Annotated in this window: 39 protein-coding genes, 2 tRNA genes and 1 other annotated feature (2 of these 42 cut by a window edge); of the genes, 34 read left to right on the top strand and 7 right to left on the bottom strand. The window is 49.2% G+C overall.

The window, feature by feature from the left end; translation table 11 throughout:
* Positions 1–1485, bottom strand: partial view of a glycosyl hydrolase family 18 protein gene (locus ACFVU8_RS22110; RefSeq protein ID WP_387430233.1) — the 5' portion only. Its footprint begins 459 nt before the window's first position; the window shows 1485 of its 1944 coding nt (coding positions 1–1485); its start codon is at positions 1483–1485; its stop codon lies off the left edge, out of view.
* Positions 1486–2237: 752 nt separating this feature from the next.
* Between ACFVU8_RS22110 and ACFVU8_RS22105 the strand changes: the two genes are divergently transcribed.
* The 4 genes from ACFVU8_RS22105 (at position 2238) to ACFVU8_RS22090 (ending at position 5152) form a co-directional block, all read left to right on the top strand.
* Positions 2238–2657: an NfeD family protein gene (locus ACFVU8_RS22105; RefSeq protein WP_379469233.1), complete on the top strand. Its 420-nt coding sequence runs from the start codon at positions 2238–2240 to the stop codon at positions 2655–2657.
* 13 nt (positions 2658–2670) lie between these two features.
* Positions 2671–3606 (top strand): SPFH domain-containing protein, encoded by a 936-nt coding sequence (locus ACFVU8_RS22100; RefSeq protein ID WP_175370971.1) that lies wholly within the window; start codon positions 2671–2673, stop codon positions 3604–3606.
* A 98-nt stretch (positions 3607–3704) separates the two neighbouring features.
* Positions 3705–4160: a cupin domain-containing protein gene (locus ACFVU8_RS22095; protein WP_175370972.1), complete on the top strand. Its 456-nt coding sequence runs from the start codon at positions 3705–3707 to the stop codon at positions 4158–4160.
* A gap of 155 nt (positions 4161–4315) precedes the next feature.
* On the top strand, positions 4316–5152 hold the full coding sequence (locus ACFVU8_RS22090; protein ID WP_175370973.1) for an aldo/keto reductase: 837 nt from the start codon (positions 4316–4318) through the stop codon (positions 5150–5152).
* A 110-nt stretch (positions 5153–5262) separates the two neighbouring features.
* Here the strand turns inward: ACFVU8_RS22090 and asnB are convergent, their stop codons facing one another.
* Entirely contained in the window at positions 5263–7107 is a 1845-nt protein-coding gene (asnB, locus tag ACFVU8_RS22085; protein ID WP_379469229.1) for an asparagine synthase (glutamine-hydrolyzing), read from the bottom strand.
* A 144-nt stretch (positions 7108–7251) separates the two neighbouring features.
* On the opposite strand from asnB, the gene ACFVU8_RS22080 reads away from it, so the two are divergent.
* Entirely contained in the window at positions 7252–7608 is a 357-nt protein-coding gene (locus ACFVU8_RS22080; protein ID WP_387430231.1) for a hypothetical protein, read from the top strand.
* Between the two features lie 194 nt (positions 7609–7802).
* Positions 7803–7876 (top strand) — tRNA-Arg (locus ACFVU8_RS22075).
* A 162-nt stretch (positions 7877–8038) separates the two neighbouring features.
* Here the strand turns inward: ACFVU8_RS22075 and ACFVU8_RS22070 are convergent.
* Positions 8039–8947 (bottom strand): serine hydrolase domain-containing protein, encoded by a 909-nt coding sequence (locus ACFVU8_RS22070; RefSeq protein WP_387430229.1) that lies wholly within the window; start codon positions 8945–8947, stop codon positions 8039–8041.
* A 417-nt stretch (positions 8948–9364) separates the two neighbouring features.
* Here ACFVU8_RS22070 and ACFVU8_RS22065 point away from each other — a divergent pair, with 417 nt between their 5' ends.
* The 12 genes from ACFVU8_RS22065 (at position 9365) to ACFVU8_RS22010 (ending at position 28179) form a co-directional block, all read left to right on the top strand.
* Positions 9365–10375: a LacI family DNA-binding transcriptional regulator gene (locus ACFVU8_RS22065; protein WP_066376773.1), complete on the top strand. Its 1011-nt coding sequence runs from the start codon at positions 9365–9367 to the stop codon at positions 10373–10375.
* 34 nt (positions 10376–10409) lie between these two features.
* The gene (locus ACFVU8_RS22060) at positions 10410–11159 is read left to right on the top strand and encodes an alpha/beta hydrolase (protein ID WP_379469222.1); all 750 of its coding nucleotides are present in this window, start codon (positions 10410–10412) and stop codon (positions 11157–11159) included.
* Between the two features lie 29 nt (positions 11160–11188).
* Positions 11189–12145: an ABC transporter permease gene (locus tag ACFVU8_RS22055; RefSeq protein WP_066376776.1), complete on the top strand. Its 957-nt coding sequence runs from the start codon at positions 11189–11191 to the stop codon at positions 12143–12145.
* Positions 12146–12163: 18 nt separating this feature from the next.
* Entirely contained in the window at positions 12164–13060 is an 897-nt protein-coding gene (locus ACFVU8_RS22050; RefSeq protein WP_175370978.1) for a carbohydrate ABC transporter permease, read from the top strand.
* A 55-nt stretch (positions 13061–13115) separates the two neighbouring features.
* The gene (locus ACFVU8_RS22045) at positions 13116–14729 is read left to right on the top strand and encodes an extracellular solute-binding protein (protein ID WP_379469219.1); all 1614 of its coding nucleotides are present in this window, start codon (positions 13116–13118) and stop codon (positions 14727–14729) included.
* Between the two features lie 190 nt (positions 14730–14919).
* A complete protein-coding gene (bglX, locus tag ACFVU8_RS22040) occupies positions 14920–17118 on the top strand; it encodes a beta-glucosidase BglX (RefSeq protein WP_387430227.1) in 2199 nt (732 codons plus the stop codon).
* 19 nt (positions 17119–17137) lie between these two features.
* Positions 17138–20479 (top strand): GH36-type glycosyl hydrolase domain-containing protein, encoded by a 3342-nt coding sequence (locus tag ACFVU8_RS22035; RefSeq protein ID WP_387430225.1) that lies wholly within the window; start codon positions 17138–17140, stop codon positions 20477–20479.
* Positions 20480–21505: 1026 nt separating this feature from the next.
* Positions 21506–22870, top strand: coding sequence for a cytochrome ubiquinol oxidase subunit I (locus tag ACFVU8_RS22030; RefSeq protein ID WP_387430223.1), 1365 nt, complete (start codon positions 21506–21508; stop codon positions 22868–22870).
* Entirely contained in the window at positions 22870–23883 is a 1014-nt protein-coding gene (locus tag ACFVU8_RS22025) for a cytochrome d ubiquinol oxidase subunit II (RefSeq protein WP_379469210.1), read from the top strand. Before ACFVU8_RS22030 ends, ACFVU8_RS22025 begins: the two co-directional genes overlap by 1 nt.
* A 15-nt stretch (positions 23884–23898) precedes the next feature.
* The gene (cydD, locus tag ACFVU8_RS22020) at positions 23899–25674 is read left to right on the top strand and encodes a thiol reductant ABC exporter subunit CydD (RefSeq protein WP_387430221.1); all 1776 of its coding nucleotides are present in this window, start codon (positions 23899–23901) and stop codon (positions 25672–25674) included.
* Entirely contained in the window at positions 25671–27398 is a 1728-nt protein-coding gene (gene cydC / locus ACFVU8_RS22015) for a thiol reductant ABC exporter subunit CydC (RefSeq protein ID WP_387430219.1), read from the top strand. Before cydD ends, cydC begins: the two co-directional genes overlap by 4 nt.
* A gap of 31 nt (positions 27399–27429) precedes the next feature.
* Positions 27430–28179, top strand: coding sequence for a response regulator transcription factor (locus ACFVU8_RS22010; protein ID WP_379469203.1), 750 nt, complete (start codon positions 27430–27432; stop codon positions 28177–28179).
* A gap of 650 nt (positions 28180–28829) precedes the next feature.
* On the opposite strand, the gene ACFVU8_RS22005 is transcribed toward ACFVU8_RS22010, so the two are convergent.
* Positions 28830–30704 (bottom strand): arginine--tRNA ligase, encoded by a 1875-nt coding sequence (locus ACFVU8_RS22005; protein ID WP_387430217.1) that lies wholly within the window; start codon positions 30702–30704, stop codon positions 28830–28832.
* 45 nt (positions 30705–30749) lie between these two features.
* Positions 30750–30970 (bottom strand) — a binding site (T-box leader).
* Positions 30971–31200: 230 nt separating this feature from the next.
* Here ACFVU8_RS22005 and ACFVU8_RS22000 point away from each other — a divergent pair.
* Both ACFVU8_RS22000 and ACFVU8_RS21995 read left to right on the top strand, forming a co-directional pair.
* Positions 31201–35091 carry a hypothetical protein gene (locus ACFVU8_RS22000; protein WP_387430215.1) on the top strand — a complete coding sequence of 1297 codons (3891 nt, stop codon included), beginning with the start codon at positions 31201–31203 and terminating at the stop codon, positions 35089–35091.
* 99 nt (positions 35092–35190) lie between these two features.
* Complete coding sequence (locus tag ACFVU8_RS21995; protein WP_387430213.1) at positions 35191–36300, top strand: glycosyltransferase; 1110 nt, start codon at positions 35191–35193, stop codon at positions 36298–36300.
* Between the two features lie 92 nt (positions 36301–36392).
* Here the strand turns inward: ACFVU8_RS21995 and ACFVU8_RS21990 are convergent, their stop codons facing one another.
* Positions 36393–39761 carry a DEAD/DEAH box helicase gene (locus tag ACFVU8_RS21990; RefSeq protein ID WP_387430211.1) on the bottom strand — a complete coding sequence of 1123 codons (3369 nt, stop codon included), beginning with the start codon at positions 39759–39761 and terminating at the stop codon, positions 36393–36395.
* Positions 39762–39967: 206 nt separating this feature from the next.
* Here ACFVU8_RS21990 and ACFVU8_RS21985 point away from each other — a divergent pair, with 206 nt between their 5' ends.
* Positions 39968–40417, top strand: coding sequence for a putative iron-sulfur cluster-binding metallochaperone (locus ACFVU8_RS21985; RefSeq protein ID WP_387430209.1), 450 nt, complete (start codon positions 39968–39970; stop codon positions 40415–40417).
* A 102-nt stretch (positions 40418–40519) separates the two neighbouring features.
* Here the strand turns inward: ACFVU8_RS21985 and ACFVU8_RS21980 are convergent, their stop codons facing one another.
* Positions 40520–41596: a hypothetical protein gene (locus ACFVU8_RS21980; RefSeq protein ID WP_379470214.1), complete on the bottom strand. Its 1077-nt coding sequence runs from the start codon at positions 41594–41596 to the stop codon at positions 40520–40522.
* 450 nt (positions 41597–42046) lie between these two features.
* Between ACFVU8_RS21980 and ACFVU8_RS21975 the strand changes: the two genes are divergently transcribed.
* The 6 genes from ACFVU8_RS21975 (at position 42047) to ACFVU8_RS21950 (ending at position 49867) form a co-directional block, all read left to right on the top strand.
* Positions 42047–43483, top strand: a complete 1437-nt coding sequence (locus tag ACFVU8_RS21975) for a TolB family protein (protein ID WP_175370320.1) — start codon at positions 42047–42049, stop codon at positions 43481–43483.
* Between the two features lie 68 nt (positions 43484–43551).
* Positions 43552–44409: a phosphate ABC transporter substrate-binding protein gene (locus ACFVU8_RS21970; protein ID WP_175370319.1), complete on the top strand. Its 858-nt coding sequence runs from the start codon at positions 43552–43554 to the stop codon at positions 44407–44409.
* Between the two features lie 87 nt (positions 44410–44496).
* Entirely contained in the window at positions 44497–45444 is a 948-nt protein-coding gene (gene pstC / locus ACFVU8_RS21965) for a phosphate ABC transporter permease subunit PstC (RefSeq protein ID WP_175370318.1), read from the top strand.
* Positions 45441–46322, top strand: coding sequence for a phosphate ABC transporter permease PstA (gene pstA, locus ACFVU8_RS21960; protein ID WP_379470211.1), 882 nt, complete (start codon positions 45441–45443; stop codon positions 46320–46322). The genes pstC and pstA overlap by 4 nt, the downstream gene beginning before the upstream one ends.
* 270 nt (positions 46323–46592) lie before the next feature.
* Complete coding sequence (locus ACFVU8_RS21955) at positions 46593–47999, top strand: MATE family efflux transporter (protein ID WP_387430207.1); 1407 nt, start codon at positions 46593–46595, stop codon at positions 47997–47999.
* Between the two features lie 59 nt (positions 48000–48058).
* Positions 48059–49867, top strand: coding sequence for an LTA synthase family protein (locus tag ACFVU8_RS21950; RefSeq protein ID WP_387430205.1), 1809 nt, complete (start codon positions 48059–48061; stop codon positions 49865–49867).
* Between the two features lie 126 nt (positions 49868–49993).
* On the opposite strand, the gene ACFVU8_RS21945 is transcribed toward ACFVU8_RS21950, so the two are convergent.
* A tRNA-Arg gene (locus tag ACFVU8_RS21945) sits at positions 49994–50067 on the bottom strand.
* A gap of 171 nt (positions 50068–50238) precedes the next feature.
* On the opposite strand from ACFVU8_RS21945, the gene ACFVU8_RS21940 reads away from it, so the two are divergent.
* The 7 genes from ACFVU8_RS21940 to lonB form a co-directional block, all read left to right on the top strand.
* On the top strand, positions 50239–51132 hold the full coding sequence (locus tag ACFVU8_RS21940; protein WP_387430203.1) for a hypothetical protein: 894 nt from the start codon (positions 50239–50241) through the stop codon (positions 51130–51132).
* Positions 51133–51228: 96 nt separating this feature from the next.
* Positions 51229–52557, top strand: coding sequence for a trigger factor (gene tig / locus ACFVU8_RS21935; RefSeq protein ID WP_175370313.1), 1329 nt, complete (start codon positions 51229–51231; stop codon positions 52555–52557).
* A 317-nt stretch (positions 52558–52874) separates the two neighbouring features.
* Positions 52875–53465: an ATP-dependent Clp endopeptidase proteolytic subunit ClpP gene (gene clpP / locus ACFVU8_RS21930; RefSeq protein WP_066376827.1), complete on the top strand. Its 591-nt coding sequence runs from the start codon at positions 52875–52877 to the stop codon at positions 53463–53465.
* A 12-nt stretch (positions 53466–53477) separates the two neighbouring features.
* Positions 53478–54734, top strand: coding sequence for an ATP-dependent protease ATP-binding subunit ClpX (gene clpX, locus ACFVU8_RS21925; RefSeq protein ID WP_175370312.1), 1257 nt, complete (start codon positions 53478–53480; stop codon positions 54732–54734).
* Between the two features lie 104 nt (positions 54735–54838).
* Positions 54839–55963, top strand: a complete 1125-nt coding sequence (gene ispG, locus ACFVU8_RS21920) for a flavodoxin-dependent (E)-4-hydroxy-3-methylbut-2-enyl-diphosphate synthase (protein WP_379470202.1) — start codon at positions 54839–54841, stop codon at positions 55961–55963.
* Between the two features lie 606 nt (positions 55964–56569).
* The gene (locus ACFVU8_RS21915) at positions 56570–57241 is read left to right on the top strand and encodes a hypothetical protein (protein WP_387430201.1); all 672 of its coding nucleotides are present in this window, start codon (positions 56570–56572) and stop codon (positions 57239–57241) included.
* Between the two features lie 400 nt (positions 57242–57641).
* Positions 57642–57671, top strand: the start of a protein-coding gene (gene lonB / locus ACFVU8_RS21910) for an ATP-dependent protease LonB (protein WP_387430199.1). 1680 nt of this gene lie beyond the right edge of the window; 30 of the gene's 1710 nt are visible here — the first part of the coding sequence; the start codon lies at positions 57642–57644; its stop codon lies beyond the right edge, outside the window.

Below are 57671 nucleotides of genomic sequence, written 5' to 3'. Positions count from 1 at the left end.
CGTAGGTGTTACAGTTGGTGTAGCCGTAGGTGTTACCGTTGCTGTTGGTGTTGCGGTGGCAGTTGGTGTTGCTGTTGGGGAAGGGGTCGGTGTTGTGGACGGTGTCGCTGATGGCGAAGGGGTCGGCACGACGCCTCCGGCCAGATCCGCGATAAGTTTGTTCTGCAGTGTTTTGTTACGGTCGCCGCTGACCTCCCAGAACATGGCGCCGGCCAGACCCTTGGATTTCAGGTAACTGGTTTTGTAGCTGAAGGACTCCACATCGTCATAGGTGATGAAGATTCGGGTCGAAGGGTTATATAGATAAGGGACCTTGGCGGTATTATTCCAATATCGGGTGTAGCCGTTCTTGTTAATATAGTTAGCTTCAAGGTCATAGAAATCGTAGCTTCCATTCTCCCAAGTGCCTGTGCCGGAAATGCCGGCCGATACCTGATATTGTCCATTGCCTGCACTCGGTGCTCCGCCATAGCCACGACCATAGAAGGGCATACCCATTACGAGCTTGCCGGCGGGCACGCCACTTGCCAAATGAGATGTAATTGCCTTGTCGATATTGTAATTCTGCGGATCGGTAAGTCCGGACGCGCCCGCAGCCGGATCGTAGTACAGCGGAGCATTATGACCGGTGGTAGGATTCCAGCTGCCGTTAAAATCGTAGGTCATAATATTGATCCAGTCGACCACAGAGGCGATGCCAGCCATATCATTATTAGCTACATAAGACGGACCTGCGCCGGAGGCAATGGTCAGCAGATAGGTTTTGCCGTCTGCTTGCCCGGCAGCGTTCAGCTTCTCCCGTATTTTTTGCAGGAGCAGTACATAGTTCTCTCTGTCTGCAGGACGAACACTATTGCCAGACAGACCGCCGCTCACCGGGTATTCCCAGTCGAGATCGACGCCGTCCATCTTGTATTTGCGAATGAAATCAACAGCGGAGTTAGCAAATACCTCACGGGTTGCCGCCGATGCTGCTACGTCCGAGAATCGGTTCGACCAGGTCCAGCCGCCAACGGAAATGAGGGTTTTGAGGTTCGGATTGCGCTCTTTCAGCTTCCAGAGCTGCTTCAGGTTGCCCTTGATGGGATCATCCCATTTGTCATCCCCGAAGCTCTTTCCGGCATCAATCCAAGGATCGCCGAGAACAATCGTGCCGTTTGGAACATTTATAGTTTGAGCTTGCTCATTTTGACAGGTCCAGGTTACGGGATTCGGGCCGGTAGGGTCGGAATTGCCATGAATGCCATTCCAACAGATATCAGCGAACGCGTAGTTAATTACATTCATCTTGGTAGGGTCGATATCCGATACGTTATAATTGCGTGCATAGGCAGCCCACGAAGGATAATAACCAACTAGCTTGTAATCCTGTGCCGCATTGGCGGTTTTGATGTTTGCACCCAAAGCGGAGAAGAGGGTAACCAGAAGTGCTGCGACCATTCCGATGGCAAAGGTTTTGCGTGAGCTTTTTTTCTTGAATATCATTGACGAACTACCTCCCTGGTTCATGTTTGGATCGAAACCCGTACAGCAAGAAGTTCTGGCGCTCACCCCCATCGTTTTAAAAGATTCACCTTCACCCTGTTGATTTCTATCATTTAATAGGCTAATAAAATGTAGAAAGAGCCGCAAAATGATAGAGTAACCCAAATTCGCATTAATTGTAAGCGCTTCTTTTAATGCTGTGTACTTAATGTTAATTTTCCTAACTTCTGGAATGTGACGCGTCCTGTAGGGGTTGGGATAATGCTAAGAAAGACTGGAAGGGATAGGAAAAGTTGAATTAGAAGGATGATTTACATATGAAGCGGTGAAGGTAATTTCTATTTTCGGTTAAGTTTTGTTAATATGCTAGGGATAAAATTACATAATAGAGGGATAAAATTTTCAAATATATAGACTAATTCTCATAAAAACCCTTTTATTTTCTTTATGCAATAGTCATTTTTAGTAGTTCATGGTATGTTAGTTGCCCTTGTAGGTTAATTAGTGTGCATCGATGTATACCTATTCTCACTTCAAAAGGGGATTGAAGGAATCTATTAGTCTATTTGTTTTGGATTTGTTGGTTTTCGGGCCTAAACCATCTTTTTCAGATGAAAGTGCAGATCGACACATATCCCCCGAGACAAAGAAATATATATCATATGTATGCCTTAGCGACTTTTTTTTCAAAGGATGCAACGCGCTGCCAATTTTTTCGTTATAGTAGTATATAGGGAAGGTGGTGGTACCCCATGGTCATTTGGGCTATCTGGTTTATTGTGGCCGGTCTCCTGCTCGTTGTAGAAATGATGACGCTTACGTTTTATCTGCTTTGGCTATGCATTGGTGCTGTAGTCGCAGGTCTGGTCTCACTTATCGTGCCGGATGCTATTCTGCTTCAGGTTGTGCTTGGCTCGCTGGTTGCCATTGGTTTGACTGTGTTCTCCAAGCCGATTGTGGCTAGGTTTCGCAGTTCCAGAGGATTCAAGGATACAGGGACGGATATTGTCGGAAGACAGGGTATTGTTGTCGAGCCGATTGAACCGGGGCGTTATGGCCAGGTCAAGGTTGGCGGGGATACCTGGAGTGCATCCTCGTCACAGGTGCTGGATAAAGATGAAGTTGTCAGGATCATTGGAAGAAGCAGTACCATTATTGAAGTAGAACGATAGGGGGCATGTAAGGATGGAATGGGTCATTATTGGAGTTGTACTTTTTGTTGTGATTGTATTTGTAGCTTTGACGGTCAAAATTGTACCACAGCAGCGGGTGGGGGTTGTCGAGCGTCTCGGTAAATTTCACCGTCTGTTAAAACCGGGCCTGAACATCCTTATTCCAGTTATTGATCAGGTACGCACATATCATGATTTGCGGATTCAACAGGCCAATGTGCCGCCACAGACAGTGATTACGAAGGATAACGTGCAGGTGCAGATCGACACCATCATTTTCTATCAAGTTGTTGGACCAGAAGAAGCCACTTACGGCATTTCCGATTACGTCTATGGGGTGCGCAACATTTCCACGGCAACCATGCGGCAGATTATCGGTAAGCTGGAGCTGGATGAGACCTTGTCTGGCCGGGAAAAAATCTCTACCGAGATCCGGATTGCCCTTGATGAGGCGACGGAGAAATGGGGCGTGCGGATTGAGCGCGTCGAGGTTATTGACATTAAGCCACCGGTTGATATCCAGGAAGCCATGGATAAGCAAATGAAGGCGGAGCGCAGCAAGCGGGCGATCGTATTGGAAGCCGAAGCTGCCAAACAGGACATGATCCTGCGCGCGGAAGGCGACAAGCAGAGTAAGATCCTGAAGGCGGAAGGGGATAAAGAAGCTCGCATTCGCGAAGCGGAAGGTTTGCGTCAGGCGCAGGAATTGGAAGCACTCGGTGAAGCGAAGGCGATTCAAGCCGTAGCCGAAGCGGAAAAGGTTCGGATTGAGCTCCTCCGTACTGCCGGTCTGGATGAGAATGTATTGGCGTATCGCTCCTTCGAGGCTCTGACTGAAATCGCTAAGGGACCGGCGAACAAAGTGTTCCTGCCTTCTAGCACAGTAGAGACCCTGGGTAGTCTTGGGGCGATTGCTGAAGTATTCAAGGCCAGTAAGGACGGAAAGTAAGCAGATAATAGACAAAGGCTCCTTATTCCGTTAAAGTGGAAGCGAAACCGGGCAAAATAACCGGTTAAATTTCCCAAACGAGTAAGGAGAGAAGACAGTTGACACAAAGAGAAATTTCCCCGTTAGTGGAGGCGCTGGGCTTGCAGCCCCATGTCGAAGGCGGCTGGTACAAAAGGCTTTGGGTATCTTCTTTTGAAATTCCGCAGAACACGCTTGGTGAGGCTTATTCCGGTCCGCGAGGTTCGGCCTCTTCCATTTATTTTTTGCTCCATGGTGATGAAAGCTCAGATTGGCATACCGTGCTGTCTGATGAGGTTTGGCTTTGGCATTCCGGCAGTCCGATCGTCTTGAGTATTGGCGGAACCGGTGATAAGCCGGAAGACGTACAGGAAGTGATTTTGGGTACGGATATCGCAGCCGGCCAACAGCCGCAGGCGATTGTTCCGGCAGGGGCATGGCAAGCGGCCCGCACTCTTGGCGATGAGCCAGCGCTGGTGTCGTGCATTGTTTCACCAGAGTTCCATTTTGATGATTTCAAGCTGATTGAAGAGTAGGAGAGAGGCGCGGGCAGCGATTGCCCGCGTTTTTTTGTCTGTTTTTTTCATGGAGGACAATCTGCTATACTTATCTTTGGTTAGTACCAGATTCTGGAACCTGTTTTAAGGTTAAGTATGGTGAAACGAACAATACACGTTTGGAGGGTGAAGTAATGAGTACATTGAACGGACCGTTCACAGGTGGACCCACATTAAATGACGGAGCGACCATGCCGTGGCTCGGGATCGGTGTCTGGCAGACCAAGGATGGCGACGAGGTAGTTCATGCGGTGAAATCAGCACTAGAGGTAGGCTACCGTAGCATTGATACCGCGGCGGCGTACAAGAATGAAGAAGGTGTCGGACGAGGCATACGGGAAAGTGGAGTGTCGCGCGAAGAACTGTTCATCACCACCAAATTGTGGAACGGCCATCAAGGCTATGAGTCTGCGCTTCAGGCGTTCGAGGACAGCCGGCGCAAGCTGGGACTTGAGGTCATTGATCTGTATCTCATTCATTGGCCGGTTGCAGGGAAGTACCGCGAGTCATGGAAAGCGCTAATCCATCTGCAAAAAGAGGGCTTGGTCAAATCCATCGGCGTGAGTAATTTCCAAATTCATCACCTCAAGGACATTATAGAAGATACCGGGGTTGTGCCTGCCGTTAACCAGGTTGAATTCCACCCGCTGCTGACCCAGCGCGAATTGCTGAAGTATAGCCGCGAGCAGGGGATTCAACTGGAAGCCTGGAGTCCGCTGATGCAGGGGAACCTGGATCTTCCGCTGATTCAGGAACTGGCGGCGAAATACGGCAAAACGCCTGCACAGATTGTACTGCGTTGGGATATCCAACAGGGCGTAATCACTATTCCGAAATCCGTTCATGCCAACCGTATTCAGGAAAATGCAGGCATCTTTGACTTCACGCTCAGTGATGAGGATGTCAAGGCGCTGGAAGATCTGAATCAGGACAGCCGGTTTGGGCCGGACCCGGACAATTTTAATTTTTAAAATACCTTAGCTTAGCTTCGTAAAGGCATTCAATAGCTTGAATATCGTAAAATAGCAGGCTCCCAACTCGGGAACCTGCTATTTTTGCTAGGGATATCGACATGTAGCGATTAACGGATAGCTACGTTATATGTGCGGAGCCAGAGATCTACCTGTGACAGGTAGGCGAATAGCTGTGGACCGGACATCAATTGCCCGAACCAAGGCAGATTGGTAGAGGATTCTGGCGAAGCGGCAATCTCACGGATTTTAGCAGCATCAATCAAAGGAAGCAGCGGGGACGAGGCGTCATCGAGTATATTCAGCATCCGCTGGCGCACGGCATCGAGATAAGCCGGATTATGTGTTTTGGGATAGGGACTTTTCTTGCGGTAGAGCACATCATCCGGGAGGACGCCTTCCAGTGCTTTGCGCAGAATGCCTTTTTCCCGGTTGCCGACAGTTTTGATCTCCCAAGGAATATTCCAGACATACTGCACGAGCCGGTGGTCGCAATAAGGTACGCGAACCTCCAGACCCACGCCCATACTCATCCGGTCTTTGCGGTCGAGCAGGGTAGGCATGAAGCGGGTGATGTTCAGGTAAGACATAACCCGCATTTGCGCTTGCTTGCCGGTTTCCCCGGTTAAGACAGGGACTTCGGCGACCGCGTCGCTGTACCGGTCTCCCAGATATTCCAGTGGTCGAATCCATTCGCCGATTTCCGGAGACAATAATCCGGCCCGCATCTTCGGAGCTACGGACCAAGGGAAGGTGCCGGAAGAGAGCATCTCTTCCCGGTGAAACCAGGGATAGCCGCCGAAGATTTCGTCAGCCGCTTCACCCGAAATGGCCACGGTTGCCTGCTTCTTGATCTCACGGCAGAACAAATAGAGGGAAGAATCCACATCCGTCATTCCTGGCAGATCGCGAGAGTATAAGGAATTATCAAGCGCTTCGACCAGCTCGGGGGTATCAAAATTGATGTAGTGGTGGTTCGTGTTCAACTCTTCCGCCATCCGCTTGATCCAGGGACCGTCAGCACCGGGCTGGAAGGTATGGCTCTTGAAATGCTTGTCGTTGTCGACATAATCGACAGAGAAGGTGTTGATTTGCCCCTGACCGGTGCGGTTGTAGTAGTTGACGGCCAGCGCAGATAAGGCACTTGAATCCAGTCCTCCAGATAGGAGGGAGCAGACTGGTACGTCGGAAACGAGTTGGCGCTCTAGCGTATCCTGCAGCAGCTCGCGCACCTTGGCGGCAGTTTCGTTCTCATTATCTGTGTGTTCGAAGCTTTCCAGCTTCCAATAGGCATAATTGCGCAGTCCTTCCCGGCTGTAGATCATAGCGTGGCCAGGGCGAAGTTCGAACATATCCTTGTAGACCCCTTGCCCGGGAGTGCGGGCAGGGCCGATGATGAAGATTTCTGCCAGACCCTCAGGGCCCACGACGGGCTGCACTTTGGGATGCTGGAGCAGCGCTTTGGGCTCGGAGCCGAAGACAAAGACATCATCCACCTGACTGTAGAAAAGCGGCTTAACGCCAAGGCGATCACGTGCGAAGAACACCTGCTCCCGCCGGCCATCCCATATGGCAAAAGCGAAGATTCCGTTCAGCTTCTCTACAGAATCCGGTCCCCATTCAATATAGGAATGGAGGAGAACCTCGGTATCGCACTCCGTGCGGAATTGATGACCACGCACGAGCAGTTCTTTTTTCAGCTCGGGTGCATTATAGAGTTCTCCGTTATAAACAATTGCATATGGATGGTCCTCATGGCGGGTAATCATCGGCTGTGCGCCGTTCTCTGGATCAATTACGCTAAGTCTGCGATGTCCAAAAGCGACAGGTCCTGAAATCCAGGTGCCTGCTGCATCCGGCCCGCGGTTAGCTAATGTATCAGTCATTTTGACCAGTAGTCCCGAGTGCTGTGTAAGATCATCGCGCCACTGGATAAATCCGGTTATTCCGCACATGATGTTTCATCCTCTCTTTTGTGCGATTGTTGTCCTTTCTTTTTTGCCAAGTAATACAGATATATGCCGAAGCAAGGAATAAAATGTATGTCCTTATCCGAACACTAGAGAAGAGGGAAATTTGCCGGGAAGGATGGATGACAAGTGTATTATATTAAAGATGCCAAAATTCGCAGAATGACGGAATATGACGGTGCGCCATGCGCAGAGGTAGGGGTATTGCCAGGGGCTGCTGAGGATTCCGGGCTGCTTGTATATATCGTGGAGGACGAGCGCGAGGACGGGTACGAAATTGTGCGTATTGTGACGAATGATGCCAGCACTGCTACGGATTGGTTCGACAATAATCTGCACGATGCCTTTGTGGATGTGACTTCAAGTGCCTTTACCGGCAGCATTGTTATGAGCCCTGAGGAGGAACGATCCAAGTTCCAGCGAGAGCTGTTGATTTTTGGGGATTTGAAAAAGCAGCTGGAGGATCATTTTCGGGGACTCTCCTAAAAAAGAAAGCCCGGTTTCGCTTTGTCAAAGACCCGCTTAAGGCGGGTCTTTGTGCATGGTGATCTCGTGAGAGCGCCCGGAAGAAGGTGCTGATTAGATGAGAAAATGAAAAAAATATGCGTTTTCCATTGTTATGCCTTGAAAAAAAAGCTGAATAAGGTATAATAGATAACGTTGCGTTAATACATAGTCATGTCCCGGTAGCTCAGCTGGATAGAGCATGCGCCTTCTAAGCGCACGGTCGGGGGTTCGAATCCCTTCCGGGACGTCATGAAAAAGCCTTCCATATGGAAGGCTTTTTCTGTGTTATATTCCAATGTCCTATCGAGTGGAATTGATCTTTTCGGTGCATGACGTTGAAGTCATTTTCCGAATGGCGTTGTGTTTTATATAACCGTTACTTTTCTCGGGGAAGAGTACTGCCGTCAACTTACAGCTGTGGCCATATCTCTGACCATACGGCATTCAAGATTCCTTGCATATTCTCCTCTTGGCTGTTAATGGCGATGACAGCCTGCTTGTCCGGTAGGACAATACAGAACTGTCCGTAGGCTCCATCTGCCCGGTAGGCCTGATGCGTACACATCCAAAACTGGCAGCCGTAGCCTTGTCCCCAATCCGCCGGTCCATCGTTATCGATCCGCTTCCCGGTAGCATAGTCAATCCACTCGGCCGGGATCAATTGCTTACCTTCCCACTGTCCTCTTTGCAGCATAAGCTGTCCAAAACGACTCAATTCTTCTGTATTGATCACAAGCCCAGCGCAGCCGAGTGTTCTGCCAAGCGGGGTAGTCTCCCAGTAGACATCGTGGATGCCGAGCGGTGCGAACAGGCGCGGGACGAGATAGTCTTTCACAGTTTCACCTACGGCTTCTTGTATCATAGCCGAGATCATGATGGTGTCCCCACTGCTGTACATGAACTTTTCACCTGGTACACGGTCGAGCGGCAAGGATAGATAATGCTTTACCCAATCTTTCTCGGGCAAAGTGGCTCGTTCTTCCGCCCAGAATGGCGGGTTATCATGTCCTGAAGACATACGAAGTAAATCATAAAGTGTCAGCTCACCCGGCTGCATGGAGTCATCAGTGACACCGGGTAGAGGAGGATACTCGGGAAAAAGATCCTTGAGTTTGGTATCCAGTGAGAGCTTGCCTTCTTCAATGGCCAGTCCAACTGCCATAGCGGTAAAGGATTTGCTGATTGAATGCTGGATACGGCGGACATCTTCCGCGAAGGCTACTTTGCCCAGCAACTTTCCTTGTTGCAGGACACGGATGCCAAAAACATTCAGCCCGGATTCCCGGATCAGGGTTTCAAATGATGTCAAGTTGAGCATAGTTTCCCTTCTTTCTGCAAATGCTTCTATAAGTGTACAACTTGATGGAGAAACAATACAAGTGGAAACGTTTCCTGAAATAGTAAAGAAAAAAACGGAAATTAGGTTCTTCAAGCTCTTCACTAAGTTAATGGAATGAAATGATCCGAATATATAATTACATTTATTAGTTATTGACATAAATTATGATTTAAATTGAATAAAATTCTACTGAATAATTAAATCTCCACTTTTTTGATGTTAGATATTTTTGTTGACAATCCCAAAAATGATGTTCATAATGAACAAAGAAAGCGAATACAGCTAGTGAAGAGTTTCTTATTGTTATCATGGGAAACGTTTCCCATGGATTTTAGTTGTTTTCATAACCATGTTTTACGTTATGAGAATTTGATAACCGGAGTGGAGAGAAAGAACATGAATATTAAGGATATTGCCAAACTATCAGGTGTCGGCATAGCCACGGTCTCGCGGGTCATCAATAATACCGGCGTAGTCAGTGAGGCTACCAGGGCCAAGGTTATGGAAGTTGTTAAAGAGTACAACTACATTCCTAACGGAAATGCACGCAACCTGAAAAAGACACAATCCAATACGATTGCACTCATGGTTAAAGGGATTTCCAACCCGTTCTTCGCCAATATGATCAAGGAAGTTGAGCGCCAGGTCAACCTGCGCGGCTGTCCGCTCTTGATCCAGCATGTCGAAGACGGGGTGGACGAGATTAACACAGCCCTTCAACTGGTCAAGGAGAAGAATCTGTACGGAGTTATTTTCATGGGCGGTACTTATGACCACTCAGAAGAAAAGTTCAAGCAATTATCCATTCCATTCGTGCTTACGACCATCACAACGACGCAGGATGTTGATCCTTCGGTCTTTTCCAGTGTGGTCATTGACGATGTTCAGGAATCGTATAAGGCAACAAGCTATCTGATCTCGCTTGGTCATCGGAAAATTTGCTTCTTGGCCAGGTTCCCGTTGGTGCAGCATACGACTGGGAACAGACGCTTGCTGGGGTACATCAAGGCACTTGAGGAGCATGGTATTGAGTATGATCCCGCGCTGGTGGAGGATTGTGAATACAGTCCAAGTTCGGGGTTCACGGCAACCAAACGCCTGCTCAACAAGAAGAAGGAAATTACCGCTGTGTTCGCAGCATCGGATACGATTGCGATCGGGGCAGCCAAAGCGCTGCTGTCGCTCGGACTGTCCATCCCGAATGATGTGTCGATCATCGGCTTTGACGGCATTGAGATGGCCGAGTATTATCACCCATCCCTTGATACCATCAGCCAGCCTGGTGTGGACATGGCGAAAGCCAGCGTTGAAATTTTGTTTGATCTGATCTCGGGACAATCTGCGAACAAGCACACGGTATTCGAATCGGTGCTGGTTAAGCGCGGGTCTTGCAGAAAAATCAAATAAATCGGCGTCAGTATTGAATCAAAGGAGATAGCATATGGCACTTTTAACTGTTGAGACAGGTTCTCCTACCTTGAGAATGACGACCACAGTCAATATCATCTCACCCGTTGATGCCGGTACAGGATCAGGCGGAACGCTGTATCTGCTGCACGGCGCGGGTGACAATGCTAGCACATGGCACAGACTAACCACCGCAGAGCTGTATGCAAGCCAATATGGCTGCACGGTGATTATGCCTCAAGTGGGCAGAAGTTACTACACGGACATGGAGTACGGGCTAGATTACTTCCGCTATATTACACAGGAACTGCCCGAGTTCTGCGCGCGTCTGCTCAATCTTGAGACCGACCCGCAGAAGACGTTCATCGCTGGTTTGTCGATGGGCGGTTACGGTGCACTGAAATGTGCACTGACTTATCCGGAACGCTACAGCAAGGTCGTGTCCTTGTCTGGCGTCACTGATCTTCAGAAACGCTTGAATGATCCGCACATGGGCCCGGAGATGTCAAGGGAGATGATGGGGGTCTTTGGCAATGGGTTGCAGGTGAAGCCGGACCAAGATATCCGCGCGCTCGCGGACAAGCTGGTGAAGGATAACAGGGCGCTACCGGCCATTCTGACCTGCTGCGGCTCGGAGGATCCTTTTGCCGAGATGAACCGGGATTTCGCCTCATATATGGAGACGACACCTTATGATTTCAGATATGTTGAAACACCTGGAACGCATGAATGGCGATTCTGGGAGCAGCATCTGAAGACAACCTTTGATTTTCTGTATAACTAAAAGTCTCAAGTAGAGTGAGGAGATGCAATTTGAAACCCGCAGCCGCATTACCGGCAAGTAAGATGAATGACAGCAAGTTTCGGCTGTTGATGAGGGAAATATGGAAGAACAGAATGGTGTATACCCTGGTGCTTCCAGGTTTGGTCTGGTTAATTCTGTTCGCGTATCTTCCAATGGGCGGTTTGTCGTTGGCCTTCAAGGATTTTAAAGCTAATTTGGGAATATGGGGCAGTCCTTGGGTAGGATTTGAAAATTTCAAATATGTATTCCGGGACCCGGCGTTTGCTAATGCAGTCTGGCGCACACTCGCCATTAACATCGGCAAGCTGATCATTCAATTCCCGTTCCCGATTATTCTGGCACTTCTGATTAACGAACTGCGCATGACCCGTTATAAGAAAGCGCTACAGACTGTATTTACCTTCCCGAACTTCTTGTCCTGGATCGTTGTGTCCGGTGTGGTCATCAACGTTCTTTCTTATGATGGTCTGGTGAACAGCCTCATTAAATTACTCGGTGGAACAGGCATTAACTTCCTGGGTTCCGAGAAATTGTTCGTACCGATGTTGTATCTGGCAGATATTTGGAAATCAGCCGGATGGGGAGCGATTATCTTCCTGGCTGCGATTTCGGGGATTGATACGGATCAATATGAAGCCGCTCAGATTGATGGAGCTACACGTCTGCAACAAATTTTCAAAGTTACGATTCCGAACATTTTGCCGACCATTACCATTATGTTCATTCTATCTGTAGGTGGTCTGATGTCTTCCGGATTTGACCAAATCTTCAATATGGCAAATGCGGCGACTAAGAATGTCTCGGAAGTGCTGGATGTGTACATCTACCGGATTACGTTCCAGTCCGCTACGGACTTCTCGTTCTCCACCGCAGTCAGTCTGTTCCGTTCGATTGTCAACATGATATTACTGCTTCTGGCTGACAGAGCTGCCAAGCTTATGGGCGGCGACGGTTTATTCCGGTAAGAAAGGAGAGCTAAACAAATGAGCAAGAAATCCAAGGCCAAGGTAGGCAGTCAGAAGATGACGACAATGGATTATGTCATTTTCGCAATTCTGACTGTAGGTGCCTTAGCCATCCTGATTCCATTTTGGAATGTAATCATGATTTCCTTTTCCACGCAAAAGGAATATGCCGACAATCCATTGATGCTATTCCCGAAACACCCGACACTGGAGTCGTATAGAGCGCTCTTCGCGGAAGGTCTCATCGGGACAGGTTATCTGAATACAATGAAGATTCTTGTACTAGGTCTGCCGTTGAGTTTGTTCTTGACGACAAGCATGGGCTATGGCCTCAGCAGAAGCAAGTTTCCAGGTAAAAAACTGATCTTCATGCTTGTCCTGTTCACGATGATCTTCAACGGCGGGATTGTACCGCTCTATCTCATCATGAAGGACTTGCACCTGACAGGTACACTATGGTCCGTCATTTTGGCGGGAAGCTTCAGTGCCTTCAACCTGATTCTGATGTCCAACTATTTTAGCGGCCTGCCTGAATCCTTGATGGAATCGGCACGGATCGACGGAGCTGGAGAATGGAAGATTCTCTTTAGAGTCGTACTGCCATTGTCGGCACCAATCGTAGCTACAATCACGCTGTTCTATGGTGTAGCTTTCTGGAATGGCTGGTATGAAGCAATGATCTTCCTGCGAAAAGCGGACCAGATGCCATTGCAGAATGTGCTGCGATCTATCATTACGGAGGCGCAGGTCAACGCTGCTAATGCCAGCAGCTTAGGTGCTGCCGGCAAGCAGTCCTTCTCCATGGGTATGAAAATGGCGGCGGTATTCGTAACCATGGTTCCGATCATGTGTTTCTTCCCGCTGCTACAGAAGCATTTTGCTAAAGGGGTATTAACAGGGGCTATCAAGACCTAGTTTATACATGAGTAACATCAAGAGACAGATAGTCACACAAAACAGGAGGTCTATCATGAACACATTCAAAAGAAAGTCAGTCAGAACGATTTTGGCAGCTGTATTGGGCACTTCCATGGTTTTGCTGGCAGCATGCTCGAACTCGGGTAACAATGGAGCTGAAGCAGGCAACTCCGATTACGGAAATCCTACAGATGGGTACAAAAATAATCTGAATATCTCCATTGCCAGCACGATCAAGACAGCGAACTCTGATTTCGATAACGAATTTCATAAATATTTTACCGATAAATTCAACATCAAATGGGATTACAACTACGTAGAGTGGGATTCTTGGGCAGAGAAGCTGCGCCTGTGGATCAACTCTGGCGATCTGCCGGACGTAGCGAGCTGGAACTATGTTCACGGGGATGCCCTTAATTACATTGATCAAGGTCTGCTGTACAAACTTCCGGATAACTGGAAAGAGCGTTGGCCAAGCGTAGCAGCAGCTTACAAGCTGACTGGACTTGGTGACAAGCTGGAAGAATTGGTCGGCGGTACTTATGTTCTGCCAAGACCGGTATACAACGAGAACAAGCCGGCTGATCCGCTTGTGAACCAAATTGGCGTTATCGCCCTTCGTTCCGACTGGGCCAAGGCAGTAGGTTTCCCGATAAAGGATGCTTACACTACAAGTGAACTGATGGAATTTGCAAGACTGCTTAAAGAGAAAGATCCAGGCAAGGTTGGGGCGAATCTGGTTCCTATCTCCTATGATGTCAACGATGCACTGACCAACATTATTATGGCTAACAGCGCACATTCCCGTGTGGAATCTGCCTTCTACAAAGATGCGGATGGCAAATACCAATGGGGACCTGCCAACCAAGAAACGCTGACAGGCTTAAAGGATCTGCAACAAGCGTATAAAGAAGGCCTGCTGCACCCAGAGTTCTACACTTGGAAGAATGGTGAAGCCAACCAAAAGTTCAATGTTAACGGTGTATCCGGGATTACTAGTCTTGGAGGTCTGGCTTCCTACAGAAAAGACATGGATCAAAGACTGAAGGATAACCTCGGCTTGAACAGCGATGATGTCGTGCATACCGCTATCGTACTTGGTGATGACGGTAAATATCGCAACCTGGAGCAAGTTAACTTCTGGTCTGCTGTAATCTTCTCGCCAAACATCAGCAAAGAGAAATTCGAGCGCATCATGGACTTCATGGAATACACAACAGCCAAAGAAGGCAACTTGATTGTTAACATGGGCTTTGAAGGAAAAGACTGGAAGTATGGTGACAATCAGGAGCTAGTGAGCCTTCTTCCTGAAGGACAAACGCTGGATAAGAAATATCCAAACCGTTTTGAAGGACTGTATGTCCTGGCGGATGACTTCAGTATCGTGAATCCTGGTATCAAGAAAGAATACCGTGAGCGTTCAGTGCAATTGTTCAAGGAAAAAGCTGAACTTGGAATGAAAGATAAATCACTTGCTGATTACGATTGGGATTTCCAGCTGTATGATTCCAAAGCCAAGAACCAGGCGTCCTTCGACTATGCTACCGAATATACGAACCTGATTCTGCAACCAGGTGATCTTGAAAAGAACTGGAAAGATTGGGTTAACAGCAAAATGTCACTTGTACAACCTGTTCTTGATGAATTGAACAACTTGAAAAAGTAATTCCTGCCCCATGCGCGGAGGAACCAAGCGTGGTTAGTATCTTTAATTAATCGTGCGGACGGGAAAGTGTTGATTCCCGTCTTCCCGGGCTCGCCCGGGCCGAACCGCTACAGAACCCGGGTGCGAATTGCTGCACCCGGGTTCTTCCATTAGACATTATATATAGAAATCATACAACGGGGGATTTGAAATGGACGATCGGCAACTGGTCATCTTGTTAAATCAGATGACACTTGAGGAGAAGATTGCTCAATTACAACAGCTAGCCGCTAACTTCTATGAAGGGGCGGAGAGCGGAGGGCAGATTACTGGCCCGATGGAAGCAATGGGCATGACGGATCAAATGATAGAGAGCAGTGGTTCTGTGCTTGGTCTGGCAGGGGCGGAGCAAGTGATTGCCGTGCAGAAAGCTCATCTGCGTAAGAACAGACTGGGCATTCCGCTGCTGATGATGGCTGATATCGTTCACGGCTTCAAGACTATTTTCCCGGTGCCACTAGCTATTGGCTGTTCCTGGGATTTGGAAGAAGCGGAGCGGAGCGCAGCTGTTGCTGCTAAGGAAGCTGCAGTCTCAGGTGTACATGTGACCTATGCGCCGATGGCTGACCTGGTGCGTGACCCGCGTTGGGGAAGAGTGATGGAGTCCACGGGAGAGGACCCGCATCTGAATAGTCTGTTCGCCCGCGCGTTTGTGCGCGGCTTTCAGGGTAGCGATCTGGCAGGAGATAAGGACCGTGTGGCGGCTTGCATTAAGCATTTTGCCGCTTATGGACTCTCTGAAGCTGGGCGTGATTACAATTCGGTAGATTTGTCTGAACGCCATATGCGTGAATATTATTTGCCGGCCTATCGTGCGGCGCTGGATGAAGGCTGTGAAATGGTGATGACCTCGTTCAATACCATTGACGGGATTCCGGCCAGCGGAAATGTGAAGCTGCTGCGCGAACTGCTGCGTGAAGAATGGGGCTTTGACGGGATCCTGATCTCCGATTGGGGCGCAGTGAAGGAACTGATCCCGCATGGTGTTGCTGAGGATGAAGCCGAGGCAGCTCTGAAGGCTATACGCGCCGGCGTGGATATTGAAATGATGACGGCTTGTTATGTACACCAATTGCCTGCTCTTGTGCGGGACGGCCTGGTGGATGAGAAGCTGATTGATGAGTCTGTACTGCGCATTCTGAAGCTGAAGCAGAAGCTGGGATTGTTCGAGAATCCTTATCGTGCTGCTGATCCAGAGGCTGAGCGTGAGGTAGTGTTCTGTGAGGAGCACCGTACAGCCGCACGTGAGCTGGCTGTTAAATCCAGTGTGCTCTTGAAGAATGATGGGGTGTTACCTCTCTCGGGAGACCAGAAGGTGGCCCTGATTGGTCCATTCGCCCGCAGCGGTGACATTCTTGGTCCATGGTCCTGGACGGGCTCCATGGAGGATGCCGTGAAGCTGGAGACAGCGATGACCGCACGGATTGGCGCGGATCATATAACCGTAGCTGAAGGCTCAGGGATAGAGACTATGACTGAAGAGCAATGGCAGGAGGCGGAAGCCGCTGCGCTGGCTGCAGATGTTATCGTGCTGGCACTCGGGGAAAGCTCCGAAATGAGCGGTGAAGCGGGCAGCCGTGCCGATATCCGTCTTCCGGAAGCGCAAAGAGAATTGCTGCTTCGCCTGAAGGCACTAGACAAGCCAATCGCTGTCGTGCTATTCAATGGCCGTCCCCTGGATCTCGGCGGTGTGTATGAGACTGCAGACGCCATCTTGGAAGCCTGGTTCCCGGGCAGTGAAGGAGGCGCGGCAATTACAAGCTTGCTCTACGGCGATGAGAATCCTTCAGGACGGCTCAGTATGTCCTTCCCGGTATCGGTGGGGCAAATCCCGGTATACTATAACCATTTCAACACAGGTCGTCCTGTGGATTCGCCGGATGCGGATGGACGTTATGTCTCGCAATATCTCGATATTCCGAATGAACCACTGCTGCCGTTTGGCTATGGTCTTAGTTATACAACCTTTACTTATAGCGAACCGGTCGTATCCTCAGGGATCATGTCCCAGGATCAGCCCCTTAAGGTGTCAGTGACTGTCACTAATACCGGAACTGTTGCTGGCCAAGACATTGTTCAGCTTTACATTAGAGATATTTCAGGCGAAGTAGTAAGACCTGTTAAGGAACTGAAGGACTTTGCCAAAGTTAGTCTCCTGCCTGGAGAGAGCAGAGAGGTTCACTTCACACTTACAGAAGAACAGCTTCGCTATCACCATAGTGATCTCAGCTTTGTTAGTGATCCGGGACAATTCCAATTGTTCGTCGGTCCAAACAGCCGAGATGTGAAAAGCCACAGCTTCCGCCTGGAGAAGGCTGCAGTAGAAAATATACGGCATGTGCTGTCGTAAAGGATAGGAGTGATCAGGAATGACAACTAACAACACTAACATCTCCCTGAGTACTGGAGAACTGTCGTTTACTTTTCTGAATAGCGGGGATGTATTTAAAGCTTCATACGGACGGACGATGATCAACCAGCTTTTATCAAACTTGCTGGATGGCTCGCTGTCCAACCTCTACCTGCGTTTGCACAGTAACGAGGGTATTCAAGCTTTTCCATTACTTGGCATCCGTTCTTCCAGCACGGTTCGTCAGGACGGCAACCGTGTAGTTTGGGAAGGCAAAGCCGGACATGTGGAATATCAAGTAGTCTTCACCTTGGGTTCGGACAGTATCTGGTTCTGGGATGTAAAACTGACAGGTAGCGATGTTGAGGTTGATCTGGTGTACGGCCAGGATGTCGGTATTGCTGATATCGGCGCGGTTCGCAGCAATGAAGCTTATTTGTCGCAATATATTGACCATGCGGTATTCGAAGATAGCACTAAAGGTTACGTTGTTTGCTCCAGACAAAACCAGCCGCAAGGCGGGAAATTCCCGTATCTACAGCAAGGTTCTCTAACCGGAGCGACCGGATTCTCGACGGACGGATTCCAATTCTTCGGCCTGTCCTATAAGGAGACGAATGAACCGGAATCTTTAAGCCGCGAGAAACTGGCGAATGAAGTATATCAATATGAGTTTGCCTATACGGCGCTGCAATCCGCACGGGTGAAGCTGGACGGAAATGCCCGCTTTGTCTTCTATGGTTTGTTCAAGGAGAATCACCAGGATGCAGTGACTGGACTGGAATTTGAAGATGAGATCACTGTCGCATGGAATACGGTAAAAGATGCCGAAGTCCAAGGCGGAGCAGTGGCTGAACGTCCTGCCTTAACGTCTGAGCTAGGAGCGCCGCTGGCTGCTCTGTCGTTGACTACGGAAGAAATCAATGCCTTGTATCCGGTTCGTCATCAAGAAGAGTGGGAGGGGGATACCCTATTGTCCTTCTTCACGGATACTTATGAGCATGTAGTCTTGAAGGAAAAAGAACTGCTCGTAGAACGTCCGCATGGTCATATTCTGATGAGCGGCGACAACGCGCGCCTCAACGATAAGGTCATTACAACTACTTCTTATATGTACGGGATTTTCAATTCTCAGGTCGTTATCGGCAACACGAATTTCAACAAGCTGATGACCAATCCTAGAAATGCGCTGAATATTGCTAAAACATCAGGTCAGCGGATTTATGTACAAATCGATGGGCAGTACAGACTGTTGACTATGCCGTCCCTGTTCGAAATCGGCTTCAACTATGCCCGTTGGCATTACAAGACCGAGAATGAGGTCTTCATCATTACGAACTACACGACAGCGAATGAACCTGAGCTGTTGCTGAATGTTCGGGCAGAGAGCGGTACAGCCTATCGTTATTTGGTAACGAATCAGATTACAATGAATGTTAACGAATATGAACTGGCTTACAAAGTGAAGCAGGAGAATGGCAGCATCATCTTCCAGGCTGACAGCGAATCGCTAAGTTCTGACGTATATCCTGAGCTGCAGTACCGTTTCCAATTGCAAGGTGCTGAGCTGTCGTTGACCGATGAGTCCAAGCTGGTTAGCGGTGTTGCTCCTGAGAAGGCACCATTAGCTGTTTTGGAACTGTCGTCTAGTGCAGAATGGACCCTGAGTATTCAAGGTTTGCTGGACGGACAAGCTCTACCTGAACGTCAAACAACAGTGGAAACAGAAATTGCTTCCTATCGTGAATTCTATACCGGTGTTATGAACGGGTTCCATCTGAGCAATAAAAACGGAGAAGAAGGCGAACTGTTCAAAGTAAACGCGCTTGCTTGGTGGTACACGCATAATATGCTGGTTCACTATTCCGTTCCGCATGGTCTGGAGCAGTACGGCGGCGCGGCATGGGGAACACGTGACGTCTGCCAAGGCCCTGTTGAATACTTCATGGCTACGCACAAGTATGAGCAAGTTCGTGAGATCATCTTGACCATCTTCGCTCACCAATATGAGGATGATGGCAACTGGCCGCAATGGTTCATGTTCGATAAGTATACGAAGATTCAACAGGAAGAGAGCCATGGCGATATTATCGTTTGGCCGCTCAAAGTATTGGGAGATTACCTGGCGGTTACTCGTGATTATGGAATCCTGCAGGAGCAGCTTCCATACACCCGCAAGCATAGCTTCGACTTCACGCAGGAGACTGAAAGCCTGCTGGATCATGCCCGCAAAGAAATCGGTTATATCCAAAGCCATTTCCTGCATGACACCCATCTATCCTCCTACGGCGACGGGGACTGGGATGATACGTTGCAGCCTGCGAACCCGCAGCTCAAGCAATACATGGTGAGCAGCTGGACGGTTGCTCTGACCTATCAGACGCTGAACCGCTTCTCCAAAGTGTTGGAGACAGTTGATGCAGGTATTGCACAGGAACTTGGCAAGTTGGCTGAAGGCATCCGTGAAGATTTCAACACGCATATGCTGCAATCCGAAGTTATCCCTGGCTTCCTCTACATGGAAGACCCGGAACAAGTGAAGCTGATGGTGCATCCTAGTGACACCGAAACAGGGATTCAATATCGTCTCCTGCCGATGACTCGCAGCATGATCAGTGAATTGTTGACGCCTGAACAGGCTGAAGCGCATTATGCGGTGATTCAGGATAAATTGTTCTGTCCTGACGGCGTGCGGTTGATGAACCGTCCGGCTCAATATGTCGGCGGAGTTAGTAAGCACTTCAAACGTGCAGAACAGGCTTCGAACTTCGGCCGCGAAATCGGACTTCAATATGTGCATGCACATATCCGTTACGTGGAAGCGATGGCTAAGCTGGGCAAGAATGATCAGGTCTGGAGTGGACTGGCTGCCATCAACCCGATTGGTATCCGTGATGTAGTACCAAATGCTGAATTGCGCCAAGCGAATTCTTACTTCAGCAGCTCGGACGGTAAATTCAATACTCGTTACGAAGCGCAAGAAGGCTTTGACAAGCTGCGTACCGGTGAGGTTCCGGTAAAAGGCGGCTGGAGAATTTATTCCAGCGGTCCTGGGATCTATATGAACCAGCTGATCTCCAACGCCCTTGGTATTCGCCAAGAAGGCGGGGATCTGATCCTAGATCCGATCCTGCCGGAGTCACTTGACGGCATGAAGTTTACTTTTGAATACGCTGGAGCCAAAGTGGACTTCATCTATCATCTGACAGGTGGAGATATTTCGCGAGTTACCGTGAACGGCAACGATGTTGCTACCAAAGACAACCACAACCGCTACCGCAGCGGCGGTGTCCGCATCGATCGTAAAGACTATGACCAGTTCAGCAAAGCTGAGGGCAATGTCGTAGAGATCTACCTGTAAAAAGCATGCTATAGTGCGATTAACGGCATTTTCGTACCTTAAATCATCTACAGCTAGGGGGGAGTGGGAATTAAGTGCAATATTGTACCTTAAATTTTCTAAAATAGCCCATCTAGTGTGCTTTTTCGAAAAATAAGATACAATTATGACCTTATTTCCCTCATTTACCTATATTGAAGAAAAATAAGGTGCAAAAATGCTGTTAGTTGGGGAGGGAGCCCTCTTTTCACTGTAAAGACGACTGGTGAAGGGAAATATAGCGCTTCTAGTGGTTGAAATCTGTCGACAGACAGTCTATGAACCGGTGCTAGCTCTCCTATGAAAAGCATCCAGGCGAGAGCTATGTGCCTGTAGTTCCAAACGTCCCTGTTCGCTCAGCTTCGCTTTTGTTAATTTCTTTTGTTTGACTTATATATAACTAAAAAAGAGGCGATTCCTGGCTGACCAGCCGGAATTGCCTCTTTTTTGTTCATCTATATAAATTAGAAAACTAAGTTAGATCAAAGTTTGTTGGGAATACATCTTCGAATCGATCTTGCTTTTCATATATATTATCCAAAGTCTCTGCGATAAGATCGGGATTTCCAGCCGTCCGGATTGTATAAAGGTTCTAATTGGGAGGCGTGCTACAAATATGCCTTACGAATCATGTTCTTGCCGCTGAAGCCGGGGATGACATTGGGTTAATCAGAATTTGAGGGTGCTCTGAAGGATCCATCAATAGCTCGTTCGGGTTATTTTTATGATGTTCACGTAGTTGTCGGAAAGAGTTGATCCTTTCTTGAACGTTTAAAGACGAAGTCGTGACCTTAATTGAATTGCTTCAAACCGAAGATATAATAATTTTAAATATCAGGAATCGTAATACGGGATGCAGGGAAGCTTTTTGTCTATCTTGTGAAAAAAATCTCTATTAGTTCATTACGAGTTCAAAAAAGGGTTTATGAATGAAATAGAACGGAGACGCTGAGTAGCATAATTCTGATATTTATAATTCGAACAGAGCTTGAGAGGAGGCATTAGCCTATGGGAGTAGATACGGTATTTTGGAGTAAGCTGGTTACAGGGATGACCCTGGGGTTTCATGCTATTTTCGCAACACTTGGCGTCGGTATACCGCTGATGATTGCCATTGCCGAGTTCATCGGTGTCCGCAAACAAGATCCTCACTATACACTGATGGCCAAGAGGTGGTCACGAGGATTTGTAATTTCCGTAGCAGTCGGTGTTGTGACAGGCACCGCAATTTCATTACAGCTAGCTTTAGTATGGCCTAATTTTATGAAAATGGCGGGCAATGTCATCGCGCTTCCGTTATTTTTAGAAGTGTTTGCGTTCTTTTTTGAAGCTATTTTTCTAGGAATCTATTTGTATACATGGGATCGGTTCAAAAATCCGTATATTCATTGTCTGCTGATGATACCTATTGTCTTGGGAGCCGGGATGTCTGCGGTGTTTATCACGACGGTCAACGGATTTATGAATCAGCCTCAAGGCTTTGTAATGAATGCCGGGCAATTCACGGCCGTTAATCCGTTACAGGCCATGCTGAATGCTGCAACCTTCTCCAAGGTGTTTCATGTATTAAGCTCCGCTTATTTGACAGGAGCCGCCCTCTTGGCCGGTGTTGCAGCTATAACCATGCTGAGAAAAGGCGTTACGCCTTACCACAATAAAGCCTTGAAACTTATGATGGGGGTAGTTTTGCTGTTCAGCTTGCTCAATACGTTGGCAGGGGATGTCTCGGCTAAATTTTTGGCTGAGCATCAGCCGGAAAAGCTCGCTGCCGGGGAATGGCATTTTAAAACGGAAAAGGGCGCAGATTTGATTTTACTCGGCTTCCTTAACGCTGAGCATGAAGTCATAGGTGCACTCCATCTCCCGAAAATTCTCAGCTTCCTGGCTTTTGGAGACTTTAATGCAACAGTCACAGGACTTGATCAAATCCCCAAAGAGGAATGGCCTCCGCTGCTCATTCATTACTTCTTTGATGCGATGGCTGGAATTGGATTTGCACTACTTGCTATTTCCCTGCTTTATTTCCTCTTTGTATTCTGGAAAAAGCGTAATGAGTTCAACAAGTGGCTGCTTCGAATCATCGTCCTGGGTGCACTGCTCGCTTTTATGGGCGTCGAATTAGGCTGGTTCTATGCTGAGATGGGGCGGCAGCCCTGGATCATCAGGGGATATATGCGTGTAGATGAAGCAGCAACCTCTTCCCCTAATGTGCGGATTTTATTTTTCTTCTTCCTGCTTCTTTACATCGTACTGGGGATTATGTGTGTTCTTGTGTTAAGACGCTTATTTAACAATAATCCGGCAGAAGTCGAGATGGAAAAGTGGGCGAAGGATAAGCGCAATCTCACTACAGAAGAAGGGGAGCACGCGTAATGAATTATGAATTGATTGGCATCTCGGTGCTCTGGCTGTTCTTGTACGGCTATTTAATAGTAGCTTCTATTGATTTTGGCGCAGGCTTCTTTGCTTTCTATGCTCGCCTGACCAAGCAGGACCATTTGATTAATCGTCTGATTTCACGTTATTTATCCCCTGTCTGGGAGATTACGAATGTCTTCTTTATCTTTTTCTATATTGGTATGGTCGGTTTTTTCCCTGATACGGCCTACTACTACGGTTCTGCGTTGCTTGTTCCGGGAAGCATTGCTGTGATTCTGCTTGCGATTCGCGGATCATTTTATGCTTTTGAGAACTATGGGGCCAAGAGCAGCATCGTGTATTTATTTCTATACGGAGCTTCCGGCTTGCTTATTCCGGCCTCCTTATCGGTAGCGCTCACCTTATCTGAGGGCGGATTTATTGTAAAAGAGCAGGGCAGTGTTGCGCTTGATTACTGGGCGTTATTTTCAAGCCCGTTATCCTGGAGCATCGTTGGACTGGCCATTGTTTCTGTCTTGTTCATCAGCAGTGCATTTTTGACCTTTTATGCCTCCCGTGCGGAGGATACCGGTGCCTTGAAGCTGATGCGGAGCTATGCTCTGTTTTGGAGTACACCGACCATTGTTATTGCACTGACTGCTTTTATATACCTTGGCCAGCACAATTCGCGTCATTTTCAAAACATGATGGATCTATGGTGGCTGCTGGCGATTTCCGTTGGATTCTTTATGACGGCAATGTGGCTGCTGTACAATGGGCGCCGCTACGGATTGGCATTTATATGTGTCATGTTACAATTCTTCAGCGCTTTCTTTGCATACGGTATTGGGCAGTACCCCTATATCATTGATCCTTACATTACGATCCAGAACAGTGCCACTTCGCCGGCTATGGGTCTCGCCTTAATTATTGTCTTTGTCGGAGGGCTATGTCTGCTGATCCCTTCACTTATTCTAGTGTTCAGACTTTTCCTCTTTGATGCGGATTATGTAAAGGGGAAACATTAAAGGAGGGGAAGGAACGTGAAGAGGAAAACAAGTCTGATATCTCAGCAAATGTCTGTGCAAAGGAATCGCCTCGCTATCCTCGCAGTTCTCTCTCTAGGGCTTGGGATAGCTATTGTGGGCCAGGCTGCACTGTTAGCGAATGCCGTTCAACGGATCTTTGTCCAAGGAGAAACACTTTCATCAGTGGTTGCTCTGCTAGGAATGCTGTTGGCTGTTATGGCTGCACGGAGTCTTTTATCCTATGGAAACGGAAGGATCGGATTGAACATGGCTGCTACCGCGAAAAGAAATATGCGGGCAGCGCTGCTGCAGAATATGATTCACGCCTCCATTCCTTCTGCTATTCGTGGACAAGCAGGGGAGAAGGTGAGTATTGCACTGGATGCCGTGGATGAGGCTGACAGCTATTTCAGCCAATATATGCCCCGTATGATCGAAGTTTCTATGATTCCGGTGCTTATTTTAATAGTTGTGTTTACCCAGCATGCCAATTCCGGCTTTATCATGTTGTGCACAGCGCCTTTTATCCCTCTATTCATGATTCTGGCGGGACTAAAGACCAAGAATAAATCTGAGGAGAAATATGCCCAGCTCGCCGAGTTCTCAGGTACGTTTCTCAACGCGGTTCGAGGACTGGTGACGTTGAAAATATTCGGGCAGGCCCGGCGCCAGCAGCAAGAAATTGAACGCAGCAGTATGGGGTACCGGGATGCGACGATGAGTATTTTGAGAATTGCGTTTACGAACACATTTATGCTGGAGACCATCGTGATGCTAAGCATTGGTATTGTTGCCCTGGAGCTGGCTATCCAATTGCTTATTTATAAATCGATTACTTTTCATACAGCCTTTTTGATCCTGCTTCTTGTTCCTGAATACTATAGTCTTTTCAAAAATACAGGAACAGCCTTTCATAGCGGACGCACAAGCATGGGCGCGATCCGGAAGGTTGAACAGATGATAGTTGAAACGAATGGAGAAAGTCAGGGACCGAAAGAAGAAGAGGAAGGAACAAGGAATGCTGAATTCCATTTGGATACCATTGTCATGCCTCCATCCATCAAACTGGATAACGTTACTTTCCGCTATCTTCCCGATTCGTTTGAACTTCACACACCATCTATAACGATTGGACAAGGCCAGAACGTGGCGATTGTGGGCAAAAGCGGCTCAGGTAAAACGACTCTGCTTCATCTTATTGCCGGCCTACTCAGACCAGATTCCGGTGAGGTTCTGGTGAACGGTAATCTGAATTCGCAATTTGCAGAATCCGAGTGGTTCGAACGAATGAGCTATATTACGCAGCACCCGTATATTTTTGCCGGTACACTCGCTGAGAATATTGCCATAGGTACGGGCCGGAATGTGACCAGAGCAGAAATCGAGCAGGCAGCATCAGAGGCTGGGCTTGCTGACCTCGCCGCCCAGTTGGAGCATGGCTATGATACCTTGGTTGGTGAAGGCGGGAGAGGATTGTCCGGGGGTGAGCAGCAGCGTCTGGCTCTGGCGCGTGCCTTTCTGAAGCGGCCGTCTCTGATCCTGTTCGATGAACCGACAGTTGGTTTGGATCTGTACACGGAGCGTATTCTGCAAAAGTCCTTAAGTACACTGGCCCAAAGGGCGACAATGATCACGGTGGCGCATCGGCTATATACCATACAGCATGCTGACAACATTCTATTTATGGATAATGGCGTATTAGTAGGTTCGGGCCGGCATGACGAGCTTCTGAAGACTCTACCTCAGTATGCCGAGATGATCCATGTTCAAAGAGAAGGGGGATTGGCATGAACGATCTGGCTATTCTGTCCAAAGCGATGATACAGGAGCGAAAAGATATTGTTATTGCCATTCTCGGCGGATTTATTGCAGGCATTGCCGGAGTGTTTCTTTTTTCTACAAGCGGCTATCTGATCTCCCAGACTGTATTCATGCCGCCCCTGTATACCTTGATTGTATTGACCTCGCTGGTTAAAATGCTGGGTTTGCTCCGTGCGGGGAGCCGTTATGGAGAGCGCCTGTATTCCCATCGCGCGACATTCTCCATGCTAAGCCGGTTGCGGACAACCTTTTTTGCCAAGCTTATTCCCTTAACACCAGGTGTATTGAATAAAAAGCGCAGCGGAGACCTGCTTGCCCAGATCGTTGGGGATGTGGAGAGCCTACAGTTTTATTTTTTACGTGTTGCCTATCCGCCGGTTATTGTCGTGATGGTTTTTTTGGCAACGATCCTGTTTACATCGGTATTCTCCATCTGGATTGCAGCGTTATTCGTGCTTGGGATGCTCGTCATAGCCTTTGTTGTTCCTGCCATAGTTCTAATCGGCCAGCGAAAAATAGTGGGTCATGTGCGCGGGCAGAGAGCAGCACTGTCAACAGAGTTTACCGAGGTTCTGTATGGTTTTCGTGAATTAAAAGTATATGGTCAATTGAAGCAGCGGGAACAACAGCTTCAGGATATTTCAGCAGATTTAGCGGCCGGGCAACGGCGAGAAGCGGGTCATTTGCTCCTAGGCCAATCCCTGCATACCTTTGTTACGTTTTTAATTTCCTGGGGCGTACTGGTGCTTGGTGCTAGTCTGATTATGAAGGGTCAACTGGCTGGCGTGTTTCTTGCCATGCTGGTCATGGCTTCACTCACCGTATTTGAAGAAGCTGCGGCAATGGCTACACTGCCTGCATACAAGCAGGATAGTGAACATGCTGCCAATCGGCTTACTGAAACGGTTAAGGCCGCTAATGAGGAATCTTCACCTTCAGGTGGAATGCTCTCTGTTCAACAAGGTGTCTCGGTTAAGCTATCAGATGTTGCGTTTCAATATGAAGGGGAATGGCGTCCTGCGTTAAAGAATATTTCGCTGGAACTTCCGCCAGGCTCCAAGACGGCAATTGTCGGGCCGAGCGGCTCCGGAAAATCAACGATTGTTGATCTGCTGCTGGGGCTGCGTAAACCAACTGAAGGGGAAATCAGGATAAATGATATGTTGCTCGAAGATCTGAACGAAACCAGCATTTGGGCCGCAGCAAATGTAGTTTTACAACATAATCATTTTTTCCGGGGAACCATTAGAGAGAACCTGCTGCTCCAAGGCGAAGATTATTCTGATGAAGTGTTGACTGAGACTCTGGGTAAGGCCGGGCTTCCAAATAAATCGTTAAATGATGTGGTATACGAGAATGGTGAGAACTTGTCCGACGGAGAGAAACAGCGTTTGGCTATTGCACGAGTAATGCTTCGGAAAGGAAAACTGTGGATATTGGATGAACCTACTTCGTCTCTGGATTATGTCACAGAACAGCGTGTTTTCGGGCATATTTATGAGCAGGCGGCTGAAGATACCCTTCTGTTGATTTGCCATCGTCTTATCGGTCTGGACCAAATGGATCAAATCGTAGTGGTGGATCAGGGGAGGATTGTAGAAAGAGGTTCCTACTCAGAGCTGATGGAGCAAAAAGGTTACTTCTATGAGATGAAGGGAATTGAGCGGCAGATGGTTGGAGAAGATCGGGCATAAAGTTTCGCTGTGTCGATGAAGAGCTTCGGAGGTGAATGACCTGACTCATTTTTTGAATAAAAGAATTCTGTTAATAGATGGAGATAATCGGGTACGGACATTGCTGAGAAACTATCTCGAGAAAGAGAGCTTCATTGTGGAGGAAGCTGATAGCGGTGTTCAAGCGATTCGAAAATATTATGTGCATGGAAATTTCGATTTGATCGTGCTGGATTGCGAGCTGCCGGATATCAGCGGGCTGGAAATCTGCAGATACGTTAAACATAGCGGGGACGTTCCTGTTGTTATTTTGTCTGCACGCGCCGAAGAAGGAGACCGCATTGAGGGCTTTCAGGCGGGCGCTGATGATTATGTCGTCAAGCCGTTTAGTCCAAGAGAGGTTCTATTACGTATCCAAAGTATTGTTGGTCGCATGACCGGAGCCTGCATTTCTCAAGTTAATGATTCATCAAGTGGGGAAATTTTGATTGCGGGAATTCGGATAGAGCCCAGTGCCCGCCGTATACGGGTACAAGGAAATGAAATTCACTTGACGCGCAAGGAGTACGACCTGCTGTATCTTCTAGTTACCAATCCGGAAAAAGTGTTCTCTAGAGAAGAATTGCTGAGAGAAGTATGGAAGTCGCCCGCGAAGGATATATACGATAGGCGCACAGTCGATACCCATATCAAGCGATTGCGTGAAAAGCTGACTTTCCATTACCCGGAAGGAATTGAGTTCATTCAGACCTTATGGGGACTCGGTTATATGTTCCGCTGTCCTGAGCAATCTTTGTCTTGAGCAGCTGGAGGTTGACCACCACCTTGGGCCACGCACCGCGCGCCGGGAGGCGCACGCGGTGCGGAAAAACTGCTGGCTCAGCATTTATTTCTAATTCTACGGCGAACAGCCAAGCATATGTATTATCAGATTCTGGTTAGAATATATAGAACGCATTAAAATAACAAACAAAGTCTAGAAGTTATTCGTAGAGTGTAATTAACGGCATTTTTGTACCTTAAATACTCTGCAACTCAGGCTTAGTGGGAATTAAGTGCAATATTGTACCTTAAATCTTCCAGAATACCCCGTTCAGGATGCTTTTTCGAATAATAAGCTACAAAAATGCCCTTATTTTCTTCTTTCGCCTATATTTAAGAAAAATAAGGTACGAAAATGCGCTTAAATTGGGAAGTAGAACATTTTTCATTGTTAAGACGACTGGTAAAGGGAGAAGAGGTTTGCGTCCTAAAGCCTAACTTCATCAGCTACTGCATGGAAACCGGAATAATTAACAGTATCTTAGAATAACGCCCGATCTTCTGTTTGAATCTTAGTTTCTCTTAATATAGTAAGTTAAAAAAGTCTCTGTGGTCACGTTATACTAACGCCCCAGAGACTTTTTCAGGTTATTGCTGGAAGGACTATTCTGTTTCTAACCTTTGAACTTTCTACATCCGGTTTGGCGCGGGAAGACCCAACACGTTCAGGGCATCGCCCAGTGTGGTCTGGAACTTGCCGGTTAGCCAGACCCGGAATCTCATGCTGTCTGCTTCTCCCTTCAGGATCGGGCAGAGCGAATAGAAGTTATTGAACAGGGTAGCCAGGGTGTGGGCATAGGTACAGATCAGGTTCGGCGCTAGACCCTGTCCAGCCTCTTGGAGGGTATCCATCCAAGCGCTCAGATGTCTCAGTAATGCTGCTTCCGCAGCTTCTGGTGAGCTCGGGAATGGAACTGGAACTCCCGGTTCTGGCAGCATCCCAGCCGCTTCAGCTTTGCTAAGCACACTTCCTGCCCGGGCAAAGGTGTACATCAGATAAACGCCGGTATTGCCGGATATTTCAGTAGCCTGCCTGAAGTCGAAGACAATCTCGGTGCCAAGATTAAAGCGCAGCAGGTAATACCGGATGGCGGCATGAGCTATGATACGGCTGGACAGCCCGCTTTTATCGGAACGGCTCTTCTGGATCGTATCCTCCATGAGGGTGATCAGGTCTGCAACCTTCACGCCAATGCCTTGACGGCCCGACATGGCATAAGAGCTTTTGCCGTCAGAGACATCAATACCCAGTTCGGCTGCGGAAGCCGGGCTTAGTGAAACTACGCCATAGCTTACATGATGTAACTTATCGGCCTGCTCGTTGTAGCCGAGCACCTGCAGCGCCTGCTTCACCATCTGCTGAGGATATTCCTGCCGGTTATCTATGACATTGATGACGGCATCTGCTTTGCCATAAGGCAGGGTGTGGCCAGTCATGCCCGTCGTCCATAAACCAGCGGAAAATTCGCTGTAGGAGAAGTCTTTTTCCAATAGTCCGAATTTCCACAGATGATAGGCAATATCTTTAGCGGTATAGGTTAAAATTCCGTTGGAGCGCACCAGTACTTTGTCAGCATGGTATTCGTCACTCTCTGCGTCTCCCGTTGGCGTCTCTCCGCTGTTCTGCTTAAGCACCCAACATCCTGCAAGCTTGCCTTCAGTTTCTTGAACAAAAGCCGGAGTCTGTGACAGCCGGTCAAATGCAGCTGCCCAGAAACCTTCTCTGACAATGCTGCTTTCCCAGACGAGCAGATCATACTCAATGCCGAAGCCTTTCATCTCTTCTACATGCTCCCGCACGATCCGCTCGGCGACGAGATTACCCAGCCAGGCTGTATTTCCCCGACCTTCTTCCAAGGCATGCAGGGTGTCTGACCGTTTTGCTATCATCTCAGGCTCAAGAGCATACGCTTTGTTCACTTGAGAATAGACATCCCAACAATAATCCCCGAAGCGGACATAATCCCCTTCCAGCGGAATGTTCTGTAATCCTACCACCGTATCGGCGAGCTGGTTACCAAGATCATCTACATAGTTATGGACCTCGACCTGTTTCCCTGTTCTTCTCAGTATGCGCACCAAGGTATCCCCGATACAGGAGTTGCGGAGATGGCCGATATGTGCGGCCTTATTGGGATTAATGGAAGTATGCTCGACCACTACTTTCTCTCCTGATGACGTCGGCAGTTCGAACGAATGCTTCGCCCATTCCGGCCAGTGAATCGATAGATTAATAAAACCGGGAGCGGCAACCTCCACTTTGCTGAACAAACCTGCGGTGTTACCGTGCTGCTCAAGTTCAGCTGCAATAAGTTCAGCAATGACCATAGGCGCCTTGCGCAAAGTTTTGGCTAACTGCAGGGCAATGCTGGTGGAATAATCGCCATGCTCCAAACTGGCAGGCTGTTGGATAGGGATGGGACCACTGGAGTAGGCCACACCCAGCGTATCGCATACACTATGTACACTTTGATTCAAGCTTTCTCTGATGATGCTACTTAACATGAAAACTCCTCCTTTTAGATATAAAAAAACAGCCCTCGTCTCTAAAAAAGAGACGAGGGCTGTTAGCGCTCGCGGTACCACTCTTGTTGCCGGACCTTCGGTCCAGCCACCTCACAGGTTAACGGCCTTCTGCCGGGACTTCCTACTGTTATGTTCAGAAGTCCATCTCACGGGTGCGCTTCATTATAAGTTCCGCACCGGCTTTCACTTACCCGGCTCGCTGAGGGCTGGAATCCCATAATTACTCTCCCGATCATCGATTGTCATATTAATTTGTCTAAGTATACCCAAATTTCCCAAGAAAGCAATAGTCATTCTCCTTTTCTTATTAACGGCCCTGAAATTAAATCTTTCTCTATATCAGAAAGCATTGTTATGTACGTCCACACCGACAGTAACAATATCGAATATTACTATGTTGAGGCACTGATTTATAAATGCTAGTGATAATGATAGTGTCGCAGCTACTAAATCTATATTAAAAGGAGTTGATGCAATGAGCTTTTTATCCACAGGGCCGATAGAGAATGCGGTATCGCCGGTGAGCGGAGTAAGACCGACTCAACACGTTATTGTTAAAATCGATAACCGCAGTTCAGAGACTACCGCTTCCGTTGAGATTTACGGTTATTATCTGAACGGAGTAAGAACGGAGTATGTCTGTGAAGTACTGTCGGTATCCCCGAACCAGGTCATTACAAGAGAATATTTTGCTGACTTTGACGGTTTCGAGTTTCTTTTTGAAACACCGGCTGATCCGCCGGACGACGATCCTGTCCAAATCTCGGTATGGGGTGTTGATGCCGAAGGGCAACTAGTAACCGCACACCGTCTTGTCTCCTCTGAATTATTGAGAGAGCCATATGGTATAACCGGTGAAACTGGTGCGACAGGTGCGACAGGTGAAACTGGTGCAACGGGAGCACAAGGAGCACCTGGAGCAACCGGAGTAACAGGAGCCACAGGTGACACTGGTGCGACAGGAGCAACAGGAGCTACAGGTGACGTAGGTGCGACAGGAGCAACTGGAGCCACAGGTGACGCAGGAGCGACAGGAGCAACTGGAGCGGCAGGAGACACTGGTGGGACAGGTCCAACAGGTCCAACAGGAGCGACAGGAGACACTGGTGGGACAGGTCCAACAGGAGCGACAGGTGACGCTGGTGCGACAGGTCCAACAGGAGCGACAGGAGACACTGGTGGGACAGGTCCAACAGGAGCGACAGGTGACACTGGTGCGACAGGAGCAACTGGAGCCACAGGTGACGCAGGTGCGACAGGAGCAACTGGCGCGGCTGGAGTGACTGGTGCAACAGGTGACGCAGGTGCGACTGGTGCAACGGGAGCGGCTGGAGTGACTGGTGCAACAGGTGACGCAGGTGCGACAGGAGCAACTGGCGCGGCTGGGGTGACCGGTGCAACAGGTGACGCAGGTGCGACAGGAGCCACGGGAGCAGCTGGAGCGACCGGTGCAACAGGTGACGCAGGTGCGACAGGAGCAACAGGAGCAGCTGGAGCGACTGGAGCAACAGGTGACGCAGGTGCGACAGGAGCAACAGGAGCGACAGGTGACGCTGGTGCGACAGGTCCAACAGGAGCGACAGGTGACACAGGTGCGACAGGAGCAACTGGAGCAGCGGGAGCGACCGGTGCAACAGGTGACGCAGGCGCGACAGGAGCGACTGGAGTGACTGGAGCCACAGGTGACGCAGGTGCTACAGGAGCAACAGGAGCAACTGGAGCCACAGGTGACGCAGGTGCGACAGGAGCAACAGGAGCGGCTGGAGTGACTGGTGCAACAGGTGACGCAGGTGCGACAGGAGCAACTGGAGCCACAGGTGACGCAGGTGCGACAGGAGCAACAGGAGCGGCTGGAGTGACTGGTGCAACAGGTGACGCAGGTGCAACAGGAGCAACAGGAGCGGCTGGAGTGACTGGAGCCACAGGTGACGCAGGTGCGACAGGAGCAACAGGAGCGGCTGGAGTGACTGGTGCAACAGGTGACGCAGGTGCGACAGGAGCAACAGGAGCGGCTGGAGTGACCGGTGCAACAGGTGACGCAGGTGCGACTGGTGCAACGGGAGCGGCTGGAGTGACAGGTGCAACGGGTGACACAGGTGCGACAGGAGCAACAGGAGCGGCTGGAGTGACTGGTGCAACAGGTGACGCAGGTGCGACAGGAGCAGCTGGAGCGACTGGTGCAACAGGTGACGCAGGTGCGACAGGAGCAACGGGAGCAGCTGGAGTGACAGGAGCAACAGGTGACGCAGGTGCGACAGGAGCAACGGGAGCAGCTGGAGTGACAGGAGCAACAGGTGACGCAGGTGCGACAGGAGCAACAGGAGCAGCTGGAGTGACAGGAGCAACAGGTGACACAGGTGCGACAGGAGCAACAGGTGACGCAGGTGCGACAGGAGCAACAGGTGACGCAGGTGCGACAGGAGCAGCAGGAGCGACCGGTGCAACAGGTGACGCAGGTGCGACTGGTGCAACGGGAGCGGCTGGAGTGACTGGTGCAACAGGTGACGCAGGTGCGACAGGAGCAACAGGAGCAGCTGGAGTGACAGGAGCAACAGGAGCAGCTGGAGTGACAGGTGCAACGGGTGACACAGGTGCGACAGGAGCGGCTGGAGTGACTGGTGCAACAGGTGACGCAGGTGCGACAGGAGCAACAGGAGCAGCTGGAGTGACCGGAGCAACAGGTGACACAGGTGCGACAGGAGCAACAGGAGCAGCAGGAGCGACCGGTGCAACAGGTGACGCAGGTGCGACCGGAGCAACAGGAGCAGCTGGAGTGACTGGTGCAACAGGTGACGCAGGTGCGACAGGAGCAACAGGAGCAGCTGGAGCGACCGGTGCAACAGGTGACGCAGGTGCGACAGGAGCAACAGGCGCGGCTGGAGTGACTGGTGCAACAGGTGACGCAGGTGTGACAGGAGCAACAGGAGCAGCTGGAGTGACTGGTGCAACAGGTGACGCAGGTGCGACAGGAGCAACAGGAGCGGCTGGAGTGACAGGAGCAACGGGTGACACAGGTGCGACAGGAGCAACAGGTGATACTGGTGCGACAGGAGCAACGGGAGCAGCTGGAGCGACTGGTGCAACGGGAGCGGCTGGAGTGACAGGTGCAACGGGTGACACAGGTGCGACTGGAGCAACAGGAGCAGCTGGAGTGACTGGTGCAACAGGTGACACAGGTGCGACAGGAGCAACAGGTGACGCAGGTGCGACAGGAGCAGCAGGAGCGACCGGTGCAACAGGTGACGCAGGTGCGACAGGAGCAACAGGAGCAGCAGGAGTGACTGGTGCAACAGGTGACGCAGGTGCGACAGGAGCAACAGGAGCAGCTGGAGTGACCGGAGCAACAGGTGACACAGGTGCGACAGGAGCAACAGGAGCAGCAGGAGCGACCGGTGCAACAGGTGACGCAGGTGCGACAGGAGCAACAGGAGCAGCTGGAGTGACTGGTGCAACAGGTGACGCAGGTGCGACAGGAGCAACAGGAGCAGCTGGAGCGACCGGTGCAACAGGTGACGCAGGTGCGACAGGAGCAACAGGCGCGGCTGGAGTGACTGGTGCAACAGGTGACGCAGGTGTGACAGGAGCAACAGGAGCAACAGGAGCAACAGGAGCAACAGGAGCAACAGGAGCAGCTGGAGTGACTGGTGCAACAGGTGACACAGGTGCGACAGGAGCAGCTGGAGTGACTGGTGCAACTGGAGCAACAGGAGCAACAGGAGCAACAGGAGCAACAGGAGCAACTGGAGCAACGGGTGCAACCGGAGCAACAGGAGCAACGGGTGCGACCGGAGCCACAGGTGCAACAGGTGACACCGGAGCCACTGGTGCCACAGGAACCGCAGGTTCCAGTGCGATCATTCCTTATGCTTCAGGCCTTCCAACTACGTTGACTACAGTACTGGGTGGTCTGCTGAACACCTCGAGCTTGATTGGCTTTGGTACGAACTCCATAGGTCTGACGATTGCCGGTGGTACGATTGATCTTACCGGCGGTGCAGGGCTCTTGGTCAACGAAGCGTTCTCCGTTCCACGTGCGGGTACCATTACCTCAATGGCTGCTTTCTTCAGTACAACAGCTGCGCTAAGCTTGTTAGGCAGCACGCTCACTATTACTGCCCGACTGTTCCGTTCGACAGCGCCTAACAATAGCTTTACAGCAGTGCCAGGAGCAGTTGTAACACTGGCTCCTGCGCTCACAGGTGTTTTGGCACTCGGCACCATCAGCAGCGGAACAACTACTGGCCTTTCGATTCCGGTCAATCAGGGAGACCGTTTGATCCTGGTCTTCTCCTCATCGGTAACGGCAGGGCTTGATGTGGCCACTACGGTTGCCGGTTACGCGAGTGCCGGTGTCGCTATCAGCTAATCTTCATCTGGTTCGGTTCAAAATCTTAAACAAGCAAGGGCTTGTTACAAGCCCCTGCTTGTTTTTGTCCCTATGCACCATTCAAGAAAGGAGATATCTATGGTTTCAATAAGTCTATGCATGATCGTGCGTAATGAGGAGGAGGGACTCTTCCGCTGTCTTTCAACGATTAAGGGAATCGCCGATGAGATTATTATTGTGGATACAGGTTCCACGGACAAGACAAAGGAAGTAGCACAAAGTTTCGGAGCCAAGATTTATGATTTTGAATGGATTGACCACTTTGCTGCAGCAAGAAACTATGCTTTCAAGCAGGCGACGCAAGAATATATTCTGTGGTTGGATGCCGATGATACGATTTCCAAAAAGGATCAGACTCTTTTTAAAGAGCTAAAAAAGACGTTGCTCCCCCATTTTCACAGCGTAACCATGCCCTATAATTTGGCGTTTGACCGAGATGGGAATGTGACCTCGAGCTTGCGGCGCAACCGGCTGGTTAGGCGGGACAGCAACTTTCAGTGGATTGGACCCGTGCATGAATACCTTGCGGTCGGCGGGAACATTCATCACAGCGAAGTGTGCATCACGCATCAAAAGGATAAAGAGCATACGGACCGCAATCTGCGCATTTATCGCAAAAGAGCAGAACAGGGAGAACAATTCTCCCCTCGCGACTTGTATTATTACGCCAATGAGCTTCGCGATCATAGCTTGCATCAGGAAGCTGTGGAGTACTATAACAAGTTTCTGAATACAGCAGAGGGATGGGTCGAGGACAACATTCAGGCCTGCCTCAAATTAGCTGAGTGTTATGGACAATTGGGTGATAAGGAAAAAGAGTTCCAGGCGCTCTGCAAAACTTTGCAGTACGACGCTCCCCGTGCGGAATTCTGCTGCCGGATCGGTGCTTTTTTCCTAGAAAAAAACCAATGCAAGGAAGCTATTTACTGGTACCAACAGGCGGTCGAACTGCCAGAGCAAGCAGAGAATATGGGCTTCACCAACCGGGCTTATTCAACCTGGCTGCCGCATCTGCAGCTCTGTCTGTGCTATGACCGGATAGGGGAGCACCTGCAGGCGAATACACATAATGAGTTGGCCTTAAAATATGCCCCGTCCCATCCAAGCATGCGCTATAACCGAAAGTATTTTAAGACACTTCTGGGTCCTGCTTATAGCACGGGAACTGGTATTGGAAATGAAAAATAAAATGACAATCCCTCGACGGGGTAATCGCCGTAGGGGGATTGTCAATTCTCTCTTCTTTTATCTGACAGGCTGTCCTGTTGATTAATATTGCATCAAATCCGCAGAATTTCCCGGATATCCTGTTCAGTTAGTGCGGACAAGCTCTCTTGTCCGGGCTTAATGACTTCATTGATCAAATTCTTCTTCTTTTGCTGCAATTCGTACATCTTGTCCTCTACGGTACCTTGAGCAACGAGCCGGATTACCTGTACTACATTCTTCTGCCCGATGCGGTGAGCACGGTCGGCGGCCTGCTGCTCTACAGCGGGGTTCCACCAGAGATCATAGAGGATGACTGTATCCGCTCCGGTCAGGTTCAGTCCGGTGCCGCCTGCTTTTAGCGAGATCAGGAACAGGTCTCCTTCCCCTTCGTTGAAGCGGCGGCATAGCTGGGTCCGCTGGGCAGGTGGCGTTTGGCCATCGAGATAGAAATAGGGAATGCCTTGCACCCCAAGCTCACGACCGATCAGATCCAGCATACTTGTGAACTGTGAGAAGACTAGCATTCGTTTACCGGAGCTGCGGCATTCATCGATGATTTCAAGCAGTTGTTCGAACTTGCCGGAGCTGCCTTGATAGCCCTCGATAAACAGAGAAGGGTGGCAGCAGAGCTGACGAAGTCGTGTCAGTCCAGCCAGAATTTTGATCCGGTGTTCCCCAAATCCGCCGAAGCCGTCGCTGTCCAGATGCTTGAGTGCTTCTTTTTGCAGTCGGGCAAGGTAAGCCACATACAGCTTCTTCTGGTCTGGCAGCAGCTCGGATGCTTGTACAGACTCAATCTTGTCCGGCAGTTCCTTCAATACATCACGCTTCAGGCGACGCAGCAGGAATGGTCTTACCCGCTTAGCAACTGCTTCTCTCGGCAAATCATGGAAAGTCTTCTTATTCCCCGGGAATAATCCAGGAAAAACAGCGCCAAAGATAGACCATAGATCTTCCAGCGCATTTTCTACAGGCGTTCCAGTCAAAGCGAAGCGATAGCGGGCCTCCAGACTTCTAACCGCCCGGGCCGTCTGGGTGACTTCATTCTTGATGAATTGTGCTTCGTCGAGAATCAGTGTATGAAAGGATCGCCCGCTGTACAGCTTCACATCCCTACGCAGCAGCGGGTAGGAAGTGATGATCACATCTGCTCCGGCAGTGTTCTTAAGCGTACGGTTGCGTTCCGTCAGGCTGCCATCTGCGATGACCGACTTTATCTCCGGTGCAAATTTCTTCAACTCGTTGTGCCAGTTGTAGATTAGTGAGGCGGGGGCGACGATCAGCGCCGGACGTCCTCCGTCCCTGATGTCCGGCAGTTCAGAGAGCAGGAAGGCGATGCTTTGCAGTGTTTTGCCAAGCCCCATATCATCGGCCAGAATACCACCGAATCGGTAATGGGCCAGTGTCTTGAGCCACTGGAACCCGAGCTGCTGATAATCCCTCAGCACAGGAATGAGGCTGTCCGGTACCGGGAAATCCAGATTGTCTGGATTTTGCAGATTGGCCAGCAGCTTGCGGAAGCTTTTGTCGAGCTTGACCGCATCACCTTTATGATTGGTTGAACCGAGATGCAGCCCCTGAAGAAGAGGCAACGAGAACTCCTTGCCTTGAATCTCTCCAGTCTTGATCCCCACTTCGTTCATAAAAGTGATAATTTCCTGAAGCTCCTCGGTGTCCAGTGGCAACAAGGCCCCGTCCGGAAGACGGTAATACCGGCGCTTTTCTTGAAGTGCCTTCAGAAGGGTGGCGATCTCATCGTCAGGAATGCCACCCATATCGAACTTGAAATCCAGCCAGTCCGTTTTTTCATTCCAGCGGACGCTGACCTTAGGAGGTGGATTGCCTGTAAGCAGTCGCCCTTTAACAGCGGTGGTTGCATAGACATCCAGCAAATCCTCCAATAGTGGAACTGTATGGTGCAAAAAATCGAATTCGTCATCTTCGTTGCTCATGAGAAAGCTGCTCTCCGTTCTGACGAAAGCTGCTTTCTCCATCAGCTCCATGATCTGGGCTTCCCGTTCGCCGTCCCGCATAAGGATAAGGTCTGTCCCGCGGCTGCGCTGTTCTTCCAGCGGATTCAGGACGATATCCCCGTACTGGAACTCCAGACCGGCGAGCAGCCGGTCCCTGATCCGATCCAGATAGAGCCGGGCTTTTAATGGGCTATGGAGAATTCTGTCCGAGATGGAGTCGGCGACCGTGACTGTACCCAGCTTCAAGAGACCAGGAATAACCTTGTCCATGAATGACTCGATCTGCTCTGGCGCAATGCCTAGGCTACCTTGGCGGGAAGCGCCAAGCATTCGTTTGATCCCGGCGAGCCGTCCGCACTCTTGAGAGGGTAGTTCCAGCAGCCTGCCTGCGGATAGCACCAAATTGTAATCCTCCAACACCGTGATGTTGTCCAGTCCCTGAACCTCCAGACGGTAGCCGCCGCTACCCGCCTGATCCAGTTGAAACATCAGTGGAGGTGCTTCCTGCGAAAGATTCACGCCTTCGTATAGACTATCCTCTTGCTGGAGGTAGACCGATGATGCCGATGCCAGCAAGGGTTGCAGTTCCTTCCAGAAATAAGGCGGAATAGGCAGTAGCCGCTCCCGCTCCCCGTTAGATCTATTCCCATAGTGCGAATTAATCCCCATGCTCTCGCGGTAGACCTTCTCACTTTGCACGATCTGGAGGAGCTTCTGGATAACCTCATTATCCTTTTGAACAAAGCTGTATTGCGAGGGATTATAAATAAAATGCCGCGAGAATTCAAAATTCTTCCCGCGATGAACGGCTTCCAGGAAGGTTCTGATCTTCTGCACAATATATAAACGCCTGGGTCCTATCTTCAGCTCGATACCCAGCATTTCAGCGCTGCCGTAGCCAGAGAGCATGGGTCTCACTATCCATTCCACAACGAGCGTATCTCTGGTGTCCACATAGCTCCCCTCGCCGCTGGGGCGGGGGCGCAGGCGCGAATTCCCGAACATGTCCAGCATGCTTTTAACCAATTGATTGTCTTGTGCAGGGCTTCCTGAGGAATGATGAAGATTGCGCGGTGTCAGCCTGCTGTCTTCCCTATCCGACTGCCTTTGCTGATGCAGGGCAGAGCCCCCGGAACGCTGATCCGAATGACCAGCATGCGCCAGATCGTGGATATGAATCAGTGCGGCAGCGATATGCTTGCAGAAAGGCCCGCCGTGTGAATAGGCCGGACAACTGCACTCCGCCCTGACGTCTCCATCACTGTCCACGGCAACCTTGACGTCATAGCTGAGATGCCCCTGTACGATGGCCTCATACGCTGTCCGGCTGACGATTCCGCCGCGATCCTCTTGTTGTTCTTCCCAGGTTAATTGAACCTTGTTGCTATGGAAGAGGATGGCTCCTTCTTCTAGAACGGACTTGCCGCACAGCAGCTGGATTACCCGTTCCGGTACACTGTATCCCATGCTTTTGTTCCTTTCTTCTGTACCTCAGTTTGTTCACGTTCCGTTACAAATCTAGTCCTATATTAACAGAACAAGCGTGCGCATTCAAAGGATTGGCGTATGCTATAATGTCAAAAAGAGCGTTTGTCATATCCAGCACATTAACGCATATCAGCGGAGATCTACACTTGTTGGTATATTCAAAACTGCATAAGGAGAGATGGAAAATGGATAGCTGTTGTCAATCATCCACCAAAACAACAACACCTACTCAATGCCCTGCTTGTCACCAAAAAGGCAAAGGTATTCAATTGATTACGCTCAAAGCGTTGCTTCAACCAAAAGCGTTAGAAACCATTCACCCTGAATCGGCTTACGCTTTTTGCACTAATCCGTTTTGCGAAGTTGTCTATTTTAGTAACGAGCAGACCTTTGGCAAAGATATGATCAAAGTCTCGGTGTTCCAAAAGGACGAGGCGTTGGATGTGCCTGTTTGTTACTGCTTTGGGTGGACTAGAGAACGCTTAATAACAGCTGTTCAAGTAAATCAGAATCCAATTGTACATATACGAGAACAAGTTCAAGCTAATCGTTGTGGGTGTGAGGTTAATAACCCGCAAGGAGCCTGTTGTTTAGGTAATGTCACTACATTCATTCGAAGTCTTGACAAACGGTAGTTATGGTCAGCTTTATGAGCAATAATTTTTACGAGAAGAGCTACGCAAAAAAAAGCGGAGTTCCGGCTTTACTGCCGAATCTCCGCTATTTTAGTACGTTCTCTATAACTCAGAAATAGACTTTAATTTTCCATTATAGAAGTACAGGTAGACATTACCATATACTACCAATCCAAGAGATTCATTAGTCCGGTCTGGATCGCCCCATGAGAAGTAAACTTCATCGAAAGTCATACCGACAACTACCTTTTCAGCAACAATAGCTGCCCACATTTTATCACTGCTATTAGTTAGTGTACGAGGACTTTTATAGAGGAAAGTGCTGCTGATATTACCGATTTGATCCCCTACAGGCGCCAAAGTAATGGTGATTTCTTCACCACTGGCCCGGCGCAGGACAACGTCAACATCGCCAGTTTCATTGTCCGCCTGAACGCTCTTTATCGTGACCTTCTCCATATTTTTGAACGGGCTATCCTCGATCTGGGAATTCCGCACCCAAGCCACTGTGCCATTAAAGGTCTTTTTCAAGTATTGCAGGTACTCCACTGTATACATCATAGCCTCGTCATAGATGTCTTGATCAAGGGTCCATGCTGTGCCATCGTCCTTGAGCATTGAATACTCAATCGAGGAGCTTCCATCATACTGGACGTCAGTAATCCAATGCGTACCTGGAAAACCGTAGACATAGACCTTCTTGCCTACAACGCTGCCAAAGTTTCTTGGAAGCTTGCTGAGCGCTGTCAGTGTGGCATTGCTCTTCGCCTTGCCTTCATCCCCGCTCCAGATGAACAGTGAGTAGGCGCTGGAGGCGTACTTGCCATCAATCGCGCCGATGTTCAGCAATGTCTTGAAAGCAACATAGTTGGAATTGTTGTACAGGACGGAGTTGTCCTTGTTTAGTGTAGTGGCACCTTTGGCGCCGCTCACACTGATGCCTGTAGCTGTCTTGGTCATGCTGATTCCCGGAATTTGATCCAGTAGCTTTACAGGTACATATGCTGATGAATTGACCAAGACCGATTTGGCAGTTGAGATAATCAGCTTGCCGTCCACAAACGTAGAGATTTCGTTATAAGCTGGTGCCGCAGCCGCAGCGGCTTTCCCTGTTCCCGCAGGGCTGCCCAGCCCGACAACGAGCAGTAGGGCAGTTAGGATTACGACCAATCTTTTCATAAATTTTCTTCCCCCAATGTATTATGCTTTAACCGGTGTCTGACGGCTTAGCGTTCTATACATTCGGTGGGACTCCAGTAAATTCCTGCCGGTTCGACATAATTCTATGGGGAACTGACCGCAGATCATGATGTTCATTAGCGCCTCAGCGCCAGAGTATACTTCCCGAATTGTTGACAGCAGCAATCTCCAGGTAAAAGGGAGGGCTCTCCAGTAACTATTACTGTGCAAATAGACCCAGCGGAAGGCGCTGTGGTCTATTTTTTATAAGCTATATCCACTAATGAAACGGGACTAATAGACTCATTTTGCGGGTTTTTACACTCTCTTAACAAAAAACTACCAAAATATGCCCAAATTAATAATTCCAAAACATTCCTCTGCAACGCCATTGACAATTGTAGACGAAAATAACATTAGCAGTTACCTATAGGAAAAGGGTGAATCTAATTGAAAAACAGTAAATGGATAAGCGCAACCTTGGCTTCGGCACTTCTAGTAACCGCAGGGGCAGGGAGCGCATTAGCTGCCAGTGCAGGTGGTAGTAAGACAGGAACAGTAAGTGCAGCAGTCTCCGGGCCGGTAAAAGTCAAGGAAGGTACCGCTACATGGACTGTAAACGGCACGCCAGTGACATTCAATACTATTGACAGCGGCGGCTATAAACTTTATGCACTTAGCCAAGTAGCCGGCGAGATCGGAGCTCACGTAGCAGCTAGCGCAAGCGGCATTGAGCTGAACGACAGCAAAGGCCTACATACCCTTCAAATCAAACCAGGCTCCAAGAGCTTCCAAGTAGATGGTGAAGCACAATCATTCACCATTGCGCCTGTAACATACAAGAACAGCACTTATGTAGAATTGACCAAGCTTGTTGTATCCTTGGGCGGTGAGCTGGATGCTGAAAGTACTTCTATCCTAAGCTTTGCTCGTCCTGAAGGTCTATTCGATACACTTCACTGGGCAGCAGACGGTACCGTTATCGCTAACCATAGTGATGCCGAGACTACTCAACTTCTTAAGTTTGGTGGGGATCAAGGTAACTACCAATTGTTCTCTACCGATGACAGCGCAGTAGATTTCGCTGTATCCGCAGATCAACGTTGGGGCGCTTTCAATGATGAGACTGGCCAACTTCGTCTGATCGACCTGAACAGTGGAGCCATTAAAGCACTGGGTACAGACAACAGTGTAAAGACTGATCTGATCTGGTCTAAAGACGGTAAGAAAATTTACTTTATCCAAGGGGACAAGCAGGAGAAGATTGCTTCAATCTCCGTGGAATCGGGAACTGTAGCTACTGTGCTTGCTGATAAAGTCGAGAACAAATCCGAGCTGCGCGTGTCTGCTGACGAGAAGAGTGTTGCGTACATCGTTAACCTGACTGGTGTAGCCAAGAATGACGCTGACAGCACAGAAGATTCTCTTACAGTAGACTTCAGCAAAGCGGGAGAGCAGCTGTATAAGCTGGATCTGACTGTGAAAGACGCTAAGCCTGTTGCACTTACTACTTCCGCAGACAACAAGCTGTACCCTGAAATTCTTGCTGATGGCAATGTAGCTTACCTGAGTGCAGATGCTGACGGTAAGGCTGCGAACACACTGAAGAGTGTGAAAGCAGACGGAACTAGTACGAACATCGCTCTTGATGTTGAACCTACATGGGTAAGCAGTGTGAACGATGGTCTGGTGGTATCCGGTACGACAGCTGATGGCGCTACAGTGGTGTACTCTATCAATGCTAGCGGAGCGAAAACTGAATTGTACCGTTCCACAGAAGATGTATCTGAAGTGGCTGTATCTAAAGATGGCAGCAAGCTGGCAATCATCAGCGATGGTAAAGTGGTTGTCATCAAAGGTGGCAAGGCTCTCGAACTGACTAAATAATATTAATTCGCTTGCACTTCATAGTCCTTACTAATTTAACGGCGAGTAGCCGAGAGGAGAAATAATTCATGAAAGTTTTTAAAAAATTCACAGTAACTGCACTTACAGCAGTTCTTGCTGTAACAACAGCTTTTGCAGGAATTGCTTCTGCAGCCAGCAATCTTTCCGGTAAAATTACGGTTAATGGTTCCACAGCATTGCTTCCACTAACGCTGCAAGCAGCTAAGGAATTCCAAAAACTGCACCCTAAAGTGAAAATCGCTGCTTCCGGTAAAGGTTCCGTTACTGGACCGCAAGCTGTAAAAAAAGGCATCGCTGACATCGGCGCTTGCGACTGGGATGCCAGCATTGACGTTCCAGGCTTCAAAGCTTTTGACGGCCAAGTAGCTAACAAAGTAGCAGTTATCCCATTTGCTACAATCGTTAACAAAAATGTCGGTGTAGACAACCTGACTACTGATCAACTTAAAGGTATTTTCTCCGGTAAAATCACGAACTGGAAAGAAGTTGGCGGTTCGGATGCTGATATCGTTGTAATCACTCGTGCGTTCGGTTCCGGTACACGCGTTAACTATCAAGCTAAAGCTTTGGCTGGTGGCGACATCGTGAAGAAAGAAAAGAACTACAAAGAAACAGGTTCCAGCGGTGACATGAAAACAGCAGTAGCAACTACTCCTAACGCTATCGGTTACATTGACTTGGTGTATGTAAGTGGCGATGTGAAGGCTGTTAAATTCAACGGCGTTGAAGCTACTACAGATAACGTAATCAATGGCTCTTACAAGATTTGGGCTTACGGTTACTTCATGACTAAAGGTCAACCTACTGGCGCAACTAAAGAATTCATCGATTACGTACAAAGCAAGAAGTTCCAACAAGGTTCCCTGAAAAAGCTTAAATTTATTCCAATCGCTTCGATGAAATAATAGTAATATCCAAAGATTATATTGAACGGTAACAGCGGCCAGCTCCTGGAGAATCAGCGGGGGCTGGCCGCTTACAGGAGGGAACGTATGGGGGCACCAGTCCACAACCTGGAATCCAGGCTGAAACAAAGCTCAGTTAAGGTCAGCGCTAATGCAAAACGTCATGGCAGGCATTTGCTAAGCAATTCAATATTCCGGTATTATTTTTTGTTCAGTATTCTGGCGCTTTGCTTTGTACTGGGCATGGTTATCTTATTTATCGGCAAAACGGCGATGCTAATGTTCGGCCAGGTCTCATTGGCTGACTTCTTCTTCTCTTTTAATTGGAGTCCGGAAGAGGATGCTTTCGGGGCAGCCGCTTTTATTGTGAATACACTTTCGCTAACTGCGCTTACGATGGTCATCGCAGTTCCCGTTTCGGTAGGGATGGCGGTGCTTATTGCCGAGATCGCCCCGAACTGGCTGAAGACCTTTATTCGCCCAGTGCTTGACCTGCTGGTTGGGATTCCTTCCATTGTTTATGGATATCTGGGCCTTACCGTATTGCTTCCCTTCCTGCGTGACGTTAGTGGTCAGGGTCTCGGTGACGGAATACTGGCCGCGGCACTTGTCCTGTCTTTGATGGTGCTACCAACCATTTGCCGGATCAGCGATGATGCCATTGTGGCTGTGCCGCGCAAATACCGTGATGCAGCTTATGCTCTCGGCTCTACCCGTCTGCAAGTGATCATGCGCGTAGTCCTGCCTGCGGCAGGCCGGGGGATTATTTCTGCGGTCATTCTCGGGATGACCCGTGCTGTTGGTGAGACAATGGCTGTGGTTATGGTTATCGGGAATACGGCCCAATTGGCCAAAACACTGTTCACACCTTCATCGGTGCTGACAAGTAACATCGTAATGCAAATTTCTAATGTGGAATTTGACTCGACCTGGAACTATGCGCTGCACATGATGGCCTTCTTGCTGCTCGTGATCTCGTTCGTGCTGATTCTGATCATTCGGATTCTCGGAAGAAAGCGGAGGGATGCAGCATGACCAGCTTCACACGGACACGCCATACGGCGCGGGCTCAGCGGCGCGATAAATTGGCTACATACGGATTTTATGCGCTGGGCGGCTTGATTCTGTTGCTGATCTTCTGGCTGCTGATCTCGATTATGAGCAAAGGCTTGCCATCCCTGAGTCTGGACTTCCTGATTAAGCAGCCAGAGGAAATGGATGTTGGCGGCGGTATTGGTCCTGTACTATTCAACTCTTTCTATATTCTGTTCATCTCACTTATCATCTCGGTTCCAATTGGACTGGGTGCAGGGATTTACATGGCAGAATACGCGCCGGATAACAAGTTTACCGGTGGATTGCGGATTTGTGTAGAAGCCTTGTCCTCGGTTCCTTCCATTGTATTCGGTATGCTCGGTCTAGCGATCTTCGCTGAATACTTCGGTATTGGACTTACGATTTTGGGCGGGGGCGTCAGCTTGGCGCTGTTGAACTTGCCGATGCTGGCTCGTGTTACAGAAGAAGCGGTACGTGCCGTTCCTGGCGATATCCGTGAAGCGGGCTATGCACTGGGTATGACCAAATACCATGTCATTCGTACGGTCGTGCTCCCGGTTGCTCTGCGGTCTATCGTGACAGGTATCTGTCTCGTTGCCGGTCGTGCCTTCGGGGAGTCTGCGGTTATTATCCTGACTGCCGGTCTGAGTACCTCGGGCGAAATGTGGGACTTTAACCTGTTCTCGCCGGGCGAGACGCTAGCGGTGCACTTGTGGTACGTCCAATCCGAAGCGATCGTCGAGGATGCACGTCAGATTGCTGACCGGTCAGCAGCTGTGCTGGTTATTGTCGTCCTGCTCATCAACCTGGCCTTCCGCTTCCCGCTGTGGCTGAACAACCGCCGTCAGGGACGCTGATCCCAGTTGAAGTGAAGACTTCTATTCAATAGTGCTATAACTTATTACCTCAATCTAAAGCTGTCTCCGGTAGTTTTCATACTGCCTGGGGGCGGCTTTTTGCGTTGCGCTTTAGTAGAGATACAATAATCCTTTTTCGGGTTATAAGACTCCGTCTACGGGTAGTGAAGGGCACTCTTTACCTTCTAAACTTATATAGAAGTCGAGAAGGGCTTTAAGTCTGGCTCAGAATCACGATTTCTATCCTTTTAAAGAAAGAGGTTTCCTTCTATGTCAACGATACAACAAACCACAGATGGGAAAGAGAAGCAGAAGCTTCTAATCTTGAACGAGAATCTGTGGAAAATAATGTACCGGCTCTCCTGGCCAGCTATCATCGCCATGGTGTTGTACGGGTTAAACGCGGTGATCGCCGCTGTATTTGTGGGCCGCTATGTAGGCGAGACAGCCTTAGCTGGTGTTTCCGTAGCTTACCCATTGACTCAGATCAGCCTGGGGTTAGGCTCCCTGATCGGAGTTGGGGCGGGTGCGGCGCTGAGCATTGCCATTGGAAGGCAGGATCAGCACACCCAGCAGCGATTGATGGGTAATGTGAATTACCTGACGGTCATTGTGACCGTAGTCTACATGGTGCTGGGCCTATTATTTTCTACCCAATTGGTGTCAATTATGGGGGGAGAGGGGCAAACGCTGACGCTGGGTAACAGCTACTTCAGAATTACCGTCTGGGGGTCTTTCTTCTGGATCTACGGTTTGGCCGCGAATATGATTGTCAGAGCTGAGGGCAAGATGAAATCTGCGGCAGTAGTGATGGGCATTGGCTTGGTGGCGGATGTTCTATGCAATTATTTGCTGGTGGCCGTCCTGCAGCTTGGGGTGGAGGGTGCCGCCTGGGCAACCAATATCGGTATGTTCGTCTATACACTGCTGGGCTGGATTTATTTCGGCAGAGGATGGTCTTCTTTCAAGACCAAAGCCTTTGCGATTTATCGGGATAGAGCCACGCTAAAATCCATTTTCAATCTGGGCATGTCCTCCTTCATTATGAATTTTATGAACCTGGTACAGGCTGTAATTGTGTTCAATGCTCTGTCCAAATACGGTACCATTGCCGATGTGGCCTTCTACGGAGTTGTTTTCCGGGTGTTCACGTTCTTACTCACACCGATCTTCGGTCTTATGCGTGCGCTCCAGCCGGTCATTGGAATTAACTTCGGGGCTGAGAAATACGAGCGAGTCATTCAATCCTACAAAATATTCACATTAGCTTCCATGGTGCTGACCCTGCCATTCTGGATAATCGCCATGTGGAATCCGCAGATGATTCTGGGGCTTATGCTACCTGATCAGACCTTTAGCGGGCCGGAGCTGATGTATTTCCGAATCAACATGGCGGTCCTGCCGCTATTGTCGATGATTTTTATGGCGATGACCTTCTTCCCGTCTATTGATAAAGGAAAACCGGCAGCGATCATCGGGATTGCCAGACAGCTCGTGTTCTACGTTCCGGTGATGCTTGTGCTGCCAAGAATCATGGGAGTTTCCGGGGTGTATTGGGGGACGCTGGCGATTGATGCCATTGTCGTACTGTGGACGGCGTGGATGGTTCGCAAGGAATTCGGCGTTCTGCGGAAGAGTGGAGAAGTCCCCGTCACAGAAGCGCAGTTGCAAATTTAAGGTTTATTTAATCAAAATGGCGTATACTGTTCGTTTAGAAAAGATAGAGGAGGATATGTATGCGCCGTTTTACGTCTTCCAAAGGACTGAATATGCTACTTTTACTGCTTCTGCTCGGCGGATTTCTGCTTAATTTCTTCATGCAGACCGCTTCGCTCGGAATGAATCCCGGCAGTGCTTTGGCCTGGATTTCTCAATATTACTGGCTTTATATATTTGGTAGCTTATTCTTTTTCTTTGTTTTGCTCTGCTTTGCTGTAATCATCCCTAATATTTATGCCGGAACGCTACTGGCGTTCGCAGGTTGCCTCCTGATTGGCATAGCGGATTACAAGAAGCTGTCCACGACTGGGGAGCCGCTGTTCCCCTGGGACTTAATGCAGCTTAAAAACGCTCGTGAGATGAGCAAAATCACATCAGGGATGATCTCCCCGCTCGCGGTGGTACTGGCAGTCGTCCTGCTAGTCGTAGCAGTTTATTTAATCTGGAAGCTGCCTAAAGTGAAGATTCGCTTCTCACTGCGCGCAGCCTTCACGGTTCTCTCCGCTGCTATGATCGCCGGATTTATCTGGATGGTTAGTGGTCAGCATGCACTGGCGACCTCTATTCAGTACCAGAATATTTACTGGAACCAGAAGGTCAATTATAGCCAGAACGGTTTTGTGTTTGCCTTCACGGGCAATCTCAAGCAAAAGCTGATCGAGAAGCCGGATGACTACAGTCAGGAGTCTATTGCCCGGATTGCTAAGAAATATGGTGCCTTACCGGCTGATAAAGATAAGACTGCTGCGCTGGCGGAGCGCCCTAACATCATGTACATGATGGACGAAGCGTTCTTTGATGTGACCCGTTTGCCGGGCTTTACCTTCAGTGAAGATCCGCTGGCGTACATTCATCAGGAGGGGCAGAACACACCGTCCGGTTACCTGCTCTCGCCAGAGTTTGGCGGGAACACAGCCAATGTCGAATTTGAGGCGCTGACCGGCCTGTCGATGTATTTTCTTAAAGACGGCTCGATTCCCTATCAACAGAAGATTGTCAAAATGTCAGGGATGCCTTCCATTGTTAGCATACTCAAGGACAGAGGCTATCAGGCGCTTGCCGTTCACCCTTTTGACGATACCTTCTATAATCGAAACCGGGTCTATCCGATCCTGGGCTTCGACGAATTCACCAGTGAGAAGGAAATGGAGAACTCAGAGCGGATCACGCCAAACGGCTATATTTCCGATATGTCTGCCGTTCAGGAGGCCGTGGATAAGTTGAAGGCAGCCAAGCAGCCGACCTTCCTGCATCTTGTAACCATGCAGAATCACTTTCCCTTTATTAAAGGATTAAATGGAGAGAATACCATTAGTGTAGGCGGCACACAGCCGGCTTGGAAGGACGAACTGGAGACTTATGTCCATGACACGAAGCTGACGGATGAGGCGGTGGCTTATCTGGCCAAGGAGCTAAAGACAATCCAGCGTCCGACAATCGTTGCTTTCTGGGGCGATCACCTGCCGGCGCTGTCGGCTGATATTTACACCCAGGCGGGATGGGACAACGATCCGAGGTTGAAGCATGAGACGAAGCTAATCTATTTGGCTAATTTTGATATTGGAAAAGAATCGGCGGGGACGATGAGCCCAGCGTTCATCGGGCCCACGGTATTTCAGTTGTCGGGTCAGGAGATGCCGGTATTCTATAAGCTTCTGCGAGAGGTGCAGGCAGAGATTCCGGGCCTGAGTAAAAGTGTGCTCATCGGTTCTTCCGATCCTATTAAGGATTTGAATGAGAAGCAGAAGGCGCTTTTAGAGGATTATCGGCTTGTGGAGTACGATATTCTGGAAGGTGAGAATTACTCACAAGACCTGCTGTTTTAAGCGGTTAGTACAACGTTGCTACAATAGCAGATCTACTGGTAATGCCCGGGGCAACCCGGGCATTTTTTGTCGGTTTTCTGAATGAGAACGCAAAAAAGCCTTCCGTAAAGGAAGGCTTCTGCATGACGTCCCGGAAGGGATTCGAACCCCCGACCGTGCGCTTAGAAGGCGCATGCTCTATCCAGCTGAGCTACCGGGACACGTCTAATGAGTGAAAAGCAAGCAAAAATTATGTTATCATACATAAGAGTGTTTTTCAAGCGGTTTTTTTAAACGTGGCCAAGGATATGCTATAATCAACCAAGATATCGTTTTGAAAAAAAGGAGGTGCCCTCATTAAACAATCAAATTCCCCTGCCAAAGACAATATCGTGTTATTTCCGCGCACGCTGGATTATTACCAGATTCAGCTGACAGTCATGCTGGAGAGTGAGCGTTACGGGGAAGCAATGGAGCTGCTGCGGTTTTTGCTGCAGTGCCAGGGACAGGAAGAGCGGCACTATGAGGAATGGCAGTCCCTGCTCGACTGGCTGGTGGCCGCTTTTCCTTATGCCTCCGGCAGCGGAGAATCGGACAACAGTTCCCGGCAAGAAGAGGAAGAGCTCCAGGAAGAGGATATGGCCCGGGTGCTGGCGAGATCCAAGCTGGAGGAAGATGCTGATTACCCTATCAAGTTACTGAGAAAAATTATGGAAGAACCACTGTCCGAATCGACAATTCTGGCGCTGGAACAGCTCTCCTATCTGGAAGGAGAAGGAATCGATGAGGCACTGAGTCATTGGCTTCAGCAGAACAATGTCCATCCACTCCTGCAATTCCGCACGCTGCAGACGCTGCGCCGGCGTGGCGCCCAGGGAAGCATCCATCTGGTCCGGGGCCAGGAGACGGCCGTAGTCGAGATCGAGAGTGTGCCGCTACAGAACGAGGAATTCCCGCCGCAGATAAGTCAGGTCCTGGAACGAGTGGCTGAGCAGGCCGAGGTACATGAGCCTACGCTGTATTATTTTGCCCAGGAGCTCTGGGGACAGTTTGTGATGTCTATCTATGGCTCCAGAGATTACCGGACGCTGCTGGAAGGCGAGTACGCCATGCTGGACATATGGGCCGGGGCGCTGCACCAGATGGTCTCCGAGAGCCTGAACGGCGCTAGGCAGGAAGAGGAAACCCGGGCCATGTACGGGATCACAGACAGCATGCGCTTTCAATTTGAAGGAGCGTACCGCACTCTGAAAGGATTTGTAAAGACTTCTCTACTTGATAAATGAAGTGATGTTGTATATAATATAATGGTTATTCTGTGCGTGAACTGCGTGAATATTTGAGTAAACTTGTGAACCTATTTTTGGAGGGGAAAGTATAACATGAAAGCAACTTGGGAAAAGATAGAGAAGAACCTTGGCGTTCTTGAAGTCGAAGTCGGAGCAGACCGTGTAGCTGCAGCACTCGACAAAGCTTTTAATAAAGTAGTAAAGAAGGCAAACGTGCCTGGATTCCGTAAAGGTAAAGTGCCACGGCCGATTTTCGAATCCCGTTTTGGCGTAGAAAGCCTGTACCAGGATGCAATTGACATCCTTCTTCCTGAAGCATACGGTGAAGCGGTTGAACAAACCGATATCTTCCCTGTAGACCGTCCTGAAGTGGACATCGAGCAATTCGCTAAAGGTCAATCCTTCATTTTCAAAGCGAAAATCACTGTGAAACCAGAAGTAGTCCTTGGTCAATATAAAGGTCTGGAAGTTCCAGCTCAAAAAGCTGAAGTTACAGAAGATGAGCTGAATGCAGAATTGACTCGTCTGCAAGAGCGTCATGCCGAGCTGGTTGTCGTTGAAGACGAAACAGCAGCTCTGGGCGACATCGCCGTGATTGATTTCGACGGTTCTGTTGATGGCGTACAATTCGAAGGCGGACAAGCTGAGCGTCATTCCTTGGAACTGGGAAGCAATTCCTTCATTCCAGGTTTTGAAGAGCAAGTTGTAGGCATGGGCACTGGAGACTTCAAAGATGTTGAAGTAACTTTCCCTGAAGCTTACCATGCTGAGAACCTTGCAGGTAAAGCTGCTGTATTCAAAGTGAAGCTGCACGAAATCAAACGCAAACAGCTTCCAGCTCTGGATGATGAGTTCGCTAAAGATGTAAGTGAATTCGATACATTGGATGAGTACAAAGCAGACCTGAAGAAACAACTAGAATCCCGTAAAGCGGATGAACTGAAAGGCGCTCGTGAGAACGCTGTTGTTGATAAAGCTGCAGCTAACGCTGAAGTTGAAATTCCAGATGCGATGATCGCTAGCGAAGTTGAGAACATGGTTCGCGATTTCGACAACCGTCTTCGTCAACAAGGAATGAACATGGACATGTTCCTGAGCTTCTCCGGCCAAACTCGTGAAGACCTGCAAAACCAAATGAAGGGCGATGCTGAAAAACGCGTTCGCAACAACCTGGTTCTGGAAGTTATCGCGAAGCAAGAGAACATTGAAGTGTCCGAAGAAGAAGTTAACCAAGAGCTGGCTACTATGGCTGAATCCTTCAAACGTACTCCTGAGGAAATCCGCAGCATTCTTGCAGCGAACGGTTCCCTGGGCAGCTTGAGCGAAGAGCTCTCCCTGCGCAAAACCATTGATTTGCTTGTTGAGAGCAGCGTAGAAGTAGAAGCTACTGAAGAAGCAGCTGAAGATAAAAGCGCTGAGTAATTCCTGCGCGGACTGATCTACCTATAATGGCCTGTTAGCAGGCCTTCATACACAGAAGATAAGGCACGTATATTTAGCTACGTGCCTTATTTTTTACATATGACATGTTTTTCACTGCCTGTCAGAGATTATAATTCTCAGAAGCTTCGGGATGCGGTTATGAAACCCTGTCAATACGGATATAATTGCGAGGTAATGTCATACACTTAAGCATTGTAATGGACCACGGCAGTGAAAAAATGACATCGCGCCTTGAACGTGTTAAAATATTTCTGAAACGGAAAGACTAATCTATACAGAGAAAAGAGGTTGGTGACATGAGTCTGGTACCAATGGTTGTGGAATCTACAAGTCGGGGCGAACGCTCATACGATATCTATTCCAGGTTGCTTAAGGACCGCATCATTTTCCTGAGCAATGCGATTGACGATGATGTCGCCAATCTGGTTATCGCCCAGTTGCTGTTTCTGGCTGCGGATGACCCCGAAAAAGACATACACCTGTACATCAATTCACCCGGTGGTTCTGTAACAGCCGGCATGGGTATATATGATACGATGCAGCACATCAAACCGGATGTTTCAACGATTTGTGTGGGCATGGCCGCAAGTATGGGGTCGCTGCTCTTGACGGCAGGTGCGCCGGGTAAACGTTTTGCGCTTGCTAACAGCGAGGTTATGATTCACCAACCGCTGGGCGGCGTTCAAGGCCAGGCTTCCGATATCTGGATTCACACAGACTGGATTCTTAAGACCAGACAGAAGCTGAATCAAATTTATGTAGATCGCACAGGTCAGCCCCTTGAAAAAATCGAACGGGATACCGACCGCGATAACTTCATGAGCGCGGAAGAAGCAAAGGAATACGGGCTTATTGACCAGGTCCTCACTTCACCGATCAAATCTTAAAGGGGTGGTTAGATGTTTAAGTTTAATGATGAAAAAGGACAATTGAAATGTTCTTTTTGCGGTAAATCGCAAGAACAGGTACGCAAACTAGTAGCCGGACCTGGCGTTTATATATGCGACGAATGTATCGAGCTGTGCACGGAAATCGTGGAAGAAGAGCTCGGTCATGAGGAAGAGCTGGATCTGAAGGATATTCCGAAACCGAAGGAAATTCGCGATATTCTTGATCAATATGTTATCGGTCAGGAGCAAGCTAAGAAATCCCTGTCGGTAGCGGTATACAACCACTATAAACGTGTGAACAGTCAGAGCAAGGTGGAAGATGTCGAGCTGACGAAGAGTAATATTCTATTGCTTGGTCCGACAGGTTCCGGTAAGACCCTCTTGGCACAGACTATGGCGAAGATTCTTAACGTACCTTTTGCTATCGCCGATGCGACTTCTTTAACAGAAGCCGGTTATGTTGGTGAGGACGTGGAGAATATTCTCCTGAAGCTGATCCAGGCGGCCGATTATGATGTGGAAAAAGCCGAACGCGGTATTATCTATATTGATGAAATTGATAAAGTGGCACGTAAATCCGAGAATCCGTCCATTACCCGTGACGTTTCGGGTGAAGGTGTACAGCAGGCCCTGCTGAAAATTCTTGAAGGCACAGTAGCTTCTGTTCCACCGCAAGGCGGACGCAAGCATCCACATCAAGAATTCATCCAAATCGACACTACGAACATCCTGTTCATCGTTGGTGGTGCCTTTGATGGCCTGGAGCAAATGATCAAGCGCCGTATCGGCAAAAAAGTCATCGGCTTCAACGCTGCAGCTGAAGGTCAAAAAGATCTGAAACCTGGAGAATACCTGTCCATGGTATTGCCGGAAGACTTGCTCAAATTCGGTCTGATTCCTGAGTTCGTAGGCCGTTTGCCGGTCATCTCGACTCTAGAGCCGCTGGATGAGAAGACTTTGGTACGGATTTTGTCCGAACCGAAGAATGCACTCACGAAGCAATACATCAAATTGCTGGAGATGGATAACGTTGCGTTGAAGTTCGAGCCACAAGCGCTTGAAGCGATCGCGAAGGAAGCTATCAAACGCAATACTGGTGCCCGCGGCCTGCGTGCCATCATCGAGAGCATTATGCTTGACGTGATGTACGAAGTACCTTCTCGCGATGACATCAAGGATTGTGTCATTACCGAGCAGGTAGTTCAAGAGAAGGCTCTGCCGGAATTGAACGTTAAGAAAGACAAGAAACAAGAGGAAAGCGCGTAACGCTTCTTTAACAATACATGCCATCGTCTCCACCTTTCTTCCGCTTATCCCGCTTCACTGGCGGGAGCGAAGGGGTGGAGCTTTGGCGTTATGGGGGAGAAATCATGTTCTTGAGACACCAGACCCGTCCCGTCAATGTAGGCGGAGTCATTATTGGCGGTAATAACGAGGTTGCGATTCAAAGCATGTGTACTACCAAAACTGCGGATGTAGAAGCTACTGTAGCGGAAATTCTGCGGCTTGAGGAAGCCGGATGTCAGCTGGTGCGCGTCACCGTTAACAATGAAGAAGCTGCTGAGGCCATCAAGGAAATCAAGAAACAGATTCATATTCCGCTTGTAGCGGATATTCATTTTAACTATAAGCTGGCACTTATGGCGATTGAGAACGGCATTGACAAGGTGCGGATTAACCCGGGTAACATCGGCCGCCGCGAGAAGGTTGAAGCGGTAGTTAAGGCTTGTAAGGAAAAAGGGATTCCGATCCGGATTGGTGTAAACGCCGGCTCGCTGGAGAATCACCTGCTCGAGAAGTACGGCTATCCAACGCCGGAAGCCATGGTCGAGAGCGCTTTGTATCATATCGGGATTCTGGAAGAGCTGGATTTCCACGATATTATCGTATCGCTTAAGGCGTCTGATGTGCCGATGGCCATCGAAGCCTATCGCCAGGCGGCAGAAGTCATCCCTTACCCGCTGCACCTTGGTATCACTGAATCCGGCACGTTGTTTGCCGGAACAGTGAAGAGCTCCGCCGGAATTGGCGCATTGCTCTCCATGGGAATTGGTAGCACCGTGCGGATTTCACTGAGCGCCGATCCTGTGGAAGAAGTGAAGGTAGCGCGTGAGCTGCTGAAGACCTTCGGTCTGATCTCGAACGCAGCAACATTGATTTCCTGTCCGACTTGTGGACGACTGGATATCGACCTGTTCTCGATTGCCAACGAAGTGGAAGAATACATCTCCAAGCTTAAGGTGCCGATTAAAGTATCCGTGCTGGGCTGCGCCGTTAACGGTCCAGGCGAAGCGCGTGAAGCGGATATCGGAATTGCCGGTGCGCGCGGAGAAGGCTTGCTGTTCCGCTACGGCCGGATGATCCGCAAAGTGCCTGAAGCCGATCTCGTCGATGAATTGAAGAAAGAGATCGATGTCATCGTTGAGCATTTTGAAAGAACCGGAGAAATCCCCGGCCGCAAGCATGCCCAATTAGGGCCGATTGAAACGGCATAATAGGCTGAAAGGGAAATTTCTCAGCCGGTGTCAGGTAACTATAGGGGGGCACGCGCCAGTAGTAGCTGACCGCGCTAATGGTAACTGATCGCGCCAGTAGTAGCTGTCCACGCTAACAGTAACCGGCTGCGCCAGCAGTAGCTGATCGCGCTAATGGTAACTGATCGCGCCAGCAGTAGCTGACCGCGCTAACAGTAACCGGCTGCGCCAGCAGTAGCTGACCGCGCTAACGGTAACTGATCGCGTCTGCAGTAGCTACCCATACTTACTTTGCTAAAGACTGCCCCGCCATTCTAATTAAGGACATTTTTGTACCTTAATTTGGATTAGAAACGCGGTGAATGGGAAATAAGGACATTTTTGTACTCTAATTTGTCCATTATTCCCGATTAGAGAGTTTTGGTCTCAAATAAGATACAAAAATGCACTTATATTAATAATATGCATGATTATAATGGAATTAAGGTACATTTTTGTCCTTATTTAAAGTTCAGGCTAATTTTATAGCGAGATAGCTAGAGGCGAAGAACGCCCTGCACGCACTCCGGAATGATCCGGCGGCGCAAGCGGGGCGTTTTTTTATATTACAATAAGGAGGTAATTGGGATGGACTATGAGCAAGCGCAAGAAATGTTTTTGACGAGCCATCTAGCTGCACGTTCGGGTGAGCGGCTTGGACGGCTGAAGCGGGGGTATGGGCATGCTGAGAAACTGTTTCTTCAGAATGTATGGTGGCCACTGAGAGGAGATTTTGTCCATTTGCATCCGGAATATGAAGTGTTGGACTGGCGGGGGCGCTCTTATTTTGCGGATTTTGCCTACTTGCCCGGAGCGGTCAAGCTTTTGTTCGAGATTAAAGGATACGCGGCGCACGTGAGAGATATGGATCGTCAAAAGTATAGTCATGAGCTGAACAGAGAAACTTTTCTGTATGGAATGGGCTATCAGGTGCTCTCATTTGCTTATGATGATGTGGAGCAGCGTCCTGAGCTTTGTATCACCCTGTTGAGATTAGCATTAAGCCGCCATCAGACGATAAGTTTACCTGAAGGTAGAATGGGTCTGCTGGAGAAAGAAATCATGCGTTTTGTGGTAGGGCAAGGAGGAAGAGTTCGACCTAAGACGGTGGCTGATTTTTTTGCATTGGACTCAAGGCGGGCACGTACTCTGCTGTCAGAATTGAGTGTCAAGGGTTGGCTCGTTCCGGTGAAAAAGGGAGAGGGGATACGAAACGTAGAGTATGCGTTAGGGCGTGAAATTTTTTATTACTGGGATTAACAGTGAGGAGTAATAGGTCTGCACTAATAGTGGGGAAGCATGGGGCTGTGATTAATGATGGGGGCAACAGGTCTGTCAATAATGGTGTTACGGTAATGGTATTGGAATTAATGGTACGGTAGGAAACGGAGCTGCGAATAATCAAGTTGGTTGAAATGAAATAAGGGTAGTAGCCCTAGAGTAAGTCGAAATCAAAGCAGACCTCACGCACACAGAATGCGGGTGCTTCATCGCAAGTTGGACCAAAAGAAATATAGAATAGGCACGGATATAACCGGAAAGCAGAGCTGCATCGAGAAATCATCTCCTCCGAGCGTTTATGAATGACCGAAACGGCTATACTACCTAGTAGTAGCCAAGGGTGCAAGAGAGGTATTCAGAACGAACAGGAGGATGACCTATGGAATTAAGTATATTGCTGATGATCGTG

Source organism: Paenibacillus sp. NPDC058177 (genome assembly GCF_042883835.1).
GTDB classification, from domain to species: Bacteria; Bacillota; Bacilli; order Paenibacillales; family Paenibacillaceae; genus Paenibacillus_AQ; species Paenibacillus_AQ agri.
This window is presented reverse-complemented; position numbering and strand designations above follow the sequence as displayed.

What these genes read in the sequence shown, in the direction of transcription:
- pstC (WP_175370318.1), top strand. Translation starts at nt 44,497, where the DNA reads ATGGGGGCACCAGTCCACAACCTGGAATCCAGGCTGAAACAAAGCTCA.
- ACFVU8_RS22100 (WP_175370971.1), top strand. Translation starts at nt 2,671, where the DNA reads ATGGAATGGGTCATTATTGGAGTTGTACTTTTTGTTGTGATTGTATTT.
- ACFVU8_RS21970 (WP_175370319.1), top strand. Translation starts at nt 43,552, where the DNA reads ATGAAAGTTTTTAAAAAATTCACAGTAACTGCACTTACAGCAGTTCTT.
- ACFVU8_RS21990 (WP_387430211.1), bottom strand. Translation starts at nt 39,761, where the DNA reads ATGGGATACAGTGTACCGGAACGGGTAATCCAGCTGCTGTGCGGCAAG.
- clpP (WP_066376827.1), top strand. Translation starts at nt 52,875, where the DNA reads ATGAGTCTGGTACCAATGGTTGTGGAATCTACAAGTCGGGGCGAACGC.
- ACFVU8_RS22050 (WP_175370978.1), top strand. Translation starts at nt 12,164, where the DNA reads ATGAGCAAGAAATCCAAGGCCAAGGTAGGCAGTCAGAAGATGACGACA.
- ACFVU8_RS21955 (WP_387430207.1), top strand. Translation starts at nt 46,593, where the DNA reads ATGTCAACGATACAACAAACCACAGATGGGAAAGAGAAGCAGAAGCTT.
- ACFVU8_RS21995 (WP_387430213.1), top strand. Translation starts at nt 35,191, where the DNA reads ATGGTTTCAATAAGTCTATGCATGATCGTGCGTAATGAGGAGGAGGGA.
- ACFVU8_RS22005 (WP_387430217.1), bottom strand. Translation starts at nt 30,704, where the DNA reads ATGTTAAGTAGCATCATCAGAGAAAGCTTGAATCAAAGTGTACATAGT.
- ACFVU8_RS22035 (WP_387430225.1), top strand. Translation starts at nt 17,138, where the DNA reads ATGACAACTAACAACACTAACATCTCCCTGAGTACTGGAGAACTGTCG.
- ACFVU8_RS22025 (WP_379469210.1), top strand. Translation starts at nt 22,870, where the DNA reads ATGAATTATGAATTGATTGGCATCTCGGTGCTCTGGCTGTTCTTGTAC.
- ACFVU8_RS22070 (WP_387430229.1), bottom strand. Translation starts at nt 8,947, where the DNA reads ATGCTCAACTTGACATCATTTGAAACCCTGATCCGGGAATCCGGGCTG.
- ACFVU8_RS22065 (WP_066376773.1), top strand. Translation starts at nt 9,365, where the DNA reads ATGAATATTAAGGATATTGCCAAACTATCAGGTGTCGGCATAGCCACG.
- ACFVU8_RS21980 (WP_379470214.1), bottom strand. Translation starts at nt 41,596, where the DNA reads ATGAAAAGATTGGTCGTAATCCTAACTGCCCTACTGCTCGTTGTCGGG.
- ACFVU8_RS21950 (WP_387430205.1), top strand. Translation starts at nt 48,059, where the DNA reads ATGCGCCGTTTTACGTCTTCCAAAGGACTGAATATGCTACTTTTACTG.
- tig (WP_175370313.1), top strand. Translation starts at nt 51,229, where the DNA reads ATGAAAGCAACTTGGGAAAAGATAGAGAAGAACCTTGGCGTTCTTGAA.
- ACFVU8_RS21985 (WP_387430209.1), top strand. Translation starts at nt 39,968, where the DNA reads ATGGATAGCTGTTGTCAATCATCCACCAAAACAACAACACCTACTCAA.
- ACFVU8_RS22060 (WP_379469222.1), top strand. Translation starts at nt 10,410, where the DNA reads ATGGCACTTTTAACTGTTGAGACAGGTTCTCCTACCTTGAGAATGACG.
- cydC (WP_387430219.1), top strand. Translation starts at nt 25,671, where the DNA reads ATGAACGATCTGGCTATTCTGTCCAAAGCGATGATACAGGAGCGAAAA.
- asnB (WP_379469229.1), bottom strand. Translation starts at nt 7,107, where the DNA reads ATGTGCGGAATAACCGGATTTATCCAGTGGCGCGATGATCTTACACAG.
- ACFVU8_RS22000 (WP_387430215.1), top strand. Translation starts at nt 31,201, where the DNA reads ATGAGCTTTTTATCCACAGGGCCGATAGAGAATGCGGTATCGCCGGTG.
- ACFVU8_RS22045 (WP_379469219.1), top strand. Translation starts at nt 13,116, where the DNA reads ATGAACACATTCAAAAGAAAGTCAGTCAGAACGATTTTGGCAGCTGTA.
- ispG (WP_379470202.1), top strand. Translation starts at nt 54,839, where the DNA reads ATGTTCTTGAGACACCAGACCCGTCCCGTCAATGTAGGCGGAGTCATT.
- clpX (WP_175370312.1), top strand. Translation starts at nt 53,478, where the DNA reads ATGTTTAAGTTTAATGATGAAAAAGGACAATTGAAATGTTCTTTTTGC.
- ACFVU8_RS22030 (WP_387430223.1), top strand. Translation starts at nt 21,506, where the DNA reads ATGGGAGTAGATACGGTATTTTGGAGTAAGCTGGTTACAGGGATGACC.
- bglX (WP_387430227.1), top strand. Translation starts at nt 14,920, where the DNA reads ATGGACGATCGGCAACTGGTCATCTTGTTAAATCAGATGACACTTGAG.
- ACFVU8_RS22090 (WP_175370973.1), top strand. Translation starts at nt 4,316, where the DNA reads ATGAGTACATTGAACGGACCGTTCACAGGTGGACCCACATTAAATGAC.
- pstA (WP_379470211.1), top strand. Translation starts at nt 45,441, where the DNA reads ATGACCAGCTTCACACGGACACGCCATACGGCGCGGGCTCAGCGGCGC.
- ACFVU8_RS22105 (WP_379469233.1), top strand. Translation starts at nt 2,238, where the DNA reads ATGGTCATTTGGGCTATCTGGTTTATTGTGGCCGGTCTCCTGCTCGTT.
- ACFVU8_RS21915 (WP_387430201.1), top strand. Translation starts at nt 56,570, where the DNA reads ATGGACTATGAGCAAGCGCAAGAAATGTTTTTGACGAGCCATCTAGCT.